This is a genomic window from Paenibacillus borealis, from assembly GCF_000758665.1.
In the GTDB taxonomy this organism is placed as follows: domain Bacteria; phylum Bacillota; class Bacilli; order Paenibacillales; family Paenibacillaceae; genus Paenibacillus_AQ; species Paenibacillus_AQ borealis.
This window is the reverse complement of the sequence record NZ_CP009285.1, coordinates 5,362,445-5,419,663: the sequence shown is the minus strand read 5'-3', so window position 1 is coordinate 5,419,663 and position 57,219 is coordinate 5,362,445. Positions and strand designations below refer to the sequence as shown.

The following is a 57,219-nucleotide window of genomic DNA, read 5'->3' as shown; positions in this document are numbered from 1 at the left end:
CAACAACGCTTGGTGCGGTACTAAAAGATGTTGATCCACAGAAAATAATCGCAATTAATGAATCTTATGACTATCCTTCAATACTCAATGATTACAAGATGGGCATTCTTAAGGAGAGCGTTGAAAAGAATGGGTGGACGAATGAAAGACCTGATGGCATTTACTTAATTGAGCTTCCAAATGGTGATCTATTAGTAGGAGGAATGGGAAATCACAGAGCGGTACTTGCTAAAGAATTAGGAATTCCATCTATTAAAGCTTCAGTTGGATTAGTCAAGTTCCTTTAATAACGAAATACTTGTCAAGAAGAGCGAAGATTATTAATCATCACGGGGAAGTTTGGGTTTTAGTGGGATATTTACAATACGTGTGCGGAATTGTATACTAATGGAGTTCCTAATGCGGTCGCCAAGGGGATACGATGTTGCGGTACGGGTCCAAACCGTGAGCAACAAGTTGACACTGAAAGCCGCAAAGGGAACTTTTTGTTTTCTATATGAAATAAAGGATCAAACTGCGTAGCATGATATCAGAAAATGAGGATTAAAAACCTCAAAGAGCTTTAAAAAGATATAAGATTCATTATTTAGACAAAAAATTGGAAATTATTTTTCTCAACTCAACATTTCAACACCAGTATTAAGTGGTTCAACTCAGTGGTATTTTGTTAATGTCCTGAATCCACTTTTTAATCTCGATCCAACGGAACCTAATCTCCATCACTTTCACGCGAATCTCTCGTCTCACCTCATTTCCCATTAATATAGGGGATTGAAAGTGTTATTCTCGAGTAGCAAGAAGAGAAATATCTTGCTTACGAGTTACAAAACTTTCGAGGAGTGAAGCGAATGAAGTGCGAATTTTGCGGTAAAGACCACACTGAAAGTCTAAGTAATGGTGAACCAATTGAATTCAGGGAAATACCTCAAGGTAATGGGGAATTTTACTGGGTCTGCTTAGATTGTTTCGAGGTTATTGAAGAGTACGATGAATATGAACCGATGAATATCAAACCGAAGTGGCATCTCTATAGTCTGAAAGAAGCTAAGAGACTTTGGAAGATTATAAAACCAGCTTATGATCGTGAGACATTAGAGCGCATGCTTTCGGACCTTGACAAAACCAGCGAATAGTATTGATTTGTGATTAGAAAGAGCCTGCCGGATCACTCCAGCGGCTCTTTTTGTTCGACTTCATTAAGGATTTTTTCGGTAATGTGTTTTCTTATCGTGTAGTATTTTAGTTTACTGTAATGCATCGAACCCATAATCCCTAGATATACTAGAAAAATAACACTTAATATAAATACAGCTGAAAGGAAATTTTCCTTAAACGCTTGCGTAATCATTAAACCAACTACAAATGCACCGAAAGATATTGCGGCAACATTTATGAACGGTTGTTTTAGCACTTCTGTTTCTTTATCGAAATGGAATTTTAAATAAGAGATTTCTTCTATAGTCAATTGACTTTTATAATATTTCTCAAGATTCTTAATTTCTTCAATTGCCCGTTTAGCCTTAGAGATTTCTTTCATATTAATCACTCCCTATAGTGCGTTTATACATTATATCGGTAAATTATTGTTTAGAAATTAATATCATAAAGAGGTTCAGAGCTACGTTGAAAGGAGAGTCCACCTTGCAGAAGCACCTAAAATCCTTCGACCGCAACCGCACCCCAACCGGCCTGCTGGTTGCAACCACCGACGTCCAGCGCCGCCGTCGGCTAAACAGCGACTACGAGATATCCTTCACCGTCCCGATGACGAGCACCGACTATAAAGAGTTGATCATACCCAAAGGCCACGTTCAAGATGAGCGTGGCCAATTTTATGTCGTGCAGTCCCGTGCCCGGGATCGCAGCAACAAAGTGATCAGCGCCCAGATCATCTGTACGCACATCATGTTCAAAATGATCGACTCCAAGATGCCATATGACGATTACATCGATGAGGCATACGGAGTTCACATCAGCGTGCTGCTGGACAAGATCAGTACGGCCACCGGAGGCATCTACACCTTTGTCACGCATGATACATTTGATCTCCGGGACGTCAAGGACTGGGGAGCGACCACGGCCCTGGCCGCCCTGCAGGATACCGTCAACCTGTACGGTTGCGAGATTGATCCGGATAACTTCGTCATTCATTTGTACAAGCGGATCGGCAGTGACGATGGATTCGAATATCGGATCCGGAAGAATATCATCAACGATAGTTTTAAGGACAATGTATCGAACCTGACAACCCGGTTGTTTTCCCAGATGAAGGACGGCCGGACATTCATCGGCCTCTCCGCCGACTACCTGACCACGGAAGAACGCAGCCTGCTGCAGTCCGTTCCGGGCGCCATCGTTGATAATAAACTGGCCGTGAATTATCTGATCTCGCCGTATACTCAGTACTGGACCAACAACGTCAACGCATTTTATGACGGTGAGCTCATCGATCAGAACATCGAGGATCCGGAAGAGTTGCTGATCGCTACCCGGGAGGCTTTGCGGAAGAAGGAAATGCCAGAATTCGAGATCGGTGTCAGCGCGGCGGACATCTATAAGATTGATCCAGACGAGCAGCGGCCGGGCCTGGGCGATACGGTATACGCCTATGATCCGGAAATGGAGCTACAGCGTGTCAGCTGCCGGGTGATGGAGCTGACGGAGTATCCGTTCAGCATGGATAAGCACTCTCAGGCGACGCTATCCAACTACCAGATGCGGGATGATACGCAGGTGCTGGCGGACCTGGAGCGCAGCAAACAAATTCTTAATGATCTCCTGTCCGGTGGCCGGGTACGGGCAGCTGCGTTTGAAGAATTTGCCAAGCAGGCCGTCATCGACATCAATGCTTCGAAGAGCGAGATCATTTACGACAGCCGCGGCATTGTGCTGCAGGAAGTGGATCATCCGAATGTGCAGATGGTTCTGACATCGCATGGGCTGATTATCACGGAGGACGGCGGGGCCACGGCGCGAACGGCCATCACCGGCCGGGGCATTGCTGCTGAAGTCATTGCCGGGGTGCTTGGGAGCTTCGTCAGCATGGAGATTGGTAGCGGGAATAACATAACCAAGATCAACCCTAGCGGCATCAGCGCGGGGCATGCGGACTTTAACAGCGCGCCGTTCCGGGTGGACATGGCCGGGAATGTTGTGGCGAGATCTATTACGCTGACAGGACTGATTGAAGAGAGTACTATGACCTATTCGGATATTATTGCTGGCACAGTGACGGGGGCGCTGATCAGGACTGCTGCTGCAGGAGCAAGGTTCGAGGTTGATGAAACCGGATGGAGGACTTATGATGCAAGTGGTACCAGGCGCATCGGAATCTATCAGGATGCTGGATATAATATGAGTGCACTTACATTTGATCAATCAAATGGTACTCGTAGTGGCGTAATTAATGGTGGTGATGGTCTTTTTGAAGTGCGATCTGCTGGAGATAACGATCTGTTCTTATCTGCTATGACAAACACTATATTTTTTCAAGGGCAAATGAATTTCGCTTCTGCCTATAGTGTTTCCGGTTTCGGTATTAATTTCGTTAGCGGATTACGTGCTGAGCTTGATTCTATTTGGTCCGCCTTAGCGGGGAAAGCAAGCGCTAGTCATTCGCACACGGTTAACCTTGGAACCCATAATCATGGTATTGCTGGTGCAGTGAACTGGGGAGGCTCATTCACAGTTTCTTAAAAAACCTACCATCTTATAAGCCTCTTGGATATACTTGGGTTATTACTATATTCAGGAGGTTGAAATATTGAAAAAGAAGGTTTTTGTCATTATGACTTCTGCGCTTATGCTTGGTGGGTCGATTGGATTTGCTGCCGCAAGTTCTCCATTAATCGGTGCAAAAGTGCAAGGGCTGTTCACGGTACAGAAAGCAGATGGAACGAAGATTGGTGATGCTGTTATCATTAATGGTTCGGCTTATGCTCCAGTTCGTGAAGTTGCTGAAGCAGTAGGGACAAATCTGACTGTGGAGGGGAAAAAGATTATCATGAGTGACATTCAAACGATAGCTTCGGATTCCACTATCTCAAACGGAACATCCACAGACAAATCCGATTCAAGAGAATTTATTGAATATAAAATCCGGGCTGCTGAGAGTGAAATTGAGAGCGCTCAAGGAGCAATTAAAGGTTTGGAAGACTCCAAAGAAAAAGTCAAAATGTATCCGGCTGATTACCCGACCGAACAGCAGAAGCTTGATGCTTTGGCAAAAATTGATGAAATGATCAAAGCAAAGCAAAAGATCATAACTTTTAATGAAGAAGAACTTGTCAGGCTTAAGACGCTACTTGATGAACCCTCAACGCCATGAACAAACCTATAGTCTGGGTTGCCGGTGTTTTATTGCTGTTGTTTACTTTCAGCATATTGATTTACCCGACGCCTTATCGTTATCTGAATTATGAGCAGAATGGTCAAACGTACCCTATAAAAGTAAATGTAATTACAGGCAACACGCAACATTATGTCCCCAGTTACGGATGGGTAGATGATAATTCAGAATGAGTCCTCTTATGAGGGCTCTTTTTTATTCCCTCGAGAGGAGGTGATCCCTCTGGCCAAAGTAATCAATCTAGAACTCTCGGTGAATCCGAGCAATCCCGTGCAGGAAGCGGTGGCAGTTGTGCTGCTGCTCATCAACTCCCATCCCGGCCGGCAGTATGAGTTGCTTCAGCAGATCGACATGCAGATCGGTGAAGCACTGGCGGCACTGGACGAAGCCCGCATGAAGGCAGCAGACAGCAAAGTGGCAGAAGATTTGGAATCACCGGTTGATTAGCGGCACGCCCTGAAGAGGAGCGTGCTATTTTTTTGCCCTCGGAGCCGATCCGCGGGCTATTTCCATGTAGAGAGAGGGGCGGGAGGATGGATTTGCCTAGCTTAAAAGACGCCCTGTCGTTGGCGGACCAATATGGTATTGGCTGGTTGTTTGCGCTCGGGGAAGCGTTGCTGTTGGTCATTGTAGGTAGGTGGTTGGTTATTGGTAAGTTGGTGCCGGGGAAGTCGCTGGAAAAGGCGGAGAAGCAGCGGGATGATGCAATCGAGAAGGCCATATCCGCCGTGGCTGCTCTAAATCGGAGTAGTGATGTTATGGAGAAAATGAAGCCTGCAGATCGTTTGAATCCGGGCGACCAGGACGGAGGTGGGTAACATGCCGCGAGTAAGTTTGTTTGAACTGCTCAGAAAGATACCCGCCATCAAAAAGAAAGAGGCGGAATTAGAAGAGAAAGAACAGGAAGTGAAGTGGGCGATCCGGAGATATGAGGATCTGGATGAACGACATAAGGAAGTTGTCAGGTCAAATGGATTCGCCGGCGCTTTTATTTACGATCACAGTACGAAAGAGGGGGAGAACTATGCGCGCTAACGACACCATTACACTCATCTGCTATGCGTTATCGCTGATCTGCATCATTTATATCACGGCAGCTATGCACATCTATTTCCGCAAGAAATACCGGGAGGGCGTTGTCGGTATCGGGCTGGTTCTTGGTATGTTGATGTTCACGGCCTACGCATTGGAGCGCCTGGTCGGCTTTGTGATCCGGTTCGGAAAGGTTCAAGGATGGACAGGTTACTATTTCGACTTGCTGCAGAAATGGGGCTGGACCATCGGTGTAATCGGCACGACGGTTACGCTCTGCGCGCTGGCCATTCTGGTGCAGGGCAGAGATTTGGGGCTGTTCTTAGAACGGCCCAGTGGTAAAAGGAAGGGAGGATCCGGAAGACGATGATCAAAAATAAATACCCAATCGAGCGGCGCTATATCAACAAGCGTTCCAATGTTCGGCCCGGCACCCGGTTAGTAACGGGTACGCCGGGCTTTTTAGTTGCCCACGATACGGGAAACCCCGGGGCTACAGCGGATAAGCACTTCGAGTATTTTCAGACCCTTGTTAACCGGTCGGCCTCCGCGCAGGTTTTCGTGGACGACAAGCGCATCCTAGAGATCATCCCGACCGGCACCGGGACGGACCCGGCGGAGAAGGCTTGGCATGTGCTGTACAACGTGACCACTGACAACGCCAAATACGGCGATGACGCCAACGACATCGCTTTAGGCGTGGAGCTGTGCTACGGCGGTAAGATTAATACCCTGGAGGCGTACAAGCGCTACGTGTGGTATCTGGCCTTCTGCTGCGACAAGTGGAAGCTTAACCCGCTGACACACATCCCGAGCCATAAGCAGCTGGATCCGACGCGTAAGAGTGATGTTGACCAGGCGCTGGCTACTATCGGGAAGACACTGAAGGACCTGCTGTATGACATTGTCAAGGATATGCAGGAGGAGCCGGCGGTAATCGTGGCACCTACTGCCTTGCAGCTTCCGGCAAGCGTGGCGCAGGCACTCATTGAGGATTACGTATCCCCAGCATGGTTTGCAGCCCGGAAGGCTGGTGACTCCGTAGGCACCCTGCATCTGCACAATCTGGCGAATAACCTTCGCCTGGCCGCCCGCATACCGTTGCAGCCGGGATCAGCAGCACCGTTCACCCAACTGCCGAAGAGCAATGTCCAGGAGTTGGTGTTCAGGTGGCTTTCTCCCGGCTGGCAGGCGGCGAAGGTTAAGAGTGATAAGACGGCTATGGCTTTCTACAACAATACGGCAAATCACCTGCGGCGCGCTGCGTGCATGCCGACTGAATAGGAGAGGTTTATATGCAAACTGTAATTGATCAGGCTCAGCCGTACATCACGGCCGTTGTGCTGGCCATTGTCGGCATTCTGGCCACGGTAATACTGCGGACGATAGCACTGCTGCAGGTAAAGGCAGACTCATTTTTCGATGCTCGGCTGTCAGTGTCTCAGCGGGAACTGCTGCACAAGATTGCTTCCGAGGGTTTTGCCTACGCTCAGACGGTCTACAAGGAGCTGGGCGGGGAGGATAAGCTGCAGCAGGCATTGGTGTATGCCTCGGACCAATTGGAGGCGCGCGGCATCAAGGCTGCACCAGAGGAGATCCGGGCGGCCATCGAGAAGGCATATCTCGCTTATAAAGCGACAGTATTGACCAAACAGTAATAATTGCCCACTGGCTTCGGCTGGTGGGCTTATTTTATTATTATTCTCATTTTTAATTCTAAAAAGGATTCCACAATTAGGTCTATTCCATTCCTTCATTGAGTGGTAATATATACCTATTATAATTTTGAGGTGAGATTGTGGATGCATTGAGAGTATATCTGCCTAAGGAATTCGATAAAGATAATATGTATTATTTTATTAATGAGGTTTTTGATGAAAATATGGATCTTAGAGCAAGGGATTATGTTTTTGACTTCACCCCACTAAGATTCATTAGGCCGGTAGGTGTAACTGTTTTGAGCAATATTATTGGGCGATTAAAGAAACAAGGGGCACATTTATCCATTACATATTTCGAACCAGACCGTAGCAATAGGCGCTGCCCCATGGCGTTTCTGGATGATGCGATGTTTTTTAAGAAATTCATAGATCGAACCCTAGATGAGAAATCTTCTCTTCGGATGACTACTTTGCCACTTGAACACGTAGAGTATAACAGAAGTTATGAGTATTTGGATTACGCTATGTCTTGGTTGGCAGGTAAACTGAATCTAACAAAGGAATCCTTAGGAGATATTAAGTCGTGTCTTGTGGAGGTATTTAACAATATAATTGATCATTCTGCGGAGCATACTGGTAGTATATTTGTTCAACATTATCCAAGAGAAAGCAGAGTGATGGTAGCTATTTCTGATTTTGGGGTTGGAATTCCATCATCAATTCAAGACATACTTCCTGGAGTTGACGATGCGGAGGCCCTGCTTTTAGCGATTAAAGAAGGCTTTACCACAAAGTCTACACCTAAAAATAGGGGTGCGGGATTGGATTTCCTCTTACAAAATGTGGTTATAAATAATAAGGGGAGTGTTTACATCCATTCAAATCATGGTATACTATCATCAACGTCAGGTCGTGATGGGATGGAAATTACTTCAAGAAAAACAGAAGGATTTTATCCAGGAACATTATTGGAAATTGTTTTTCAGACTGACACAATTGAATATGTAGAGGAGGAGTTTTCATGGGACGTTTATTAAGGCTTGGTGACCATGTCAATCATTGCTACTCCAATGCAGAAGGTGAAGCTGTACAGGATGTACTAAGAAAACATTTTGACACTGGAGACTCAGTTATTGTTTCCTTTAAAGGTATGGATAGTGTTTCTTCATCCTTTATTAATTCAGCATTCATCGAACTGCTGGAAGTCTATGATTTCACGTTTATTAAAGAACATTTAGGTTTTGCTGATACAACGAGAACGATTAATGATCAAATTAAGCGTAGGTTCTCTTTCGAGGCCAATAACAAACTTATTCGATCCTAGTCAGATTTTCAAACCCCTAAGCGGGTTTTTTTCTATGATAGATCACCTTTTGCCAAAAAAATCACTTCATAAGAATTCGATCGTGGTTATTGCTGTAGTGGAAAGAACATTACTCTACCAGTTATGGAGGGTATTTGTTGCGTTTAGGAATATTTTTCATACAAGATGTTCCAAATGTGTTATTGTATTGTTACACGGATCGGAAGCACCGAGCGTGCAGTCCGAAAGCATCGGCAAAAAGCCCGTCAACCTTAACTGGTCGGCGGGCTTTTTTGCGTTTTGTGGGAAATCAAACCATTGCTAAAAATCGGGTAGGGAGCATATAATACAAACAAACGTTCCTATTTCGGAGGCGATCACATGAAAATGAGCATCGGCCAAACCATTGAAATGATATACCTGGACAAAGCCGGAAAGATCACGCAGCGGAAGATTGAAATCCTCGGCATCCGTGACGGCCGTATTAGGGCCACCTGCCTGACCACCAATGCCCCGCGCGTGTTCTTAGTGGCAAACGTACTATCCTGGAGACCATTAGCGGAGAATCGTCATGCTGGATGATACGGCGCGCAAGCTGCTTCGGGTCATGTTTCAGTTCCATGGTCACTTTCGGAGAATGCCCTCTCTGCCAGAGTTGGAACGGCTGAGCGGTCGGAGATCTGCAGCGATCAAAGCAGGCATGCTGCAGCTGGTCGAGCAGTATTACATTCAGTGGGACGACAAGCAGCCGGTTGAGACGGCCGTTGTGATCGAGGCATGGGAAAGGGACGTCCCTTTTAAAGATCATGTTGCGGCAGGCCCACACAAGTCACAGCAGGCAGAAATAACGGGAAATATAGATTACTGGACCGAGTACTAGGGGGATACATCATGGGAAAGAAACTGGAGAGTGTTTGGGAAGGTAGTCGGTTTTTGCTGCCAGAGCATGTGCAGCTTCTGAGGCAGGAAATGCAGGAGCAGGGAAGACGCAGCCGGCCCGCGATCGACCCTGATGAATGGGAGCTGATTGACCAGGCGCTCGGGTATGCATTGCTGGAGAAGGAACAGATCACAATCGTACTGTTTGACCCTTACAAGGATTTGAAGGTGCGGGGCGTTGTGGTGAAAGTAGACCGGCAGCTGAGGAGAATCAAGTTCCAAATGGAAGAGGACTTTAGCTGGATCAAGATCGATGATGTGATCCGGGTCATTACATAAATAAAGCCCTGGGACATCCCCAGGGCTTTTTACTATTTATCGTTTGCATCACCAGCGCTGAACATAAGACCTAATTCATTTGACCCCTGTACATGATACCGTATGCCATTTCTGACAGTGGACTCATCAATTTTAGCAAGGTCAACACCATCTTCAAGTACCTTTAAGTCGGTGATTATACTTCCGACCTCTGTCGACTCAATATCAGGATTGACAGCTAATATTACTAATCCCATGACTACAATGATGTTTGCACCTGAAGCAGAGGTACCGTCTCCACGTCCTATCATCATTATATCTCTAATTGACCCATCAGCCTTATTAACACTACCTGTTATGCCAAGGAAATCATTGAACATGTACTGAAATGTGTCTTGGGCAAGTCCATCTTCAACAGTGAGCTTTTTGCTGATTTTTAGCTTGGATTCCATAGAGTCAGCACGAGCATTGAATTCCTTCCTAAACTCTTCAGGTGTCATGCCGATAGTTCCCGGTATCGGATTTTCAGTGGGAGCGACCGTAGGATCTGATTTGGATACTTCTTTAGGTTTCTGAGTCGGCACAATTACGGCCTCTTCTGTGGCCTCTGCCACAACAACTTTTGCCGGCTCTATAGTGGCTGAGGTCACTGCTTGATCCGTTGTATTCTTGTCATCACCCATATTTCCGATAGCTCCTATAATGATGACCGCCAGGACCCAGAACCACCACTTTGTATAAATTGGCTTATTCAACAAATTTCCCCCTATTTATGATAACAATTTACAAAATAAGTCTATCAGAAGTAGGGATATTTTTCTATTTATTAATTCGGTAAATATGAAAAAGCCCAGCAGGATTACTCCGGTTGGGCTTCCTTGTCTTCTATGTATTCAATGAGTTCTCCAGTGCTAACCTTCAGGTGCTTGCAGAGTTTCTCCAGCGTCTCAAAATCCACGCGCTTGGACGTATTATGATATAGCCCCGATACCGTGTTGATTGCTAACCCCGTCTCCCTCGCAGTGCCTCGAATCCCCTTATTCTGCCGGTCCATGATGTCCTTGACGTTATTCTTAATCACGGACAAGCCTCCTTTTTCCAAAAGTATACATCACATAAATAAATGTATCAATATCCTCATACGCGTATCATCTTTCTGATACACTTGCATATGATGTATTAGGATGATAATACAGGAGAGTGATTTATGATGTTACCGGTACATTTACGCTTGGCAGAGATCTTTCACATTAACATGACTGGACCTTTGACGATCGAAGAGGCTAAGGAGCTGCAATATTGCCTGCGAGAGAATGCCAGGTATTGCTGGGACTGTCTGATGATTCAAAATCAGTCCGTGCTGGCTGGAGCGACACACGACCACGAATGGCAGCTGGAACTGCAGCGGAAGCTGGAGGTATTGAGATTGACGGGGAGGGTGCCAAAAGTGTAGCCTTATTATAGTAAGAAAGATATCGGGAACTGTAATCATAACAAATAAAAAAATCACACGAAAATCACCGTTTCTCTTTTAATGTGTTTTACTGGATTTCTCTTATGACCCAAATCATATCCATGAGCAAAATAATCACCCCTGTATTTCACCCCATTTCACTGTATTAATTAGACTAAATGATGCGGTGGGTGACGCCGATGCTGGTAAGTATTGATTGAATATAGTAGTGTTTTTCAAAATGATCAAATGGATGCAACAAAAAACCTTCAAAACAAGGTCTCCCACTGCAATAAAAGAAACAATAAAACCAGCAGTACAGGATATCCCATACTGCTGGTTTTATTCGTATACTCTTATTAATCAGAGTAAGCTGTAACGGTAAAGCTTTCGGGTCCGATCCGGACCGGTCCGAGGGTCGTTGTGCTAACAAATGCTGAATAGATCAATTGATTATTCTCAGGAGCAGGGACATTGAAGTCAGAACCTATAACCGTGATGGGCAGCACTTGTTCATTCGTATTGGATGGCAGAGACACTTCGAGTGCGGAATAGATGATAGGATCGTTCGTAGTGGTTCCTCTAACGATGATCACGAAGATTCCAGTTGGAGGAGTGCCGGCAGGTAGTAAGATAGATACGGTAGTGAAAAATTCTACCCTGATATTCCCTGTGGGTCTCACAATGTTCAATCCGACTTGTCCGTATAATTGGGGGGATAGTATAGCTGGGAAAGGAACGCCAAGAGAAGAGGCAAAGCTTGCATTTTGTGATGTGCGAGAATCTAGTAAAAGAGTCATAAAGCACCTCCTTTCTGTTTATTCAATAGCATATGCAGATCCTCACACGTATTTCTCATAGATCGTCCTTTCTATTAAAAAAGGCGTTTTGATGGAAAGGCATGTTTACGATTGTTATTGTTTTTCGGATTTGATCCCAATAATTTTTGGATATATTACGAATCCGCCTTAAGGGGCTACTTTTTAAAGAGGGGATTCACATAGGTATTAATGTCATACCAATTAAGCCTATTTAAGTCTGCATACATCCTAAAACCGTTTGACTTCTCAAAGTAACTCCCCCTATAATGGAAGAAGTGGCTTGAAGCCCGGTGCGGTAATTTTCCAAGGGGGAGGCAGACAATGGAAGCCCGGATAGACAAGATTAAGCAACAACTACAATCCCAAGGATACAAGCTTACACCTCAACGGGAAGCGACCTTAAGAGTTCTCCTGGAGAACGAGGATGATCATTTAAGCGCTGAAGATGTGTTCATGCTGGTGAAAGAAAAGGCTCCGGAGATCGGTCTCGCCACCGTATATCGTACCCTGGAACTGCTCAGCGAACTTCATGTCGTGGAGAAGATTAATTTCGGAGATGGTGTGGCCCGTTATGATCTGCGGACGGATACAGCGAAACATCATCACCATCATCTGATTTGTGTACAATGCGGAACCATGGATGAGATTCGTGAGGATTGGCTGGGCCCGCTGGAAGAGCGGCTGGAGAAGGATTATAATTTTACGGTGCTTGATCATAGACTTGATTTTCACGGAATTTGCTACCGCTGCAAGGATAAGAATCCTGCAGAAGGCAATACTCCCGAATAAGCTTATAGATGAGGATTTACCGCACAAGCTCTCCCCGGCTGAATGGCTGGAGGGGGCTTTTTAACTGATTTAAATACATAACCTCACCCTCCGGCGCATAAATTGAAGGACGAGTTCTGCGAAGTGGAACATTGTAGCGGAAGCTTACATTACTTTTAGGAGGTTGCCTAAGATGATTGTCTCGATTCCCAAAACCGTGCGCCGGCTGTATTTTATGACCTTGCTCGTTGCGATAAGCTGTGTGCTGTATTATATCTTAAGCTGGTTCAGCGCCTGGATGAGTCCAGCGCAGAATTATGATATTCCTGAGGGCACAGCCATCCGGGCATTTCACGATGTGAAGCAGGGCGATGAAGGGCTTAGTGCAGGGCAGCGCCTGCGCTTATACTATTGGTACGGGGAGTGACCGCTCTGCCGTTTGCAGGAAAAAGCTAGAAGCCTGTCGAATAAATCTAGAGCATGTTAAGGGACGTTAGCGTTCTGACTGCTGCCGGACCCCACCCGCTGCAGAGCCGCATGAAGCAGCCTGAGTATGACAGGAGCGTGAATAGATGGAGTCACACTTGCAGCCGTTTATGCAGTATTTGTCCGGGGACAAAGGATTGTCTCCTAGTACGCTGGAATCCTATGGACGGGATATATCACAGTTTCTGGAGTTTACCGAAGAACGCGGCACGGCTGCGATGGAAGAGATTAGAAGATCACATATTATGCTCTACCTCGGCGCTCTGCGCGGAGCGGGCAAGGCAACGGCAACAGTCAACCGGAATACGGTATCGCTGCGCGCCTATTTTCATTTTTTGCTGAAAGAACGGCTGATCGGGCAAGACCCGACACTCGATATGGAAACGATTAAACCGAGCAAGAAACCGCCGATGATTCTTAGCATTGAAGAAATTGAACGCCTGCTGGCCGTCCCTGATGAATCTGCACCCCAGGGGATGCGCGATAAGGCGATGCTTGAGCTGCTCTATGCTACGGGTATCCGTGTAACGGAGCTGATCTCGCTGAATGTGGAGGACGTGAATACCGGGCTGAAGTTCGCCCGCTGCAGCGGGGCCTCCGGCAAGGAAAGAGTGGTGCCGATTGGTACGATTGCTGCGGACTGTGTGGCCCGTTATGTGTCCGGTATGCGGGACAAGCTGCTCCGGGTAAACCAGGAGGAGCCGGCACTGTTCCTGAACAGTCTGGGCGGGAGGCTGACCCGTCAGGGCTTTTGGAAGATTATCAAGAAACATGCGCGTGAAGCCCGTATTCAACAGGACATCACACCGCATACCCTGCGGCATTCCTTCGCCGCTCATCTGCTGGAAGGCGGGGCAGACCTGCGTTCCGTGCAGCAGATGCTGGGCCATTCCGATATTTCAACCACGCAGATTTACAGCGGAATTGCACGCAAGAACATGAAGGAAGTTTATGAGAATCACCATCCACGGGCGAAGTAGTCTGTCATCTAAGGCTGGGTGTAACCGTGGATAGAACGGGTAATGGTTTGGATTGGCCGAAAAGATGCTTTTTGTGAGTAAGAAAGTTATGATGGAATCATACTGAATGGATAGCTCCCGGGAGAGGTTCTCCCGGAGTTTCTTCCTGTTTTGAGCAGACCTTACAACTATGTAAACTACGAAGGAGTGAAGACGGCAATGTCCTCATTTAAACGCATCGGATTTATTGTTCTGGATAGTGTAGGTATCGGTGAAGCGCCGGATGCCGCTAATTTTGGAGATACAGGCTCCCATACGCTGGGACATATTCTGGAACGGGTTCCGGGACTGAAGCTTCCGAACCTGCAACAGCTGGGACTGGCTAATATTGCTCCATTGCCGCCGCTGGAACCGGTAGCTGACCCGACAGGCTATTACGGCAAAATGCAGGAGGTTTCTGTAGGCAAGGATACGATGACCGGCCACTGGGAGCTGATGGGCCTGAAGATTGAGGTCCCTTTTAATACTTATTTTGACGGGTTCCCGGCAGAGCTGATTGAGAAATTCGAAGCGGCTACCGGACGCAAGGTGATCGGCAACAAGCCGGCTTCCGGCACCGAGATTCTCGTAGAATATGGCGAAGAGCAGATGAAGACCGGCGCATGGATTGTGTATACTTCGGCAGACAGCGTATTCCAGCTGGCAGCGCACGAAGATATCATTCCGCTGGAAGAACTCTATAGCGCCTGCCGGATCGCCCGTGAGCTGACGATGGCTCCCGAATTCTCTGTCGGCCGTGTTATCGCCCGTCCTTATATCGGCGAACCGGGGAATTTCGTGCGTACGCCGAACCGTCATGACTATGCGGTGAAGCCGCCGGAGCCGACCGTTATGAACGCTCTGGAGGATATCGGCAAAGACGTGATTGCTGTCGGCAAAATCAATGATATCTTCACTGGTGAAGGTGTAACAGCTTCTTACCCGACCAAGAGCAATGAGCACGGCATCCAGATTACGATTGATGAGCTGCGCAAGCCGTTTAACGGATTCCTGTTCACCAATCTCGTAGACTTCGACTCCCTGTACGGCCACCGCCGTGATCCGGAAGGCTACGGCCGCGCGCTGGAAGTGTTCGATCAGGCGCTGCCTGAGCTGCTCTCCACCCTCAGTGAAGATGATCTGCTGATCATCTCGGCTGACCACGGCAATGACCCGATCCATGCCGGAACGGATCACACCCGTGAATATGTGCCGCTCCTGATCTACAGCCCGAAATTCAAGAATCCGGGCAGCCTGGGCATCCGCCTGACGTTCTCTGATGTAGCAGCTACCATCGCCGATAACTTCGGAGCGAAGGCACCGCAGTACGGGACGAGCTTTTTGTCTGAATTAATTTAATATAAATAATAAATCAAGATGAACTGAAGGATATAACTAAAAGCGAGAAGAATCGAAGGGGAAATTTGGAACTGTAGGAGCGATAGCGACCGCCTGAAAGCTTTCCGCAGGAAAGCTCGCTTCGGAAGCATCAGCAGTCACCGGATTTCAAATGCGGACAGCAGATAAATCAAGAAATCTGGTGACAACAGCGGCCGGAAGTCCAAATATCACCGTAGTGACGGCTCAGCTTTACGTCGATGACTAAAGTTCATCCTACCCACCTCAAGGAGGAACCAACCATGACCGCAGTTACCCAAAGCAATATTCAAGAAGCAGCAGTATATATCAAAGATAAATGTACTGTCGCCCCCGAAATCGGGCTGATCCTCGGCTCCGGCCTCGGCGTTCTGGCGGACCTGATTACGGATGAAGTAGTCATCCCTTATAATGAAATCCCTCATTTTCCCGTATCCACTGTTGAAGGACATGAAGGAGAGCTGCTGATCGGCATGATCGAAGGCCGCCGCGTCGTAATGATGAAGGGCCGCTTCCACATGTACGAAGGCTATGGACCGGAGACTACAGCGTTCCCTGTACGTGTCATGAAAGAGCTGGGCGTAACCAGCCTGCTGGTAACCAACGCTGCCGGCGGGGTCAATACTGAGTTCACACCGGGTGACCTGATGCTGATTACGGACCACCTGAACCTCACAGGCCGCAACCCGCTGACCGGACCGAACGATAATGCGCTGGGTGTACGCTTCCCGGATATGTCTTCAGCTTACAGCCCGCGCCTGATTGCAGCCGCCAAAGAAGCTGCCGCAGCGCTGAACTTCGAGTTCAAGGAAGGCGTATACGCCGGCCTGCTCGGACCAAACTACGAGACTCCTGCTGAGATCGTTATGCTGCGCCGTCAAGGGGCAGATGCAGTAGGGATGTCCACAGTATCTGAGACGATTGTGGCCCGCCATGCCGGTATCGAAGTGCTGGGTATTTCCTGCATCACCAACATGGCTGCCGGAATTCTGGAACAGCCGCTCAACCATGCAGAAGTGATGGAGACAGCGGAACGTGTGCGCGAGCAATTCCTGAAGCTGGTGCTGGCTTTTATTCCGAAGATGTAGTTCCTGCTTCAAGCTATTTACAAGACAATTCATATCCGGGAGGATCAACCTATGACAACACCATCAACAGTCCCATACGGCACGCAGGTAAAAGAAGCTGCGGCATATATTCAATCCAAATTCGGTTCTTACACTCCGGCCATCGGACTTATTCTGGGCTCCGGCCTTGGGGATCTGGGCGACCAGATCGAAGATGCCGTATATCTGCCCTATGAAGAAATTCCGCATTTCCCGCGCTCGACGGTAGAGGGTCATGCCGGACGTTTCGTAATCGGTAAGCTGGAAGGCAAGGACGTTATCATCATGCAGGGCCGTTTCCACTACTATGAAGGATATGAAATGCGCAAAGTGGTGCTGCCGGTATACGTAATGGCTAAGCTTGGTGTAGGCACACTCGTGATTACCAATGCAGGCGGCGGAATGAACAGAGCGTTCAAAGCCGGTGACCTCATGCTGATTACCGACCACCTGAACATGACCGGCGACAACCCGCTGATCGGACCGAATGATCCGGAGCTGGGTGTTCGTTTCCCGGATATGTCCCGTGCTTATGACCCTGAATATATTGCGCTGGCTAAGAAGCTGGCGGGTGAAGTTAAGGGTGTAGACGGTGAAGCCCTTGTGCTGCAGGAAGGCGTGTATGCCGGCATCAGCGGACCTACCTATGAAACCCCGGCTGAACTCAAAATGCTGGCCTACCTCGGCGGCGATGCCGTTGGGATGTCCACCGTGCCGGAAGTTATTGTAGCCAGCCACAGCAAGCTGCGTGTGCTCGGCATTACCTGTATCACCGATATGGCGATCGGGGATGAGCTGGAGCCGTTGACTCATGAGCAGGTGGTAAAGGTAGCAAACCTTACTAAGCCGAAGTTCATCGGCCTTGTGCGTTCCTTTGTCCGTGAGGTTCAGGTATAATGCGTGCAGTTGATCTTATCCAGAAAAAAAGAGACGGCGGAGAGCTCAGCCGTGAGGAAATAGCTTTCCTGATTCAAGGCTACAGCAAGGGGGAAATCCCTGATTACCAGATCTCCGCCTGGGCGATGGCTGTGTATTTCCGCGGAATGAACGCACGGGAAACCGGCGATCTGACCCTGGAAATGGCGATGTCCGGTGACCAGGTGGATCTCAGTCCGATAGCCGGCATCAAGGTTGACAAGCATTCCACTGGCGGCGTGGGCGACAAGACAACCGTTGTTCTTGCACCGCTTGTAGCTGCAGCCGGAGTTCCGGTAGCCAAAATGTCCGGACGCGGCCTCGGCCACACCGGCGGCACCCTGGACAAGCTGGAGTCGATCACGGGATTCTCCGTGGAGATGGACCGCGAGCGCTTTTTCACCCAGGTAGGGGAGATCGGTGCGGCTGTCATCGGCCAGTCCGGCAACATTACGCCTGCGGACAAGAAATTGTATGCGCTGCGTGATGTGACCGCCACCGTGGAATCCATTCCGCTGATTGCCAGCTCCGTAATGAGCAAGAAGATCGCCGCAGGTGCGAATGCTATCGTCCTTGATGTGAAGACCGGCAGCGGCGCATTCATGAAGACGCTGGATGATTCCATTGCGCTCGCACAGGCAATGGTGGATATCGGCACGCATCTCGGCCGCAACACGGTCGCTGTAATCAGCGACATGGACCAGCCGCTTGGCTTCGGCATCGGCAATGCACTGGAGATCAAAGAGGGCATTGAGACCCTGAAGGGCCACGGGCCGAAGGATCTCCAGGAGGTCTGCCTGATTCTGGGCAGCCAGATGCTGGTGCTTGGCGGTAAGGCGAAGGATGAAGAAGAAGCTCGTTCCATTCTGCTGTCCCATATCGAGGATGGCAGCGCGCTGGATAAATTCAAGCAGATGGTAACTGCCCAAGGCGGAGATGTCTCGCAGATCGAGTCTCCTGACACCCTGCCGGCAGCCCGGAAGTTCATCGAAGTGAAAGCTGCGACCGCAGGTTATGTGGAGAGCATTCAGGCTGAAGAGATCGGCGTAGCCGCCATGCTGCTCGGTGCCGGACGTGAAACGAAGGAGTCCGTCATCGATCTGGCCGTTGGCATTCAGCTGTCGCTGAAGGTCGGTGATGCCGTAGCCGCAGGCGACACGCTTGCCGTACTGCATGTGAATGACGCCAGCGAGAGCAAAGTGCAGGAAGCCGAAGCCAAGGTGCTGGAAGCTTACCGCATCTCCGCGCAGCCGGTTCCTCCGCAGCCGCTGGTATTTGCGCTGGTGACTAAGGATGGGGTTACACGGTACTAGACCGGATTCCGGTTGCTCAAACAATCCAAAAAGCCGTACATCAGCAATTCGCTGATTGTACGGCTTTTTGGATTGTTCAGGACCGCCCCCGTAAGATAAGTGGAAAAAGGGCATTTAATTATCCTTGAAACGCTGATATTTGGATTTTGGTTGGAAAAAGTACATTTAATTTTCCGTTTTACCGGCTTGGCGGGTAGCGTCAAGAAGTTTGTGTAAGAGAGTAGAAGTACCTCCCCGGGTTACGGGTTGGGGTGTAGGTGTTTCTGGGGGGAGGGGGAACCCCGACCCCCAGAAACTGGATTCATCCGCTATTCTTCTTCGGGTGTAGGCAAGGAAGGATAGCGTGCTTCAAATAGCTCGTTTAGCTTCTTTTTGACATTGTCCATCCCAAAGCCTGGGACGACCCGCTGCGCATGACGTTCATTGTAGTCGAGCATCTCCAGATACACGATTTTCTCTGCCGCATCCATATTCGTCAGACTGTTCATCGGTTTGAGGCGCTTGCGGATTTCCTTGTTCATGCGCTCAATGGGATTCGACGTGTAGATCGCTTTGCGGATGGGCTCCGGGTACTTGTAGAACGTCAGTAGCGTGGATAACTGTTCCTCCCAGGACTTCATTTCCTTCGGATACAGCTTGTTCCATTTCGCTTTGACCGTATCAAAGTGAGCCCGGGCCACGACCTCATCCGGTGCGGTATACACCGTTTTCAGGTCTTCCAGGACATCGGTTTTGTGTTCGATTCGGATTTTGGGGAAGGTCGCTCGCACTTTGTGCACCACACAATGCTGCACATCTGCCTGCGGATACGTCTCTTTAAACGCCGCATCCAGTCCTGGAAGCCCGTCAAACACACCGAGCAACACTTCCTGCGCTCCACGGTTGTACAGGTCTTTCAGGACCTCGCGCCAGCCGTTCGAACTCTCTTGACCGCCGACGTAGAACCCGAGGATTTGACGTTGTCCCTCTTCGTCGATCCCCATCGCAAAATAAACCACCTCGCCTCGGACCGTACCCCGTTTGAGCTTCACGTACAGCCCATCCAAATAGATCACGCTGTAGCGCTTGCTCAGCGGTCGTTTCTGCCACTGGTGGATATCCTCGAGGACGGTAGCGGTAATGTTGCTAACGGTGGTTGGAGAGTAATGGCTTCCGAACATGCTTTCAATAAAACGGGCCACATCCCGGGTTCCCATTCCCGACTTGTACATCTGGATCACCGCTTCCTCCAGCCAACCATCCCGCCGCTGGTACGGCTCAAACATCTGAGTTTGGAACAGTCCCTGGCGGTCGCGGGGGACCTCCAGGTCCTCCAGATTGCCGTATTTCGTGTGCAAGTTCCGGGTGTAGTAGCCGTTGCGGCTATTACGTGTACCGGCTTCCTCGCTCGCCATGAACGCCTGCATTTCGGCACGCATGATGGATTCCATGTTGTCTTTGACAAACTGAGTGACAAGATTTTCAAATAGATTATTCAGCTGCATTTCGGGTAAAATAGTCATTGAGTAGGGTCCCTCCTTAGTGGTTTCGCATCCCGAGGATACCCTACTTTTTTGTTGCCTGACTAGGCTCCAAATACTGGTACACAACTTATTTTACGCCATCGCTTGGCGGCGGAATCAGCAAATTTAGGTGACGTTTATCCATTTATTTTTTGGTATGCGGTCCACACAATGAAAATAAGTGTACGGAATCCACTTAACCCGTAACCCGTAACCCGTAACCCGTACCCCGTACCCCGTACCCCGTACCCCGTACCCCGTAACCCGTAACCCGTAACCCGTAACCCGTAACCCGTACCCCGTAACCCGTAACCCGTGGAAGAACGGGCTTCAGCTTGAGCGCGCAGCTAATCCAGCAGCAGATTCCCCTCAACCACCTGCATCAGCCGGTAAGCCCCCCTGCTGCGGTTGCAGAGAGCGGTGAAATTTACGCCGCTTGCCGGATAGACTGCCGAGCGGAAGGAGATTCCGGGATCGGAGCCCATGACATGGTATTTCAACACCACGCCGTTCCGGACCCTAATCCATACTCCATAGCCGTAATAAGTATCCTCATCCTCTTGAATATGCGGAGTGAGCAGTAGAATGGTCGTCTCTGGTTGCAGCAGCTTGTGCCCGAGCAAGCAAGTCCACAGCTTCTGCATATCCGCTGCCGTGACAAAAGCACCGCCATCACCGCCGCCCACTACCGGTATAGAGTAAATATTACTGATGCTTTGACCGTTCTCGCTGTCGATGTAGCCCAGAGCAACATTGGCCGGGAGTGCATCAAGTGCGAAATAACCGGAATCCTGCATCCCGCAAGGCCGGAAAATATGCTGCTCCACATAATCCGTGAAGCTCATTCCGCTGACGGCTTCGACGAGCAGACCAAGCATGATGTAACCCGCATTGTTATAGTGGAAATGCTCCCCTGGTGTGAATTTCATCGGCAGGGCTGCAAATAGAGGCAGGAAATCACCGGGTCGCCTGAGTGTATACATCGGTATATCCTTCCACAATGCTGCGAAATCCTCCATTACCTCCTCATCAAAATAATCCGGAATGCCCGAGCTATGCGTCAGCAGCTGATGAACCGTGATCTCCGGGCTGAACAAGGGGAACTTCAGCTTATCTAAGACTTCCAGCACTTTGCCGTCAAAAGAAAGCTTGCCCTGCTCGACCAGCTGGCAGATGGCTATTGCTGTGAACAATTTGCTGCCGGAAGCAATCCCGAAACGGGTGTTAAGCTGATTGATCCGCTCCTCTGCTACATTGGCTTGTCCGTATGCAGCGGCTGCGAGAGTCTGATCGTGTTGTGTAACCAGTACCGCCCCCGAAAACCCGGAGAGCAGAACTTCCTGATCAATGCTTTGTTGGAGTGGATATTGTTGCTCTGTCTGTTCCAGCTTCATGTACTACACCTCTTTGTATAATTTGATTATGCACCCTTTTTGTAATTCGCCAATATGGAATAATTAACCTTTATTTATATTTGTTTATGATATGGAGCGGGGATTGAAGTAGGTTTATGGATGCAAGATGCTGCTGAAAGGCTGAAGAGTGAACCTCGCGCGTAAGGTTTATGTGCAAAGGACAAGAAAAACAACTTAGTTTTGGCAGGGCGGCACATTGTGGACGTTTTGAATTTTAAGATAGTATAAATTCAAACATCACAATCATGAGCATGCATCCGGGGAGGAATTATAATGGCACTTCATCAAACGATTACAGTCTTGAACGCACTGGACAGCGCTTATGTTAACGGTGAGCAGGTCAGGCAGTTATTCGCAGCATATCCTGCGGTTAAGGTTGAGGTTCAGAAAGTGGAAGGTGAGAAAGGCAGTACGGAATTCGTCAAAATCACCATTCCCGGCAGTAAAGGCAAGCTTGGAGGCGGTAGCGCACCAACCTTCGGAATTGTCGGCAGACTTGGCGGCATTGGGGCGCGCCCCAGCCGGATCGGTATTGTCTCTGATGCAGACGGTGCGGTGGCAGCAATCGCTTCAGCGCTGAAGCTGGCGAACATGCAGACCAAAGGGGATGTGCTGCAAGGTGACGTCCTGGTCACGACACATATTTGCCCGGATGCTCCGACCCTGCCGCATGAGCCGGTTGATTTCATGGATTCCCCGGTGGATATCCTGCAGATGAATGAGCATGAGGTGCTGCCGGAGATGGAAGCGATTATTTCCATTGATACAACCAAAGGCAACCGTGTGGTGAATCACAAAGGCATTGCAATCTCACCTACCGTCAAAGAAGGATACATTCTGCGGGTTAGTGAAGATCTGCTGCGTATCAAGGAAATGACGACAGGACAGTATCCGGTTACTTTTCCGGTGACTACGCAGGATATTACGCCTTACGGTAACGGACTATATCATATCAATTCAATCCTGCAGCCAGCAGTAGCGACTTCCGCTCCGGTAGTAGGTCTGGCGATTACTGCCCAGTCCATGGTGCCCGGCTGCGGTACAGGGGCAAGCCACGAGATTGATATCGCCCAGGCAGTGCGTTTTGCCATTGAGACGGCCAAAGAGTTCACCCAAGGCATATGCTCCTTCTATAACGAAGCTGAATTTGCACAGATTACCGAGCTGTACGGTTCGATGAAAGTGCTGCAGACACTGGGTAAACCTGCTGTAATCTCGCAATAGAATAGAACTGGATAATGGCAGGCGCTGAGCAAGGTTCAGCGTCTGCTCATTGTATACACGCACCGGGCCGGTTACCACAAATTCAATCAGTATGAAGAAGCGGGAGGGAGCAAGATGAGTAAAAATATAGGGTTAATCACGATCGGACAAGCTCCCCGGAACGATGTTGCGCCGATTATTGAGAAGTATCTGGAGGGTAAGGCAGGATTGGTTCAGTCCGGGGTACTTGACGGGTTCACTGCTGATCAGGTACGGGAATTCTATAGTCCTGGTCCCGGGGAGTATGTGCTGACTACCCGCATGGCGGACGGATCAGCTGCGGTGATCTCCCGTGAACGGATAAAGTCAGTTCTGCAGGGGAAGGTTGATGCTATGGAAGCTGCTGGAATTCAGACGATTCTGCTGGCCTGTACCGGTGTTTTTCCGGGACTGCATACGGCTAAGGCCCATCTGATTGAACCGGACCGGATTATTCCTCCGGTTGTACAAGCGATGCTAGACGGACGGCGGCTGGGGCTGATCGGTCCTCTGCCAGAGCAGGAAGACAGTATGATTGAGAAATTCGCGGGTGCCGGAACCCGGCTGCCGTTTGCAGCTGCATCTCCGTATACCGGAACGGAAGCGGATTTCCGTGCTGCTGCTGAGCGTCTGCGGGACCATGCGGATGTGATAGTGCTTGACTGTATGGGATATGTGGAGCAGCATAGACAGTGGGCGGCCTCCGCTGGAGTGCCTGCCGTGCTGTCCAATGCCCTGATGGGCAAGCTGGTAGCAGAAATGGTGTAACCGGGAGGAAAGTATAATGAGCGAGCAACGAATACTGATTAGCATGAATGTCCTTAAGGACTGTCTGGGGCTTGGCAGCGGCGAATTGCTGGCTGTGGTGGCCGATGACGACAAGCGGGAGCTTGCCGAATCCGTCTATGAAGCAGGGAAGCGGCTCGGGGCGGAATCGATGCTATTGATTATGCAGGCGCGGAGCAAATCAGGCGAGGAGCCGCCGGCTCCGATTGCCGAAGCTATGGCCAAAGCGGATGTGGCAGTATGCATTACAACACATTCGATGACACATACGGCGGCGCGTAAGCAGGCAGCCGCAGCGGGAACCCGGGTGGCGACTATGCCGGGCATGACGGATGATATGTTCAGCCATGGCGCGATCACTGCGGATTATGCGCAGGTGAAGACTCTGACGGAGCAGGTAGCCGCTCTGCTGTCAGAGGGAAGCCAGGTACGTGTAGTTAAAGACGGATTGAGTTTGAGCTTTTCGATTGCGGGCCGGGATGGCGTGCTCAGCACCGGATTATATCTTAATCCGGGCGAATCAGGCAACCTGCCTTCGGGCGAGGCTTATATTGCGCCGATGGAAGGTACAGCTGCCGGCCAGATTAAGGTGGACGGTTCGATTGCGGGCATTGGCGCACTGAATAGCCCGATGGTGCTGACGGTAGAGCAGGGCCGGTTAATTAGTGCAGAAGGCGAGAGCGGTGACAGGCTGCTGGATATGCTTGGTGCCGGTGACGGCAGGCTCCTGGGCGAGTTCGGCATTGGTACAAACAACAAGGCAAGAATTACAGGTGTGGTGCTGGAGGATGAGAAGGTCTACGGGACCATCCATGTCGCTTTTGGCAGCAATAATACGTTCGGCGGGGTTGTAGCGGCAGGTGTACATATTGATGCCGTGGTTATGAAGCCGGATGTGTATATCGACGACAAACTGATTATGCGTGCCGGAGAACTGCTCTAGACGGCGTGGCTGCTGTTGACAGAGGATAAACGCGATGCGGGAAGAAGCGGAGAATACTGTGAGGATAATCAGGACGTCCAACAACGGCTGAACAGGGGGAGATAAGGATGCTTGGAATTATACGTGTAATCACACTGCACGAGGAGTCTGCGATCCATTTGCACGGAGAATTGATTGAACGCCGGTATGGCCTGCCGGTAATCAGCCGCTGTATTCCGGATCAGCCTCAGGGCGTATACAATGACGAGACCGAAGCGGAGTCGTTACCGAAGATTATCCGCCTGGCCAGGGAACTGGAGCAGCAGGGCTGTACAGCCATCGGCATTAGCTGTGCCGCGGATCCCGCGCTGCAGGAAGCAAGGTTGGCAGTGAAGGTTCCGGTTCTGGGCGCAGGCTCCTGTGCAGCCCATATGTCGCTGGCATACAGCAGCAAGATCGGCGTGCTGACGATCCTGACCGAGGTGCCGCCACTGATCCGCAGCATTCTCGGCGATGCTTACCTCGGCATGGACCGGCCTGATGGGGTAACGACCACACTTGATTTGGGTACGCCTGCCGGACGGGCAGGCGCACTTGCCGGGGCAGCCCGGCTGGTGGAGCGCGGTGCGGAGGCCATAGTACTGGCCTGCACCGGGTTTGCCACCATCGGGCTGGCGGCGGAGCTGGAAGAACAGCTCGGCATCCGTGCGTTCGATCCGATTCTCGCGCTTGGAGCAGCGGCCTCTGCGGCTGCCTCGTTACCTGGGGGTGTGCGGCGCTGATTCGCCGGGCTAGATGCTATCAGGAAGTACGAAGTATAGTAATTCAGGAAATATAGCTGAAGCGTTCTTACGGACTTAGGTCCGGGGAACGTTTTTTTATGTAAGTAATTTGGATTGCTGATCGTTATAGTTAGTTGTTTCTGAGCTGCTGCGGGAGTGGCCATGAGTGTGTGGAGCGGGAAGTAAGGGAGGAAGAGTTGGAGGGGGAAGTGAGAGGTACGGGGGGGGGGTGGTGTGGGAAATGTGGGAATGGAAAGTGGGGAGTAAGGGAGTAAGGGAGTGAGGGAGTGAGGGAGTAAGGGAGTGAGGGAGTAAGGGAGTAAGGGAGTAAGGGAGTAAGGGAGTAAGGGAGTAAGGGAGTAAGGGAGTGAGGGAGTGAGGGAGTAAGTAAGGAAGGAAGGAAGGAAGGAAGGAAGGAAGGAAGGAAGGAAGGAGCGAGGAAGTAGGAAATGAGAAAGTGAGGGTATGAGAAGTGGAAATTGAGAAATTGAGTATGGGGAGTGGGGGATGAAGAGTATGGAGGTGGATGGGAGTGGAGAGGTGAAGAGAGGAGAGTAGGAGAGTGCGCAGATTTTTAAGTACATACAGAAATGAACAGTCGGTCGGGCACCATACAGAAAGTATAGTAGCAACATTTCAAGCAGCTCACAGCAGTAAATCAAAGGTATAAATCCCTCTGTTTCTGCCGAAAGTGGCTCACAGCAGTAAATCAAAGGTATAAATCCCTCTGTTTCCGCCGAAAGCGGCTCACAACAGTAAATCAAAGGTAAAAATCCCTCTGTTTCCGCCGAAAGTGGCTCACAGCACCAAATTAAAAGTAAAAATCCCTCTGATTCCGCCACGATGGCTAAAAGTGGAAATGAGGGGCAAAAGTGCCCTTGATTTCAGCCTAAGGAGGATAAAAGTGGATATGAGGGGTAAAAGTGCCCTTGATTTCAGCCTGAGGAGGCTAAAAGTGGAAATGAGAGGCAAAAGTGCCCTTGATTTCACCACAAGTAGGATAAAAGTGGAAATGAGGGGCAAAAGTGCCCTTGATTTCAGCCTAAGGAGGATAAAAGTGGAAATGAGGGGCAAAAGTGCCCTTGATTTCAGCCTGAGGAGGCTAAAAGTGGAAATGAGGGGCAAAAGTGTCCTTGATTTCCGCCTAAGGAGGATAAAAGTGGAAATGAAGGGTAAAAGTGCCCTTGGTTCTATCCGAAGGAGCTCCAGCTCTAAATCAATGGTACGAATCCCTCTGATCGCGCCGTCGCAGCCCGCAGCCCGCAGCACCAACTCAAAGCACACATCTCTCTCATTTCACCAGAAGTGACCTCCAGCACGGAATGAGAGGCACTATTACAACAGATCCCACCTGTGTTTGTGGCCAATTCTCCCCCCCCAGCTTCAAGCGCCCCTCATACAGGCCGGCGTAGCCATCAGATTAGTTACTTTGTTCAATAAGGACATATTGTGTCCTATTTTCGTACTACTTGTGTCCTATTCACAGTCACCGAATCAGCTTGTTGACCGGTGCTTTCCCTCCCACACCTTCGCATAAATCCGAAAAAAATATCTGCAATTTTATATATTTTTCCTGTGGCTGGGCGGGAATGTCTGATAAACTAGCGGGAATGCGAATGTAAGCTGGCGGTATACGAGTGGCTACGGGTGAGTACGGGTGCATACGGGTGGCATATTTCAGGAAAAATCATGAAATACTGAAGACAGTAGAGGGAGGCAGAATGTTGAATACACGAGGAATTACGCTACGGGAGCTGATGGAGCTCTCTGTGCTTGGCAAAGCGAAGGTTATCAGCGGCCAGCAGGGGCTGGACCGCGTGGTCCGGTTCGTAGATATTATGGAGGTTCCGGATCTGAAGGGCTGGATCAGCGAAGGTGTTATGCTGCTGACTACGGCGTATTCCATCCGCCACGATCCTTCTCTGCTGACTGAGCTAATCTATACGCTCGATAATCTGGGTGCGGCGGCGCTGGCGATTAAGCCGGCACGCTTCCTGAAGGAAATTCCTCAAGGGGCGATCGAGGCCAGCAATGCCTGCGGTCTGCCGATTGTGGAGATCCCGCCGGAGATTCCGTATACGGATATCACCCAGCCGGTAATGGAGCTGCTGCTCGGACGCCAGGCGATGCTGCTGCGCCGTGCGGAGGAAGTCTACCGCACGCTGACGACGATGGTGCTGGAGAACAGCGGCATTCAGGCGGTCAGCGATAATGTCGCTGATTTTCTGAAAGCGCCGGTTGCCCTGGTCGACACCGAGCGGAAGATTATCGTGTCTTCACCGGCCGATTTCGACTGGTCACAGAGAGAGGCGCCGCTGAACTGGAATATTCACGTGGACCGGCGGACCGTAGCCAGACTGCTGGTGGACAAAGAGCGGCTGGACGATATGGAGGAAGTGGGTATCGAGCAAGCCCGGCTCGTCTTTGCCCTGGAGCTGATGCGGCGCAAGGTTGCGGAGGATACCGAGTTCCGGCTGCGCGGCAACTTCATCGATGAGCTGCTGACTCCGCCGCTGCCTTCGCGGCATGAGGTAGAGCGGCGGGCACGCCAGCTCGGGATGAATCCCGAGCATAAGTGGGAGGTTGCTGTGATCGAAGGGGAGACAGCGCCGAGTGAGGAAACGGTGAACCGGCTGCTGGAGCGGGAGGCGAAGAGACGCGGAGTCACGCCTCACGTTGAATACCGCTCCAGCCGGGCTGTACTGTTCCTGCCTACGCAGGAGGGGCGTAAATTCACGCCGGGCGGAGATGCAGAGGAGCCGTGGGAGAAGACGCTGGGAGGCTGGCTGCAGGACAAAAACGAAGGCCTCAGCAGCTACCGGAGCGGAATCGGCACCTCAGAATTCCTGTGGGACATTCACACCAGCTACAACGAAGCGCGTAAAGCGCTGTCTATCTCGCGGCGGCTCGGCCAAGGGGCAGGCGGTGTCACCCGCTATGAAGAGATGGAGGTATACCATCTGCTGGAGGGCCTGGGCGGTGCGGGATTCGGGCGGCTGTTCGAGCGTAAGCTGGGCAAGCTGCTGCAGTATGACCAGGAGCATGACAGCAATATGCTGCTGACGTTCTATCATTACCTGGAGTGCCGGGGCAGCCTGATCGAGACGGCGAACAGCCTGTACATCCACCGGAATTCAGTCAAATACCGGCTGGAGCGGATTAAGGATATCACCGGCTTCGATCTGAACGATCCGCGTGAGCAGTTCGTCTGCCATTTGTGCCTGATCTACTACTACCTGCAGGAAAAATAGGCGGGACTGGAACTTTTATGGAATAGTATGTTAGGAAAGGTTACATATAAAAGCGTTGATAGTGCACAATCGACAAACGGTTGTGCTTTTTTTTAGCTGAACGGGACGTAGAGAGGTGTTCAAAATCTATGTAGAATTAGCACAACTACTAAAGAGGACAAACAAACCGCATAGTACCTGACATGAGAAGAACGTTTCCGTCAAAAAGGAAGTCACAGCATGGATGGCACAGAAGCCGTAAGGGGGTTGATTCATTGTTTGCTTACACATTAAAAAGACTTGTGCAGATGATTCCAGCCTTGCTCGGTATTATCGTCATCACCTTCATTCTCTCAAGAGTACTGCCGGGTGACCCGGCGATCATGCTGGCCGGAGAGCAGGCTCCGGAGGAGATTGTGGACAAGATCCGCCAGGATATGGGGCTCGATAAGCCACTGTATATCCAGTTCTTCACTTACATCGGCCAATTGCTGCAAGGCAATATCGGCTACGCTTATCACACGGGTCATACGGTAGCCAGCGATTTGGCTTCGCGGTTCCCGGCCACGATTGAGCTGACCCTGGCCAGCATTCTGATCGCGGTCCTGGTGGCTATCCCCGTTGGGATTGTCGCTGCTACCCGCAAGGAATCGTTTCTGGATCACATCTCACGCGTGTTCTCGCTGATAGGTGCATGCGTGCCGATCTTCTGGCTGGGCCTGATGTTCATTTATGTCTTTTATTCCATTCTGGGCTGGGCACCGGCACCGATGGGACGGATCAGCGGAGACTTGAATCCCCCGGTGCACATTACCGGGCTGTATGTTCTGGACAGCATCCTCTCAGGTGATACGGCAGCACTCAAAAGCAGCCTCTCGCATCTGCTGCTTCCGGCAATCTGCCTCAGTACCGGCACGATGGCGATCATTGCCCGGATGACCCGTTCCAGCATGCTGGAGGTCGTGGATCAGGACTTCGTCCGCACCGCCCGGGCCAAAGGGCTGCGGGAATCAGCCGTCATCTACAAGCATGCGCTCGTCAATGCACTAATACCAACATTGACCGTTCTCGGTCTGCAATTCGGGTTTCTGATGGGCGGCGCGGTCATCACCGAGACGATCTTCTCGTGGCCGGGAATCGGCGGCTATGTCACTGACTCCATCCTTGCTGCGGATTATGCGCCGATTCAAGCCTTCACCCTGGTCAGCGCCGTGCTCTACTGCGGAATTAACCTGGCGGTAGATCTGATCTATGGCTTCATTGACCCGAGAATCCGCTATGAATAGAACAGCTTGTGTGAGAGGAGGAGATTGCTTGTGAGCACTGCAGCACATTCAGCACAGGGCAGTCCGGCCAAACCCGCTGCGGCGGCTAAACCCCGGACGTTGTTGTCCCTGCTGCTGCATAACCGTCTGGCTGCCCTGGGGCTAACCTTTATTCTGATCTGGACCGTGGTAGCCATTATCGCACCCTGGCTTGCACCGCATGATCCTTATGTTACGGATATGGCGAACAAACTCCAGGCGCCCTCGGGCAGCCACTGGTTCGGAACCGACAACTTCGGGCGGGATATTCTCAGCAGGGTACTGTACGGCGCACGGATCAGTATCTGGACCGGCCTGATTGCCGTCTCGATTTCCTTTGTTATCGGTGTGCCGCTCGGCGGAATTGCCGCTTACTATGGCGGCCGTACCGGAACCATCATCATGCGGCTGATGGATGTACTATTGTCCTTCCCGTCACTGGTCCTGTCGATGGCGATTGCCGCTTCCATTGGAGCAGGTCTCAGCAGTGCGATGATCGCCGTCGGGATTGTCGGCATCCCGGAATTTGCCCGGCTGATGTTCGGGCAGACCGTATCGCTCCGCGAGAAGGAGTATATAGAAGCAAGCCGGGCGATCGGCGTGAAGAATACAGTCATCCTGTACCGCCACATCCTGCCGAATGCCCTGGCTCCGCTGATGGTGCAGGCAACGCTCGGAATGGGCTTCGCCATCCTGACCGCCTCCAGTCTCAGCTTCCTCGGTCTTGGCGTCAGACCCCCGATTGCCGAATGGGGCGCGATGATTTCAGAAGGCCGGGAATACATCATTTCCGGGCAATGGTGGCTGGTTACTTTTCCAGGGTTGTCCATTGCCACTTCCATCTTAGGCTTTAACCTGCTCGGAGACGGTTTCCGGGACGTTCTTGATCCGCGGTTGCGCTCGGGTAAATAGAGCAGAGCCGGGGGATATCCCCCGATAAGCTCGGCAATACCCCGATAAATATAGATCAGAGCTTGCCGGAGCGGTTGCGGCAGGATGATCACAAGCAGCACCAGTACTACCAGTGCAGGCAGGATATAGAAAAGGGAGGAACTACTGATGAAAAGAGTTAAACTATTGTCCACACTCGTCGCTTTTTCAGTAATGCTTGCCGGATGCGCCAGCAGCGCCAATCCGCAGACACCTGCTGCCACTACGGCAGCTTCAGGAACTACAGGGACGGCTGCTCCCGCTGCCAAGTCAAATCTGACGGTTGCTTATTCCGAGGGCGGCACTACGCTCGACCCCGCAGAAGCTAACGATCTGACCTCCGATACACTTGTGCTTGCCGCTTATGATCAGCTGGTCACCTACGGCATCAAAACCGAAAATGGCACAAGCATCGCCAACACCGAAGACATTCAGCCCATGCTGGCAGAGAGCTGGGAAGTGAACGCTGATAACACGGTGTACACCTTCAAGCTGAAATCCGGCGTGAGCTTCCAGAGCGGCAATCCGGTGGATGCCGAGGCGGTTGCGTACTCTTTTGACCGCGTGGCTAAATCAAGCTCCGGCAGCTTCCTCTATGGAATGGCGGCGATCAAGTCCGTTGCGGTGAAAGACGCTTCCACCGTTGAAGTTACACTGACTAATGCCAATCATAATTTCCTGCAGATTCTGGCGATGTACACCTTCTCCATCGTGGATCAAAAGACCGTAGAAGCACAGGGTGCAGACTACCTCAAGACGAATGCTGCCGGCTCCGGCCCGTTCACGCTTGAGAAGTGGGACCCGGCGACCGAAGCTGTCTTCACGGCTAATGAGAGCTACTGGCAGGGTGCGCCTAACCTCAGCAAAGTAACCCTGAAATTCACCAAAGAAGCCTCTAACCGCGTACTGCTGCTGGATAAAGGCGATGTAGATATGGCGATCGAGATTCCTCCGAAGGATGTAGCCTCCCTGCAGAGCAATACGGACCTGACCGTCGCCTCCAATGCGAGCAACCGGATTCTGTTCTTCGCAATGAACAATAAGGTTAAACCTTTTGACAATGTAAAAGTCCGCCAGGCGATCAACTATGCGATTCCTTATGATGAGCTGCTGAGCGGGGTAATGTACGGCCAGGCCAAGCAGATGAAGAGCTCTGTGGCGAGCAACACGCCGGGCTTCACCGATGCAGGCTACGTATATGAGCACAACCTGGATAAAGCTAAGGAGCTGCTTACAGAGGCCGGCTATCCGGACGGGTTTACCTTTGACTTCACGCTTGGCTCCGGTTTCGATGACTGGGAGGATGATGCGGTCCTGATTCAGGCGGAGCTGGCCAAAATCGGTGTAACCATGAACATCAACAAGCTGGCCCGCGCCCAGTTCCTGGAGCAGCAGAAGACCAATAATCTCACCTCTTATATCTCCAAATGGACATCATTCGTCAATGATCCAGGCTATCACCTCGGATTCCTGCTGTACGGCAAAGGCTCTTCCAACTACATCAACTATTCAAATGCTGAAGTAGACAAGCTGTGGGATGAGGCGAACCTGGAGACAGACGCAGCGAAACGGACAGCACTCTATGAGCAGGCACAGGAAATCATTACAACAGAAGCACCTTGGGCTTATCTGTACGAATACAACCGCATTGTCGGCATGAGCAACAAGATCAGCGGCTACGCCTTCTATCCGGATGAAGTTATCCGTTTCTATCCGCTATCGATTACTGAATAAGCAGGTTTGGCTAAAAGAGAGCGGACGGGCCATTGGCTTTGTCCAAATATAAGAAATTATAGGTTTCACACGATAACTTATCCTTATATTTCTCGCTGAAACGGTACCGTCCTAACAAGGACGGTACAGCCGTTTCTACTTGCTCTTTTTCACAAATTCAAATACCTCACGCCAGCCGCAGGGCAGGCAGCAGGGAACGCAAAGGAGAATTACAACCATGACTGACTGGAAAAGCAAGGTACTGGAGGCGATAGATGCTGAGCAGGATAAGCTGCTGGAGCTGTGCTCACAGCTGATCCGTTTCCCCTCGGAGAATCCGCCTGGAGATTCGCGCGAGATCAGCGCCTTTATCATTGATTATCTGAAGGAAGCGGGTATAGATACCCGTGTCCATCCGGCAACAGATACGATGCTGAATCTTGTTTCTACACTGGGTACAGGGTCTGAACTGCCATCCGGCAAAAATCTGATTTTCTGCGGACATACAGATGTCGTTCCTGCCGGAGACCGCTCGCGCTGGGATTTCGATCCGTTCAGCGGCGATATCGTTGACGGCTATCTGCTGGGCAGAGGCGCCTCCGATATGAAAGCCGGCCTGGCCGGGCTGATCTATGTGACTGCACTTCTGTCCAAGCTTGGCGTACCGCTAAAGGGCGATTTATCTCTCCTGATCGTGCCGGATGAAGAAACCGGCGGCCATCTGGGTGTGCCTTGGGTGCTGGAACGCGGCCTCATTACCGGAACGGCGGCGGTTATCGCCGAGCCATCAGGCCCGCTGAACCCGACGATCGGGCAAAAGGGCAGCTGCTGGTTCGAATTCACCGTCGAAGGCACGCCGGGTCACGGCAGCCTTTCGCCAGTGGTCGGAGACAGCGCGATTGTCAAAGCAGCTAAAGGTATTGAGGCTTTGCAGCGTCTATGGGATATCAAAGTCGATATTCCCGATGAAGTGAAGGAGATTATCCGCATTTCGCAGGATTATGTGAAGGAGCGCGAACAGGACGGCTCGATCGCCTATCAGGTATTCGATCATGTGACGGTGAATATCGGAACGATCCAGGGCGGAACTAAGGTGAATGTAGTGGCGGACCGCTGCACGATCCAGGTTGATTCCCGTGTACCGTTCGGTGTAGACTACCGCGATGTGCTTGACCGTGCCCGTTCCCTGCTGCTGGAGGCAGGTATTGAATCTGAAGTGAAGGGCTTCGGCTTCCAGGGCAACGCCAACTGGACCTCGAATGAGGAGCCGGTCGTCAGCGATCTGGTGGAGAGCATCTGTGAAGTCAGCGGGGAAGAGGCTTACGGTGTGCTGCAATGGGCCTCCAGTGATGCCCGCCATTTCCGCACGCATAACATTCCTGTACTGCAATACGGCCCGGCCGAGCTGTCGACGATTCATAACTTTAACGAGAAGGCACCGGTCTGGCAGATTATCCAATGCGCGAAAGTATATGCCCTGACGGCACTTAAATATCTGGGCGTGGAAGATACAGAGAACTAGATGATATATTTGTGGTTTTAACGAAGGAGGGGCAATCATGACAGAACTGCTGGAAGTATCAGGGCTATGCACCGAATTTCAAACAGCGGCCGGAACGATCCGCGCGGTGGACGGCATCAGTCTGTCAGTGCGCAAAGGGGAGACGCTGGGAATAGTCGGCGAATCCGGCTGCGGCAAAAGCATCACCTCACTGTCAATTATGCAGCTTCTGCCCAAGCGGATCAGCCGGATCGCCTCCGGCCACATCCGGTTTGAAGGCAAGGATATGCTGGAGATGTCGATGAAGGAGGTTCGCGGCATCCGGGGCAACCGGATTGCGATGATTTTTCAGGAGCCGATGACCTCGCTGAATCCGGTATTTAAGATCGGCCGCCAGATTTCCGAATCTGCACGTTACCATCTGAAGCTGAGCAAGAAGGAAGCGGCGGAGCGGGCGGTGGAGATGCTGCGCAAGGTCGGGATTCCCCGGCCGGAAAAGATCGCGCAGCAGTATGCCCATCAGCTCTCCGGAGGCATGCGCCAGCGGGTGATGATCGCGATGGCGATGGTCTGCAATCCCCAGCTGCTGATTGCCGATGAGCCGACAACGGCTCTGGACGTGACGATCCAGGCGCAGATTCTTGATCTGATGCGCGAACTGCAGGAGAAGGAGGGCATGTCCATTCTGATGATCACGCATGATCTTGGCGTAGTCGCCGAGATGTGTGACCGGGTCGTCATTATGTATGCCGGGCAGATCGTGGAGGAGACGGATGTTGCTACCCTGTACAGCAATCCGCTGCATCCGTATACCCGGGGGCTGCTGGCTTCCCTGCCTCAGCTTGCGGGTGACGAGGACCGGCTCAGCTCCATCCCGGGCCAGGTGCCGAATCCGGCTAATCTTCCGTCCGGGTGCCGGTTCGCACCGCGCTGTCCGGTGGCTGTAGAGCGCTGTAGCGAGAAGCTTCCGGAGCTGCTTGAGGTGCAGCCGGGCCACACATGCCGCTGTATCCTGCAGCAGGAGGGAGTCATATGAGCACAATCCTTGAAGTCCGCAACCTGAAGAAGCATTATCCGATCCGCAAAGGCTTCTTCTCCAAGCAGGTCGGCGCTGTAAAAGCAGTAGACGGCATTACGTTATCCGTCCAGCAGGGGGAGACACTTGCGGTGGTCGGTGAATCCGGCTGCGGCAAATCGACCACCGGCCGGGCCATCCTGCGGCTGATTGAGCCGACGGAAGGCGAGATTATGTTTAACGGCACCGATGTGCGCGCTCTTAGTACCGAACAGCTGCGCAGGTTCCGTACCGATATGCAAATGGTGTTCCAGGACCCTTATGCTTCGCTCGACCCGCGCTGGACCGTCCAGCGCATACTGGAGGAGCCGCTTCGTACACACGAGTCCGCTCCGGCCAGTGAGCTCAAAAGCCGGGTAGAGCAGCTGATGGAAGTGGTGGGCTTGTCCCCCTATCAAGCCCACCGCTTTCCCCATGAATTCTCCGGCGGCCAGCGGCAGCGGATCGGGATTGCCCGGGCGCTTGCACTGAATCCGAAGTTCATTGTCTGTGACGAGCCGGTATCGGCACTGGATGTCTCGATCCAGGCCCAGGTGCTGAATCTGATGCAGGATCTGCAGGAGCAATACGGCCTTACCTATATGTTCATTTCCCATGACCTGTCCGTTGTGAAATTTATCAGCGACCGGGTGGCAGTGATGTACCTCGGACGGATCGTCGAGCTGGCACCGACCAGGTCGCTGTTCGCGAAGCCGCTGCATCCGTATACGCAGGCGCTGATGTCGGCGGTCCCGGTGCCGAATCCGGGAGTGAAGAAGCAGCGGATTGTCCTGACCGGTGACGTTCCGAACCCGGAGACACCGCCGAGCGGCTGCGCCTTCCATCCGCGTTGTCCTTACGCCATGGACCGCTGCAAGAGTGAGGCTCCGGTGCTGCGCGAGCTGGATTCGGGCCATCAGGTCTCGTGCCATTTATATTAATGCACTATGTGCAGATAAGGGCCATCCGGCAGCGGATGGTCCTTGCTGTGCGCAGGTGATCGTCGGACTTTAGCCCTAGTCCTGCAAGCTGAAACGGATTTCACTGTCATCTAGGAGCAACGCCTTATTTTATATGTAGTTCGTCCGTTGTTAAGTGCCATTCTTTTCAGAAATACCACTGAAATATTTCATTTAAAATTGAAATAAATCATGAACCAACCTATAATTATAATTAAATAACAACTGAAATGGGAGGAGATGGAAGGAGATAGTGGAAAAACGACGTGAATTATGGATTGATGCAGCCAAGGGCTTCAGTATTATTTTTGTAGTCATGGGCCATTCCGGTGATGCGGCAGCGAATCATTATCTGTCCTGGTTTAGGATGCCATTGTTCTTTCAGCTAAGCGGGCTGGTGTTTAAACCGGTCGATCCCGGGCGATATCTGGGCTGGGCGGCGAGACGGACCAAAGGGCTGATGACTCCCTATTTTGCCTATGGCCTCCTGATTGCTGTGGTGCTGCTGCTGTTCAGCTTCAATATAAGAGGGTTTGCCGAAAATATGGCGAGGCTGCTCTACGGCGGACTATCCCTTACCGGTCCTTACGGGGTATTCTGGTTCATCACCTGCCTGCTGTTTACGCAATTGCTCTTTGGATACATCGTCAGATATTCCCGCAGAATACAACTTCTCCTGCTCACCTCCGCCTACCTGGTCTCCCATTTGATCTCTCTGACCGCGCTTAAGAATTTCAATCTTCCCTGGAACATCGATGTTGCACTGCTCGCTGTTACGTATTATGCGATCGGGTTCTATGGTAAACAAGCCATACCAGCGCTAATCAGCCGTTATTCGGCCTTGCTGGTGCTGCTCCCTTTGTCTGCACTTGTGCTGCTGCTGGAACGGACAGGCATCATTCACTACAGTCTGAACATGAAGTATAAGGAGTATGAGTCGCTGCTGCTGGATCTGGCTGTTCCGCTGCTGATTTCTTTGACGATCTGCGCAGCGGTCTACCAGCTTGCAAGGCTGATTCCGCTGGGCTGGATGGGCAGCCTTGGACGGAATACCATCACCATTATGTATCTGCATTTGCCTCTGAATTACAGTCTTAAATACCTGCTTGGCGCGGATTACGGGCTGGTGCCATTCACTTTAATTGGAGTCATTGTGCCGCTGCTTGCCGCCAAGTGGGCTGTGCGCTACCCGGTATTATCGAGGTTCTACCTTGGGAAAGCGGGCGGCGTTCCTCCGGCTAAGCGGACGGGCAAGGCTGCCTCTGTCTCTAGTAATGGATGAATCTTCTGCATAAATAGGCAATGCTATTGATAGAAGTGCACAAGCTCTTTTTCATAATGTTCATATACTTTAATAGAACATGAAAAGGAGTGATAAGCATGGTCAAAACGCTTTTGGACTATAATGCATCCGTAGTTACACCTATTACGAACGGGGTTGCCATCCCGGTCCCCATCTCCCCCGCTGGTGTGCAGATTGCCGGAACATCGGTATATATTGATCCCGCAGTTCCGGCCCACTTCCCGAACAAAGTAGAGCTCAAAGCAACGATCGGCGTAAATGTTACGCTGGATACCCCGAATATCCTGGTGCGCATCTGGCGTGCAGGCTTCGAAATCTTTTATGCACGGGCAGAGTACGAGGATTTCTTCAATGACGACGGCATTATCTCGCTGCATATGGTAGATATCAACGTCCCGGCTGGTGTCCAGAACTATCAGCTGATTGTTGAGAATCAGGATACCAACTCTACTGCTGTTGTGGTTGGACCTGTTATTTTCAGCGCAATGGCTATCGGAGGCTAACGATTCATAGGGTGTGTAAGAGAGGCTTCTCTCAAGTATCTGCGAGGATACCGGGGGAAGCTTCTTTTTTTGTGCGTAAAATGGAATAATTTCCTGCCTTTTTGACGAAACTGGAACACAGTACCTGTGAAATGAAGGTTAATGTTCAGGAGGGGAACCATTGTGAGAAAAATTCGTTATGTTACGCTTGCACTGTGCATCGCTGTTTCGGTTCTGGGAGGGGCTTCAGGCGCTTTTGCTGAGGAAAAAGCCAAAGGTACTGCCAATACCGGCAATACCGGAAGCATTGCGGCCGCTGACCTCGCACCGGGGGCCCGCTCTGCCATTCTTATGGATGCCAGTACGGGCACGATCATCTACGAGAAGAACAGCCATGATAAGCTGCCGCCGGCCAGTATTACCAAAATTATGACCATGCTGCTGACCGTGGAAGCGCTGGATGAAGGCAGGCTGCAGCTGACCGACAAAGTGCGGACGAGTGAGTATGCCGCGTCGATGGGCGGTTCACAGATTTTTCTGGAGCCGGGTGAGGAAATGACTGTGGATGAAATGCTGAAGGGCATCGCGATGGCTTCGGGCAATGATGCTTCTGTAGCCATGGCGGAGAAAATCGCCGGCTCGGAGAGCGCTTTTGTCGATCTGATGAATCAGAAAGCTGAAGCCTTAGGTCTGAAGGACACCCACTTCGCCAACTGCAATGGACTGCCGGCTGCGAATCATTATTCTTCCGCGCATGACATCGCCGTAATCAGCCAGGAGCTGCTGAAGCATGAGCGGATTATCAAGTATACCGGCTCTTATCAGGATTACCTGCGCAAGGATTCAGCCAAGCCGTTCTGGCTGGTCAATACGAACAAGCTGGTGCGCTTCTATACAGGTGCTGACGGCCTGAAGACGGGGTATACGGCTGAAGCGAAATTCTGCCTGTCTGCAACTGCGGCCAGAGACGGGCTGCGCGCTGTCGCGGTTGTGCTGGGGGAGCCGAATACCAAAACACGCAACAGTGAAGTGTCGGCGATGTTCGATTACCTCTTTTCCCAATATAAGCTGCATACGATTCACAAGGCGGGGGACACCATCGGCACAGTGAAGATTGAGAAGGGCGTGAAGACGGAGCTGCCGCTGACGGCGAAGGAAACTTACAGTGTATTACTCAAAAAAGGAATTACCCAGGAGGGCATCCGGCATGAGCTGGTGCTGGAAGAGAATCTGAAGGCTCCGGTGGCCGCAGATCAGACTGTCGGCAAGCTGGTTGTATACCAGGGAACAGACGTCCTGAAGGAATATGAGCTGAAAGCAGGCGAGGATGTAGCCAAGGCAGGCTGGTGGAAGCTGTTCAAGCGTACAACCGGATCGCTTTTTACGATTGATTAGAGCTAGTGATTAATTTCTTGCATTTTGTAGATTGGCCCCATGCTTTATGTAAGTTCTTAGGGGTTTTCTTCTAGTTTTGTCGTGAGGCAGGAATCCTCAATTGCGGTGTAGAAAACCTTGTCCTTGTAGCGGAAAGAAAGTAGTTACAGGGCGGTTGTCCAAGCAACGAAGAGGAGAGTGGCAAGGATGAATTCTCATGTGGAGATGGAGCATCACCGGGGTGTGCTGATTGTCCGTTTGTCTGGCGAACTGGATCATCACGCAGCCGATTATGTACGTATGGATATGGATGAAGCGATTATGCGGGGCCAGGTGGAGCATCTGATTCTTAGCCTGAAGGAGCTGCAGTTCATGGATAGCTCCGGGCTCGGAGTCATTCTGGGAAGGTACAAGCTGATTCGCAGTAAGGGCGGCAAGATGGCAGTCTGCGATGCCACCGCACCCGTGAAGCGCCTGCTGGAAATGTCGGGCCTGTTCAAGATCATGCCCCTATATGACGACGAGAGCGCTGCACTCTCGGATTTGGAGGTTGCGTTATGACAAATAGTGAAGCTCGTAACTTCATGAGCGTCCAGTTTGCCGCACTGTCGGAGAATGAATCTTTCGCGCGTGTGGTAGTGGCGGCTTTTGTCTCCAGGCTTGATCCGACTATGGAGGAGCTGAATGACCTGAAGACGGTTGTGTCGGAGGCGGTCACCAACTGCATTATCCACGGGTACGACAGTGATCCTGCAGGAGTTGTCAGCATCTCCGCTTCCATTGATTTTGAAACTGTGCATTTGACGATCGAAGATCAGGGCAGGGGCATTGAGGATCTGGAGCTGGCCCAGCAGCCGCTGTATACCTCCAAGCCGGAGCTGGAGCGGTCCGGTATGGGCTTTACCATTATGGAGAATTTCATGGATGAATTCGAAGTTACCAGTGAACCGGGACGCGGCACATCCATTTCAATGAAGAAAACCATCGTCTCGAAAAAAGCTTTATACAATTAGGGGTTGGAGCCATGGATGCAGAGTCAAAAAAAGCTCCGCCGACCTATTTGGACGATGCGGAGGTCAAACGTCTAATCGCGCTCAGTCAAGCCGGGGATAATACGGCCCGCGACACGCTGGTCAATTGCAATATCCGCCTCGTCTGGTCAGTGGTGCAGCGGTTTATGAACCGTGGGTATGAACCTGATGATTTGTTCCAGATCGGCTGTATCGGACTGCTGAAGTCCGTTGATAAATTCGACCTCAGCTATGAGGTTAAGTTCTCCACCTATGCGGTGCCGATGATTATCGGCGAGATCCAGCGGTTCCTCCGCGATGACGGCACGCTCAAGGTCAGCCGTTCGCTGAAGGAAATGGCCAATAAGGTGCGCAAGATGAAGGATGAAATGTCCAAAACGCTCGACCGCCTGCCGACCATCGGCGAAGTGGCGGAGGCGCTGGGCGTGACACCCGAAGAAATTGTCTTCGCCCAGGAAGCTAACAAGCCGCCGACTTCGATCCACGAGACGGTCTTCGAGAATGACGGCGATCCGATCACCCTGATCGACCAGATCGCCGACGAGTCGCAGGAGCGCTGGTTCGACAAGCTTGCCTTGAACGAGGCCATAGGCGCCTTAACCGAGCGCGAGCGCCTGATTGTCTACCTGCGTTACTACCGCGACCAGACCCAGTCCGAAGTCGCCAGCCGCCTCGGCATCTCGCAGGTTCAGGTGTCGAGGCTGGAGAAGAAGATCCTCGCGAACATCCGCGAGCAGATCGCGCAGTAAGGTGGCAGTGCCAGGTGCAGAGTGCTGAGCATTCGTAGAGTGGAGGCAGCGGTGCAGCCAGCTTGATACAGCAGTCAAGTAGTCCCGCCGAAGGCGTCAGCCGCCTGATGGCAGGACTAGCAGTACAGCTGAGCATGAATTAAGTATGTGATGTACAGTGACGGGTGCAAGGAGGAGCCGCCTCGGGAGGGGCGGCTTTTTGCTGGAAAAGTGAACGGCAAGACCAATATAATCCAACGGTTGCTGCCAGCCCGCCAATGTCACTGCCACGACTAATATCACTGCTACCCCAGTTACTGCCAGCCCAGTCGTTGTGCTAACCCGCCGCTTCCGCCACCGCAATAACATTTGACGATTAGAGCGGCTTAAAGATTAGATTAGTATGAGGGCGGTACGGAGCGCTAATGTGTTGTCTGAAGTGTGAATCGGACTGAGATTCCCTTATTTCGCCCAAAAGCCTCCTTTTGCAGCTGAAACGGACTGAGATTCCCTTATCTTGTTCATTCGGCCCCAAAATAAGTGGAATCCGGTCACATAACGGATTCTGAGTCCGCGTACTCCGCAAATCTGCCTGATTAGCTGAAATAGCGGAATTTCAGTCCTCCTCCGCCAGCTGAAGGATCATGGAGGGTCTTGCGCATGCGCATTATTATGTTGGCAGCGTTACATATGATAAACTCGTAATCATATATGTTACTTAGAAGCCAATGAGGCATTTTGGTAAGGAGGTTTGATATGGATTACTCGAAGCTCAGTAAAGAGGTTTCGTATGCACTGCGCCACGCGCCTTGGGAGTATGAACTGGAATTAGATGAAGAGGGCTTTGTAGAGATAGAACAGTTATTAAATGCATTGCACCTTGAGCATCAATGGAATTCAGTAACTGCAGCTGATCTTGCTAAGATGATAGAGGCATCAGCTAAACAACGGCATGAGATTGTGGAGGGCAAAATAAGAGCGCTATATGGTCACTCAGTACCTCAAAAAATAATAAAGAAGGATGAAATCCCTCCCCCAATTCTGTACCATGGAACAGCCAGACAATGGGTGGAAACGATTCTGACGGATGGCCTTAAACCGATGAAAAGACAGTACGTTCATTTCTCGGTTGATACCGAAACGGCCAAACTGGTTGGAGGGCGGAAAGATATCAATCCTGTGATCTTAACAATCGACGCCGGGCGGGCAGCACACGAGGGGATCAAGTTCTACCACGGCAATCATAATATCTGGTTAGCGGACTACATTCCGCCTGAATTCATTGCAAAGGATATATTCAGTTCCGAGTAATATTTCATATATAGTTGCAGAATGTGCAATTAAAAGCAGCAATAAGAGATGCCTGCATCATATAACTGTAATCTGTACAACTAAATCTGCCCGAATAGGTGAAAAGCAGTCTACACAGGCAGTTTAATTGTACGAAATACAACTAAACGGTGAATCGGTTGTAAATCAGACTATTTAGTTGTACAGAGTGCAATTAAGCAAGCATATCGCATACTCCCAACTCCCAGGCATATACCGTAATTGGGTCACTGCAAACCCTAGGGTGTGAAATTTACCGCTCCCAACAGCAAAAAGCGTCCCAGCCGGCCATTCACGGCTTGCTGGACGCTTTTTATTTACTCCATATTCCTTAACCTCATCCTAAGGCGCTACAATTACACTTGTGAAATTTGTATGATCTCCAATGAATAAGCGATTGTTATCGCTTGGTATCCTCCCGGCCTCACGGGTCAATAAACGGAGAGATTGTACAATAGGTAGGCTAACCCAGGTCTTGAACAATGTTTTGTAACCTTTTTCCCGGGGAATGGCACCTATTATTAGAACAAGCGAAAAACATACAGAAATGAGGTTCGCAGGCCTATGCTGCAGTGGATTGAAGAAGCGCAGAAAGGGGATGCCGAGGCGTTCCGTCAGCTGACAGAGCATGTCCGGGGTATGGCTTACGTAGTGTCTTACGATATGCTTGGAGATGTTCAGCTGGCGGAGGATGCGGTACAGGAGGCATTTATTGATGCGTATATGAACCTTGGCAGTCTGCAGGAGCCGGCGGCGTTTCCGGGTTGGTTCAGAACCATTGTGGTCAGGCAGTGCCACCGGCTGCTGCGGCGCAGGCGCCAGACTCTGCTGCCTCTAGAGGCTGCAGAGCATGTCGCAGGTTCTACTCCGGGCGTTGAGGAAATTGCCGAACACAGAGAGCGGGCGCGGGTGCTGCATAGCTCGGTGGCAAAATTGTCCGCCAAGCTGCGGGTACCGGTGCAGCTGTTCTACTTCTATGGTTATTCGCTTCAGGAGATTTCCGTATATATGGGAATTCCGGCCGGGACGCTGAAGAAAAGGCTGTATGACGGCAGACGCAAGCTGCAGGGGGCTTATCCCGTTGCTGATCTTGCGGCTGCAATGAATCTGTTACATGAGGGGGGACAGCGTATGCTGCATATTGTGAACGGTGATTCGGTTGGAGACAAACTGAAGCAGGGCATTGTCCAGGGGGATGTGCTCGTATGGAGAGAAATCTACACGGCGGGGCCGATATTCATTGATCCGGCGGCACCGAAGGAACGGCAGCTGCGGGCAGAGGTTCTGCAGGCCACACTGGGAATTCCGGCGACTGAATTTATAGCGGGCTGTGAGGAACAGGAGCGCATTCTCAGCGGATTTCACCGGTATGATGAAGTGGTGCTGTGGTTTGAGCATGATCTGTTCGACCAGAGTATGCTGGCCTATCTGCTGCACTGGTTCAGCATGCAGAAGCCGGACAGCACGAAGCTGAGTCTGCTCTGCATCGGGGAGTTTCCCGGTATTGAGCTGTTCCACGGTCTGGGCCAGCTTACGGCGGCACAGCTGCAGACCTTGTCCGGAACCTGGCAGAACATCGGCACGGAGGAGCTGGAGCTAGGGAGCAGGCTGTGGCAGGCATATGCATCTCCGGATCCCCGGCAGCTGGCTGCCCTGCTGGAGGAGAGTAAGCCGCAGCTGGCAGGATCTGCGCTATCTTTTGCCTACGACGCCTTCAAAGCCCATCTCTCGCGTCTGCCTTCGGTTGATAACGGCCTTGGCATTGTCGAACAGACAACGCTTAAGGCTGCGGCTGGAGGAGCCGATACACCCCTGAAGCTGTTCCGGCAAGTGACGGATTCCCTGCACAGGCTTGGAATGGGGGATGTTGAATATTGGAAGTATCTTCGCACGCTGACAGCGGGAGAGCATCCTCTGCTCACTATTGAGGGGACGGCAGAAACTACAGATTACAGACAGGTACCGGAGTTTCTGAACCGTACAGTTATTCTGACTGAGCTGGGAGAACAGGTATTGGCCGGAACCGCAGATAGAGTCACACTACAAGGTATAGACGAATGGTACGGCGGCCTGCATCAGCAGGGTCATGACGTTCCCTGGCGCTGGGACAATGCTGCTGAATTGCCGGTGCGGGTCCATAATGTAACACAGAGCGAATAGTATTGGATGAAGAGGTTTCCCGGCTGAACGGGCTAACCTCTTTTTTCTGCAGGCTGCGTCTTCACAACCGCTTACAACCGGTTTTCAGCAGCAGGGCCGTGCGGAAATCCGGTTTTATCAGTATAATTAAGTTTCTGAGTGTAAGGCATCTTAAGATGAGAATAGGAGGGAACGAGTATCAGAACTTTAGTGATCAGTGATATTCATGGATGCGTGGAGGAATTCAACCTGCTGCTCCGCAGAGCCAGCTATATCCCCTCCGAAGACCAGTTAATCCTGCTTGGCGATTATGTGGACAGAGGGCCGGACAGCAGAGCTGTGGTAGAACAGGTGAAACGTCTTGCGGAAGAATCAGGTGCGGTCGTATTGCGGGGCAATCATGATCAGATGGCATGTGATGCGTTGACGGGTGAAGATGACAAGCGTGATACACACTGGATTACCAATGGAGGATTTCATACTCTGCTGAGTTATTGCGGCGGCTGTGATTCGGTCCTGCTGCGCCCGGATTCAGGCTGGAAGGATTATGCGGAAATGAAGGAGTATATGCGGCAGGAGTATAAGGAGCATCTGGATTTCCTGGGCACGCTGCCTTTCTATTATGAAACGGACACCCATCTATTCGTCCATGCAGGAATTGATCCTTCCCTTGCCAACTGGACAAGCCAGCGGGAGTATGATTTCATCTGGATCCGCGAGCCGTTCTACAATTATCCTGTAACCTCTACCGCGAAGACGGTCGTATTCGGCCATACCTCCACGGTAGATCTGCAGGACGGGGCAGGAATCTGGTTCAGCCCGCATGGAGACAAGATTGGCATTGACGGCGGCTGTGTATATGGCGGGCAGCTGAACTGCCTGGAGATTAATGACGACGGGTACAAGACCTATTCAGTCCGGCTTGGTGAAAAGGAATAGCTGCAGCCCTGGATTACCAGCCCAGCTGCTGATCCCGGATCTCCTTGTCCCACAGCTCCTTGAGCCTCACCACATGCTCCGGCGGCATCACCTCATGGCTTGCAGAGATATTCTCGGCCAGCTGGGCGCTGCTGCGTACTCCAGGAATCACGGTGGTGACCTCCGGGTGAGCAAGGATGAAGCGCAGGGCAGCCATAGTCATGGTCGTCTCTTCGTCCGTAATGAACCGGATGCGGTCCACCAGGGCAGCGCGTTTCGCGATCACTTCCGGTGACCAGCGGCTTCGTACCCCTTCGAAGGTGCTGCTGCTGTCATATTTGCCGGAGAGCCAGCCGGAGTCCAGAGGGACCTTGACGATGAGGGCAATGTCTTTCTCATGAGCCAGCTTGAAGGCTTCCGCCGTTTCCTGGTAGAAGATATTGAACATCACCTCCATAACGCCGATATCCGTATGGCGGATGACCTCCAGCATTTCCGGCACGGAATCGACCGAAACCCCGTAAGAGAGAATTTTCCCTTCAGATTTTAGCTTGTCCAGTTCGTGGTAGTGGCCGAATTTCCCGTCCAGCAGCTCAAAAGGCGGATTATGAATCAGTACGGAATCCACATAATCCGTCTGCAGTCGCTGTAGACTGCCCTCGATGGAGGCCCGGATATGATCCGTATCAAAGCTGGTGCTGCCATCCGCCCCGTGACCGAATTTGGTGTTGATCACAGCGCCAGCGCGTCTGCCGGATAAGGCAGCTCCAAGCAGGGTTTCACTGGCGCCGCCCCCGTACCCGGGAGCCGTATCGAAGAAATTCATCCCGCGCTCCAGTGCTTCATGTACCAGAGAAACTGCCGCTCGATCCTCCATAGCTTCCCAATCCTGCTTATTCCCCAGTTGCCAGGCACCGAAGCCAATCTCCGACACCGTTTTGCCTGTACTGCCGTATCTTCTTCTATTCAAGCGTATCCACTCCCGTAAGGTTATTATGAAAACCTGTTCTTAATTGGTTATAATTGGAACATCTATACCGTATTGTAGAACCTTGAAGCCTATTAAGCAATGCAGTAAATCCAGAAATCCGGTTAAGTTTTTTACTGCAGTTAGGGGGAAGAAATGTCCAATTCACTGTTAACCAAGAACGCTTTAGCCCGGTCCCTCAAAAAACTCATGCTCGCAAGGCCGCTCAACAAGATTACAATCCAGCAGCTTACAGCGGATTGCGGTGTGACCCGGCATACTTTTTATAATCATTTTCAGGATATCTATGAGCTGCTCGGCTGGGTCTATAGGTCAGAGGTAATTGAAGGGCTGGAGCCATACCGCTGCTGCGCCGGCTGGAAGCAGGGGTTCCTGAGCGTCCTGCGTTACACCGTGAGCAACAAAACCATCTGTCTAAACACCTTTCATTCGCTTGGACGTGAGCATCTGGAGGATTTTCTGTACGGAGTGATATATGGCGTCATCATCAGGGTTGTGGAAGAGCTGGACGGGCAGGAGCTGGACCGCGAAGGGCAAAGGCAGATACCGGAACCGGTCAAAAAACAGGCCAGGCACGAAATTGCCGATTTCTACACGCTGGCGATTCTGGAACAGGTTATCCACTGGCTTAAAGCAGGGGCGAACACAGACCCGGCTGAAATTGTTGAGAAGGTGGCGCGGATTATGGATGGAAGCATTGCCCGTTCCCTGGAGCACTACCAGTCAGCTGCAGCTCATCCGGTTAAATGAAAATGACACAATGTGCGTAAGATGTGCAATCCCTGTACAGTCGCGCCAAGCTGTCCATAGAATTCAATGTTGACGGCGGGTATAGTGAAGGCAGTTAACAGCACTTATCCCCTGATCATGGAAGGAAGAGGACATATGGGTACATATCAAAGAATTCATCCGCTGGTACAGGAAGGCATCGCTTCACGTAAGGCATATCTCATAGGAGGGGGGATCGGCTCGTTGTCGGCAGCTGCTTTCCTGATCCGTGACGGCCATATGCCGGGACGGAATATTCATATCCTCGAGCAATCGGCGATCTATGGCGGTTCAATGGACGGGGCGGGGAACGCGAAGGACGGCTACAGTGCCCGCGGCGGACGCGAGATCGAAGAGCACTTTGAATGCTTCATGGAGCTGTTCGGCTTCATTCCCTCATTAACCAATCCGGACCGGACAGTGCTGGATGAATTCCGTGAGCTGAACCTGGCAGAACCGATCGAATCCCACTGCCGTCTGGTAGAAAAGGAAGGACAGCCCGCCGATTTCTCAACGCTGGGACTCTCCACTGCGCATGCGCTGCAATTGGGCAAGCTGACCCTGGCGACCGAAGAAAGACTCGGGGCGGTGACGATTGAGCAGTTTTTTGACCCGACCTTCCTGGAGACGAATTTCTGGTATTTCTGGCGCTCTATGTTCGCCTTCGAGAATTGGCATAGCGTAGTTGAGGTGAAGCGTTACATGGAACGCTTCATGCACCTGATCTCCGGGATGAACCAGCTGAAGGGGATCCTGCACACCGAATATAACCAGTTCGATTCACTGATTCTTCCTCTGATGAAGTGGCTGGAAAGCCAGGGGGTCAATTTCGACAAAGGCCATCAGGTTACAGATCTGGAGCTTGATTTCACCGGCGGGGAGAAAACCGTAACCGCTATTCAGCTGCTCGTAAACGGATCGCCAAAAACCATCTCAACAGCACGCGGAGATCTGGTCATGGTCACCAATGGTTCGATGACAGAGAATTCTACCCTGGGCGATCTGGACCATCCGGCGATCTTGAACCGCTCTGTTACGGAACGCGGCTGCTGGAGCCTCTGGGAGAAGCTTGCCGCCAAATCCCCGGATTTCGGCCACCCGGAAGTGTTCTGCGGGGATATCGACAAGTCCAAGTGGCTGTCGTTTACGATGACCTTTACGGACGACGATATTGTATTCCCATATCTGCTGGAGCTGACGGGAGATGCTCCGGGTATGGGCGGCGTAGTGACCATCAAGGACTCCAATTGGATGATGTCCTGGACCGCACCGAAGCAGCCGCATTTCATCAACCAGCCCGATAATGTGAAGGTGCTCTGGGCCTATGGATTGTTCCCGGATGCCGAAGGCAACTACATCAAGAAGAAAATGAGCGATTGTACCGGACGCGAGCTTCTGGAAGAGCTGATGTACCATATCGGTCTGAAGAACCGCATTCCGGAGATTCTGGAGCATACAACCAACGTTATTCCCTGCATGATGCCTTATATCACATCACAGTTTATGCCGCGTGTGGCAGGAGACCGTCCGCAGGTGGTTCCGCAGGGCAGCACCAATCTGGCCTTTCTCGGCCAGTTCGCCGAAGTTCCGGACGACTGCGTCTTTACCGTGGAATATTCGGTCCGCTCCGCGATGATGGCAGTGTACAATCTTTTGGCGCTGGAAAAAGAAGTGATTCCCATCCATCCGAGTAAGTATGATGTACGCGTGCTGCTGACAGCGCTCAGAACCTGCCTCGGCAACAAGCCGCTGCCGCTGGATAAGACGCTCGGCCAGCTGCTCGCCGGAACGGTGATCTCCAAATTATTATAAAAGATTAAGAAGGATAACAGGGGATGTCCCGGAGCCAGGAGGCGGCTGCCAGGGACATCCCCTGTGTGTATAGTGCCAGCTTTCGACATCATCCGCCCGCAGAACATGGTACAGTAAGACTAAAATTTCTGCGGAGGAATCCCTGATGAGAAAAATCTTAAGCCGGATAGGTCTCGGACTGCTGCTGCTGATTATAGCGGCGGTTGTGCTTTGCTTCTATTTCAATCAATTCACTTATGCCTATACACTGCTTGTAGTGCTGCTGTTTATATTTGGCGGGATGGGGCAAATGTATAAGCTGAAGAATGATGAGTACATGTATTCGCGGCATAACCAGAAAGATGAGTACGAGGAATACACAAGGTAAGAAGAATTACATAGCACAGGCAGAATCTGTTCCAGCCGCTCAAGGCATGCTCAAGGTCCGGCTGACATAGGATGGTATTAAGCAAGCGCTTTAACCATTCCGTCACAGCAGGAGGGAGAACGCGTGAACGAGAGACTGGCAGCCTTAATTCTGCGGATTGACGCTATTGCCACGGATATTATTGTACCGCTGCGCCGCAAAAGCATTAATGAAGCTGCCCTGCTTCAGCTATACGAGGCGCTGGATGAAACGTATCTGCTGATCGAGCATGAGAAGCAGATTGACCGGGAGCTTGCAGCTATTCTGTTTCTGATCTATTCGCAGCTGGTAAGCCAGTCCAATTATGTGTATGACAAAAGCAACTTCGTGCCGCATATCGGCAAGCTGCAGGGATATATCCGCAGACTATTCGGCGGTACGCTGCAGAATGTATAGTGCTGAACTCCGGACATTTCCGCCTATTCAACAGCAAGTGAACACGGCAACCTGACCCTCCAGATACATCCCCCTGCGGATGTATTTAGGATAAAGGTTGTCTTTTTTTATGCCGCGCATCCATCGCGAAATGGATGATTAGAGACTTTCTATGTACAGGTTTATATTTGTCCATTGCCAAACAGTGACAAATTCATTTACAATATTACAATGATAATGAGAATCAATTTCACAGAAAACGGGTGACAGTCATGAATCAACAGGCAGTGTCCAGGAATGGGCTTGATCAGAGAGCAGAACCGCTCAAACTGCGTTCGCGCCCTTGGGCGGCAACGCTGATCCTTATTGGCGGTTTGATTGCGCTGGCGCTGGGCATCGCTGTTTCAGTATCGTTTGGGGCAGCAGATATTAAGCTTTCTGTCGTTTGGACAGCAGTTTTTCACTTCAATCCGGATATTACAGAGCATCAGATTATCCGCGAGCTCCGGCTGCCGCGGGTTCTCGGGGGAGTGATGGTCGGAGCCAGCTTCGCAGTGGCCGGAGCCATCATGCAGGGGATGACCCGCAATCCGCTTGCGGATTCGGGGCTGATGGGCATTAACTCGGGAGCGGGATTTGCGCTGGCGGTCTGCTTTGCTTTTTTTCCGAATTTGTCGTTTATGTATCTTATTCTATATTCCTTCATCGGGGCCGGAGCGGGAGCAGGTATTGTCTACGGAATCGGTTCACTGGCGAAGGGCGGACTTACCCCGGCCCGGCTTGTGCTGGCGGGAGCCGCATTCAGTGCGCTGCTCTCAGCACTCAGTGAAGGTGTGGCACTGTATTTCAAAATCGGACAAGACCTCGCCTTCTGGTATGCAGGCGGCTTGGCCGGAACGAAATGGTTCCAGCTGCAGGTCATGTCTCCCTGGGTGATTGCAGCAATCATCGGAGCCATTGTCCTCTCCCGTTCCATTACGATGCTTAGTCTGGGTGAGGATATCGCCAGAGGACTTGGACAGCGAACCGGTCTGGTCAAATTAGCCGGGGCACTAATCGTTCTGATTCTGGCAGGTGCTTCGGTAGCTGTAGTAGGGGCCGTAGGGTTTGTCGGGCTGATTATTCCCCATCTGACACGTTATCTTGTAGGTGTGGATTACAGATGGATTATTCCCTGCTCCGCCGTGCTGGGTGCATTGCTCGTGGTCGGAGCGGATCTGACGGCCCGGATGATCAACCCGCCGCATGAAACGCCAGTTGGAGCAATTATCTCGCTGATCGGGGTACCTTTCTTCCTGTATCTGGCCCGTAAAGAAAGAAGGGAGCTGTAAAGATGCAGAGAACCAAGGTGATTTCCTTTGAAGAAGCAAGGCGTAAGCATGGTCTGAATGTGCTTGGTGTGCTGGCTGCATTAATTGTTATCATGTTCATTATAAGCGTGAATACAGGATACATACGTTTAACTCCGCTTGAGCTGCTGAATACCTTATTCGGTAAGGGGACGGACAAGCAGGAATTGATCCTGTTCCAATTCCGCTTACCGCGTATTGTAATTTCCATACTGATAGGAGCCGCACTCGCTGTTTCCGGTGCGGTGATGCAGGGGGTCTTCCGCAATGATCTGGCTGATCCGGGGATTCTCGGCATTAATGCCGGAGCCGGGCTGATGGTCATGCTGATGGTGTCCTTCTATCCGACGACATCTGCAGCACCTGTCTACCTGCTTCCGGTAGTTGCGTTCGTCGGGGCGGCATTCACTGCCGCATTGATCTACAGCCTGGCCTATAAGCGGCATCAGGGAATTGCGCCGATCCGTCTGCTGCTCACCGGTGTCGCAGTTGCGGCAGGGATGAGTGCAGCGATGATTGTGCTGACGCTTCGCCTTGATCCGGACAAATATCAATTCGTCGCTACCTGGCTGGCGGGCAGCATCTGGGGCACCAGCTGGAAATTTGTATTGTCCCTGCTTCCCTGGATTGTAATTCTCCTGCCTTACGTCATCTATAAGGCAAGGGTAATGAATGTGCTTAATCTGGGCGAGCAGACGGCTACCGGTCTTGGTGCCCATGTAACCAGAGAGCAGTTCCGTCTGCTGGCAGCGGCGGTCGGACTTGCCGCCTCAAGCGTAGCGGTAAGCGGAGGGATTGGTTTCGTCGGACTGGTCGGCCCGCATTTGGCCAGAAGGCTCGTGGGACCGAAACATCAGCTGATGCTTCCCGCTTCAGCGCTGCTCGGCGCGCTGCTCGTCATCACTGCCGATACGATTGGCCGCCGGATTCTGCAGCCGTCGGAGATTCCTACCGGTATTGTTGTTGCCGTTATCGGCGCTCCTTACTTTCTGTATTTGCTGGCCCGGACCAAATCTTAAATACACCTAGAAGCTGGAGGGAAACAAATGAACGAATCCATGGAATTATATGATGTGACGATTATTGGCGGTGGCCCCGCAGGAATGTATACGGCTTTTTATAGCGGAATGAGAGATTTGAAGACGAAGCTGATTGAAGCGAAGGAAGAGCTGGGCGGACGAATGCTTATCTATCCCGAGAAAATGATCTGGGATGTCGGAGGTGTTACACCGACTCTCTGCCGTAAGCTGATAGACCAGCTGGCGGAGCAGGCGCGGACCTTCGATCCCACCATTGTGTTCGGGCAGCAGATTGTGCATCAGGCGCGCCAGGAGGACGGAACTTATATCTTGACTTCAGCGACCGGTGAGCAGCACTGGACCCGTACTGTTATTCTCACCATCGGGTACGGCATTCTGCAGATGGCGAAGCTGGAGATTGAAGGCGCAGACCGCTATGAAGTGACGAACCTGCACTATACGGTGCAGGAGCTGGAACCGTTCCGCGGCAAGCGGGTTCTGATCTCGGGCGGCGGCGACTCCGCCGTAGACTGGGCGAATGAACTGGAGGGGATTGCCGCCAGCGTGACCATCGTGCACCGCCGGGAGCGGTTCGGCGGCCATGAGAAGAATATCGCCCGGATGAAGGCATCTTCCGTGGATGTGCGTGTGCCGTTTGCGGTGAGCCAGCTGCACAGCAGCAATGGAGAGCAGATTGACCAGGTCACGGTCAGCCATATTGAATCCGGTGAGAGTGAGCAGCTTGAGGTGGATGCAGTGATTGTAAACCACGGGCTCAAGAGTGATTTTGGTCCGCTGAAGGACTGGGGTCTGGATATGGGGGAATGGTGGGCTAAGGTCAGCAACAGGCTTGAAACGAATCTGCCGGGTATCTTTGCCGCAGGAGACTTCGTAGATTATGACAGCAAGGTCAGATTGATTGCCGGAACGTTCACGGATGCAGTGCTTGCCCTCAACAGCGCGAAGCTGTTCATGGACCCGAGTGCAGAGAAGGTGGCTTACGTCTCCTCTCATAATGACCGGTTTAAGGAGAAAAATAAGGCGCTTGGCGTCGTTGATGATCACTAGACTCAATTCATACAGGCTGTTCCTAACACGGGAAATTCCGTGGTGGGAGCAGCCTTTTTTCGGGTGGAGCAGGCTTCCTCACACATTCCATAAGCTGCATAAAAAAAGGATAGCAGGCGAATAGTAAGTGCAGGAGGTGCTGATTATGGATAAGACAACCAAAGAATCCAGACAGGCCGCACAAACGGTGGACAGCACGGGCGGGCAACTTCACAATCCGCCTATCTCCCCTGATCTGGAAGAGAATATTACTCAAATCAAAGCCAGGCTGGGGAACAGCCCGGATCTTATCATACGTACTTACGAACTGATCAATAGAACAGCCCGGGTAGCTGCGGTATATATGATTGGCATTACGGACAGAGAGATGGTTGATCATTTCATTTCACATGTGATGTCCTTCGAATCTTTGAATGACGATATATTGCTTGCAGCAACAACGGCCGATGTGTATTCCTATATCAAAGACAATGCACTAAGCATTGGTAAGGAGAAGCTGGTTCAAGATATTAATGGACTGCTGGAAGCGCTGCTGTCGGGGGACACCATTATTCTGGTTGACGGACTAAGTGAAGCGGTGAGCGGAAGCACCTGCGGCGGTGAGGTCAGACCGGTATCCGAGGCATCGACTCAAGTGGCGATCCGCGGCTCGAAGGAAAGCTTCACGGAGACTATCAGTACCAATATCGCCCTGGTCCGCAAAATCATCAAGAATCCCGATCTCTGGACCGAAACGATGAAGCTGGGCGATGTGACCCACACCGATATCACTATTATGTATATCAATGGCATTGCCGACCAGGAAACGATTCAGGTGTTCAAAAAAAAGCTTCAGGAAATTAAGGTGGATTCAATTCTGGAATCAGGCTACATTGAGCAGATTATTGAAGATAACAAATATTCTCCATTTCCGACACTGTATAACACAGAGCGCCCGGACAGTGTGGCGGGAAACCTGCTGGACGGACGGATTGCTATCTTTGTCGACGGCACTCCGTTTGTGCTGATTGCCCCGACCACCTTCTTTATGTTCTTTCATACGGTGGAGGATTACTATCAGCGCTACGATATCTCAACACTGATCCGGCTGCTGCGGTTCCTGTGCCTGCTTATCTCTTTATATGGGCCTGCAATCTTCGTGGCGGCGCTTAATTTCCATCAGGAGATGATTCCGACACCGCTGCTGATCAATCTGGCTTCACAGCGGGAAGGTGTGCCTTTTCCTGCTTTCGTCGAAGCCCTAATGATGGAGATTACCTTTGAGATTATCCGTGAAGCGGGTGTCCGCATGCCTTCGCCAATCGGGCAGACCGTCTCCATTATCGGCGGGCTCGTGCTTGGGACTGCGGCGGTTCAGGCGGGAATTGTTTCTCCGGCCATGGTTATTGTCGTCTCGCTTACAGGTATCTCCAGCTTCGCCACTCCAGCATTCAATATGGCACTCTCTATCCGGATGCTGCGGTTTGTCATCATGGTCATCGCCGCCTTTATGGGGCTGTATGGAATCGCCATCTTTACAATCATGCTGATTGCCCACATGTGCAGCCTGCGCTCCCTTGGAGTGCCTTATATGTCGCCTCTGGGACCGTTTGTGCCGGAGAATCAGAAGGATACCTTTCTCCGCTCCCCTATAACGTTCATGAAGATCCGCAAACGGCTGCTGAACAAGGGCAATGGCTCCACAGCCCCCGGAAAAAAAACGGCAAAGAGGAAATCCTATGAACATTAGGGGCGTCATGCGCATGGTTTCTATTGGAGTCATTGTGCTGATGCTGACTGGCTGCTGGAACAGCAGAGAATTGAATGACCTGGCTATCGTAAGCGGCATCGGTATTGATCTGGTTCCGGAAACTAATGAATTCAAGGTGACATTTCAGCTGGTCAATCCATCATCAACGGCATCGAGCTTTAGTGCCAGTACCGGACAGCCCTCTATTGTAGTCGTATCCTCTACCGACAAGACCTTATTCGGGGCTCTGCGGCGGGCGTCCAAACGGGTGACAAGGCAGCTTTTTTTTGCCCATACCCAGCTTGTTATTCTAGGTGAGTCCCTGGCCCGTAGCGGGATCAACGAGGTGTTTGACATCTTTGAGCGTTCGCATGAACTGAGACTGAATTCAGCAGTACTTGTCGCCTATCACAGTGATGCCGCTTCAGTGCTGAAGATACTGACACCCATAGAAAGCCTCCCTTCCCTGGGCATGGTCAAAAAGACGCAGAATACTTCCAGGTTATGGGGAGAGAACCGGACGATCGATGTATTCGATATCATTAACGGCATAACAGGTGAAGGAGATTTGACGATTAATGGGGTGTCAGTTCAAGGCGACACTTCGGAAGGCATGAAGAAATCCAATCTGGAACAGACAGTGTCCCAGGCAGGAACTGTTATGCATGGACTTGGCGCTTTTAGAGAGGGGAAGCTGGTCTATTGGATGAATGATTCGGAAGCGCGGGGTACGGAATGGCTGCTTAACCGGATTGAAGAAACCATTCTCAATATCGATTCTGAAGATAAGAAAGACTCAGTTGCAGTCAATATTGTGTATTCCAGAACTAAGGTGAAGATTGATATTCAGGACGGCCTGCCGGTCTTTCATGTAAGTATCAGTGAGGAAGGCATTGTGAATGAAACGGACGGCTACTCCGATCTCAGCAAGCGGGAAGAAATTGTGAAGCTAGAACAGGAGCTGCAGAAGCAGACTGGTAACGAAGTGAAGCAGGCCTTGCAGATGGCACAGCAGATGGAGAGCGATATTTTTAACTTCGGGAATGAATTGAAACGCAGCGATCCGAAAGGCTGGGCCCAACTAGATAAGAATTGGGGCCACATCTTCGCTCAAGGGAAGCTGGACCTCCATGTGGAAGCGTACATCCGCAGTACCGGAATGAGTCTGAAGCCGTATCACTCTGCTCCGGATTAATCAGCTTTTTATGCAGAAATAAGGTGAATAGATTTATGAGAAAAGAAGCGATCGGCCCCAGTCAGCTTTTTGCGATGATTGTTCTGTTTGAGCTTGGAACAGCGCTGGTTGTACCGGTGGGCCTGGAGAGCGGGCATGCGGTCTGGCTCTCCATCCTGATGGCGCTCCCCGGGGGGATTCTGCTTTATCTTGTGTTTACACATCTGTACCTGCAGTTCCCGGATCTGATCATCAGCGGCTATGCGCGTAAGATTCTCGGCCCCTGGATAGGCTGGCTGGTAGGCCTGCTGTTTATCCCGGTGCTGCTCTATAACGGCTCCAGAAATCTGCGTGAAGCGGGGGACCTGTTAATTTCAGCTTCATACGACAAAACTCCGATTCTTATCATTGACTCCATTATGATTATTGCGGTGATATACATCCTCAGCAAGGGAATCGAAGTATTCGCCAGAACGGCGGAGATTTTCTTCTGGATTATAATCGTAATGGGATTGATCTGTATTTTTATTGTTATTGCTGCCGGACTGGTGGAGATTAAGAATCTGTTACCGATTCATATCAATGATCTCTGGGAAGCTCTGGGCTCTGCCTACCCTAACATTTGGATTTTTCCGTTCGGGGAGGTAGTGTGCTTCACGACTATACTTCCGCACTTTAACAAATCAAGGAAGATTAAGAAAACCGGCATCGTGGCCATCACCTTAAGCGCTTTACTGCTTAGCTTCACCCATGCCATTGAGATGGGAGTGCTCGGAGAGAACCTCTACAGCCGGACAACCTTTCCGATGTTTACTACCATCACACTCGTGAATGTAGCCAATTTCATCCAGCGTCTGGATGCACTTGTTATGCTTACACTCATTATCGGGGTGTTCTTCAAGATGACTGTTTATTGCTATGCTGCTGTGGCTGTAACTGCCGATCTCTTCAAGGTCCGCGATTCCAAAAAACTGGTGATTCCGGCGGGGATGGTCATGCTGTTCAGCTCGTTCGTCAGTGCGGAGAATTATCCGGTGCATATGAGTGAAGGGAAGGTTTTTCTGGAGAACATCCTGCCGGTATTCTGTGCGTATATTCCTTTTCTGCTG

Annotated in this window: 62 protein-coding genes (2 of these 62 only partly in view); 55 read left to right on the top strand and 7 right to left on the bottom strand. The window is 51.3% G+C overall.

The window, feature by feature from the left end:
• On the top strand, positions 1–287 hold the 3' portion of the coding sequence (locus tag PBOR_RS23105; protein ID WP_042215760.1) for a hypothetical protein. 70 nt of this gene lie to the left of the window's left edge; the window shows 287 of its 357 coding nt (coding positions 71–357); its start codon lies beyond the left edge, outside the window; the stop codon is at positions 285–287.
• 561 nt (positions 288–848) lie between these two features.
• Positions 849–1,133: a hypothetical protein gene (locus tag PBOR_RS23100; RefSeq protein WP_042215758.1), complete on the top strand. Its 285-nt coding sequence runs from the start codon at positions 849–851 to the stop codon at positions 1,131–1,133.
• A 32-nt stretch (positions 1,134–1,165) separates the two neighbouring features.
• Here PBOR_RS23100 and PBOR_RS23095 read toward each other — a convergent pair whose 3' ends face one another.
• The gene (locus PBOR_RS23095) at positions 1,166–1,537 is read right to left on the bottom strand and encodes a hypothetical protein (protein WP_042215756.1); all 372 of its coding nucleotides are present in this window, start codon (positions 1,535–1,537) and stop codon (positions 1,166–1,168) included.
• A gap of 86 nt (positions 1,538–1,623) precedes the next feature.
• Between PBOR_RS23095 and PBOR_RS23090 the strand changes: the two genes are divergently transcribed.
• The 13 genes from PBOR_RS23090 (at position 1,624) to PBOR_RS23030 (ending at position 9,562) form a co-directional block, all read left to right on the top strand.
• Positions 1,624–3,696 (top strand): phage tail protein, encoded by a 2,073-nt coding sequence (locus PBOR_RS23090; protein WP_342671079.1) that lies wholly within the window; start codon positions 1,624–1,626, stop codon positions 3,694–3,696.
• A gap of 67 nt (positions 3,697–3,763) precedes the next feature.
• Complete coding sequence (locus PBOR_RS23085; RefSeq protein WP_042215751.1) at positions 3,764–4,327, top strand: hypothetical protein; 564 nt, start codon at positions 3,764–3,766, stop codon at positions 4,325–4,327.
• A gap of 177 nt (positions 4,328–4,504) precedes the next feature.
• Positions 4,505–4,795, top strand: a complete 291-nt coding sequence (locus PBOR_RS23080; protein ID WP_042215749.1) for a hypothetical protein — start codon at positions 4,505–4,507, stop codon at positions 4,793–4,795.
• An 86-nt stretch (positions 4,796–4,881) separates the two neighbouring features.
• On the top strand, positions 4,882–5,166 hold the full coding sequence (locus PBOR_RS23075) for a hypothetical protein (RefSeq protein ID WP_042215747.1): 285 nt from the start codon (positions 4,882–4,884) through the stop codon (positions 5,164–5,166).
• A 1-nt stretch (position 5,167) separates the two neighbouring features.
• Complete coding sequence (locus PBOR_RS23070; RefSeq protein ID WP_042215744.1) at positions 5,168–5,383, top strand: hypothetical protein; 216 nt, start codon at positions 5,168–5,170, stop codon at positions 5,381–5,383.
• Positions 5,373–5,750 carry a hypothetical protein gene (locus PBOR_RS23065; RefSeq protein WP_042215742.1) on the top strand — a complete coding sequence of 126 codons (378 nt, stop codon included), beginning with the start codon at positions 5,373–5,375 and terminating at the stop codon, positions 5,748–5,750. Before PBOR_RS23070 ends, PBOR_RS23065 begins: the two co-directional genes overlap by 11 nt.
• Complete coding sequence (locus PBOR_RS23060; protein WP_042215741.1) at positions 5,747–6,664, top strand: peptidoglycan recognition protein family protein; 918 nt, start codon at positions 5,747–5,749, stop codon at positions 6,662–6,664. Before PBOR_RS23065 ends, PBOR_RS23060 begins: the two co-directional genes overlap by 4 nt.
• Positions 6,665–6,675: 11 nt before the next feature.
• On the top strand, positions 6,676–7,038 hold the full coding sequence (locus PBOR_RS23055) for a phage holin, LLH family (protein ID WP_052429612.1): 363 nt from the start codon (positions 6,676–6,678) through the stop codon (positions 7,036–7,038).
• A gap of 140 nt (positions 7,039–7,178) precedes the next feature.
• Positions 7,179–8,078: an ATP-binding protein gene (locus PBOR_RS23050; RefSeq protein ID WP_052429611.1), complete on the top strand. Its 900-nt coding sequence runs from the start codon at positions 7,179–7,181 to the stop codon at positions 8,076–8,078.
• Positions 8,063–8,365, top strand: a complete 303-nt coding sequence (locus tag PBOR_RS23045; protein ID WP_042215739.1) for an STAS-like domain-containing protein — start codon at positions 8,063–8,065, stop codon at positions 8,363–8,365. The genes PBOR_RS23050 and PBOR_RS23045 overlap by 16 nt, the downstream gene beginning before the upstream one ends.
• Positions 8,366–8,725: 360 nt before the next feature.
• Positions 8,726–8,926 (top strand): hypothetical protein, encoded by a 201-nt coding sequence (locus PBOR_RS23040; RefSeq protein WP_042215738.1) that lies wholly within the window; start codon positions 8,726–8,728, stop codon positions 8,924–8,926.
• Positions 8,927–8,981: 55 nt separating this feature from the next.
• Positions 8,982–9,224 (top strand): hypothetical protein, encoded by a 243-nt coding sequence (locus PBOR_RS23035; protein ID WP_218918853.1) that lies wholly within the window; start codon positions 8,982–8,984, stop codon positions 9,222–9,224.
• Between the two features lie 11 nt (positions 9,225–9,235).
• A complete protein-coding gene (locus PBOR_RS23030; protein ID WP_042215736.1) occupies positions 9,236–9,562 on the top strand; it encodes a YolD-like family protein in 327 nt (108 codons plus the stop codon).
• 32 nt (positions 9,563–9,594) lie between these two features.
• Here PBOR_RS23030 and PBOR_RS23025 read toward each other — a convergent pair whose 3' ends face one another.
• The gene (locus PBOR_RS23025; RefSeq protein ID WP_042215733.1) at positions 9,595–10,296 is read right to left on the bottom strand and encodes a hypothetical protein; all 702 of its coding nucleotides are present in this window, start codon (positions 10,294–10,296) and stop codon (positions 9,595–9,597) included.
• Between the two features lie 104 nt (positions 10,297–10,400).
• A complete protein-coding gene (locus PBOR_RS23020) occupies positions 10,401–10,622 on the bottom strand; it encodes a helix-turn-helix domain-containing protein (RefSeq protein WP_042215731.1) in 222 nt (73 codons plus the stop codon).
• 126 nt (positions 10,623–10,748) lie between these two features.
• Between PBOR_RS23020 and PBOR_RS23015 the strand changes: the two genes are divergently transcribed.
• Positions 10,749–10,994, top strand: a complete 246-nt coding sequence (locus PBOR_RS23015; RefSeq protein WP_052429609.1) for a DUF7667 family protein — start codon at positions 10,749–10,751, stop codon at positions 10,992–10,994.
• Between the two features lie 359 nt (positions 10,995–11,353).
• Here the strand turns inward: PBOR_RS23015 and PBOR_RS38150 are convergent, their stop codons facing one another.
• Complete coding sequence (locus tag PBOR_RS38150) at positions 11,354–11,590, bottom strand: hypothetical protein (protein ID WP_245647876.1); 237 nt, start codon at positions 11,588–11,590, stop codon at positions 11,354–11,356.
• Between PBOR_RS38150 and PBOR_RS38145 the strand changes: the two genes are divergently transcribed.
• The 8 genes from PBOR_RS38145 to PBOR_RS22975 all read left to right on the top strand — a co-directional run bounded on the left by PBOR_RS38145 (position 11,583) and on the right by PBOR_RS22975 (position 18,778).
• Positions 11,583–11,855, top strand: coding sequence for a hypothetical protein (locus PBOR_RS38145; RefSeq protein WP_245647875.1), 273 nt, complete (start codon positions 11,583–11,585; stop codon positions 11,853–11,855). The genes PBOR_RS38150 and PBOR_RS38145 overlap by 8 nt on opposite strands.
• 281 nt (positions 11,856–12,136) lie before the next feature.
• The gene (gene fur, locus PBOR_RS23005; RefSeq protein ID WP_042215726.1) at positions 12,137–12,604 is read left to right on the top strand and encodes a ferric iron uptake transcriptional regulator; all 468 of its coding nucleotides are present in this window, start codon (positions 12,137–12,139) and stop codon (positions 12,602–12,604) included.
• A gap of 172 nt (positions 12,605–12,776) precedes the next feature.
• Positions 12,777–13,010: a DUF4227 family protein gene (locus PBOR_RS23000; RefSeq protein ID WP_042215724.1), complete on the top strand. Its 234-nt coding sequence runs from the start codon at positions 12,777–12,779 to the stop codon at positions 13,008–13,010.
• A gap of 145 nt (positions 13,011–13,155) precedes the next feature.
• Positions 13,156–14,049, top strand: coding sequence for a site-specific tyrosine recombinase XerD (gene xerD / locus PBOR_RS22995; protein ID WP_042215722.1), 894 nt, complete (start codon positions 13,156–13,158; stop codon positions 14,047–14,049).
• A 198-nt stretch (positions 14,050–14,247) separates the two neighbouring features.
• Positions 14,248–15,426, top strand: coding sequence for a phosphopentomutase (gene deoB / locus PBOR_RS22990; protein WP_042215720.1), 1,179 nt, complete (start codon positions 14,248–14,250; stop codon positions 15,424–15,426).
• A gap of 281 nt (positions 15,427–15,707) precedes the next feature.
• Complete coding sequence (locus PBOR_RS22985; RefSeq protein WP_042215719.1) at positions 15,708–16,532, top strand: purine-nucleoside phosphorylase; 825 nt, start codon at positions 15,708–15,710, stop codon at positions 16,530–16,532.
• A gap of 51 nt (positions 16,533–16,583) precedes the next feature.
• Positions 16,584–17,447, top strand: a complete 864-nt coding sequence (locus tag PBOR_RS22980) for a purine-nucleoside phosphorylase (RefSeq protein ID WP_042215716.1) — start codon at positions 16,584–16,586, stop codon at positions 17,445–17,447.
• Complete coding sequence (locus PBOR_RS22975) at positions 17,447–18,778, top strand: pyrimidine-nucleoside phosphorylase (RefSeq protein ID WP_042215714.1); 1,332 nt, start codon at positions 17,447–17,449, stop codon at positions 18,776–18,778. The genes PBOR_RS22980 and PBOR_RS22975 overlap by 1 nt, the downstream gene beginning before the upstream one ends.
• Before the next feature lie 308 nt (positions 18,779–19,086).
• Here the strand turns inward: PBOR_RS22975 and PBOR_RS22970 are convergent, their stop codons facing one another.
• Complete coding sequence (locus PBOR_RS22970; protein WP_042215712.1) at positions 19,087–20,280, bottom strand: IS256 family transposase; 1,194 nt, start codon at positions 20,278–20,280, stop codon at positions 19,087–19,089.
• Between the two features lie 347 nt (positions 20,281–20,627).
• Positions 20,628–21,674 carry a serine hydrolase domain-containing protein gene (locus tag PBOR_RS22965; protein WP_042215709.1) on the bottom strand — a complete coding sequence of 349 codons (1,047 nt, stop codon included), beginning with the start codon at positions 21,672–21,674 and terminating at the stop codon, positions 20,628–20,630.
• A 294-nt stretch (positions 21,675–21,968) separates the two neighbouring features.
• Here PBOR_RS22965 and PBOR_RS22960 point away from each other — a divergent pair, with 294 nt between their 5' ends.
• The 21 genes from PBOR_RS22960 to PBOR_RS22860 all read left to right on the top strand — a co-directional run bounded on the left by PBOR_RS22960 (position 21,969) and on the right by PBOR_RS22860 (position 45,443).
• Positions 21,969–22,919: a DUF1177 domain-containing protein gene (locus PBOR_RS22960; RefSeq protein ID WP_042215707.1), complete on the top strand. Its 951-nt coding sequence runs from the start codon at positions 21,969–21,971 to the stop codon at positions 22,917–22,919.
• 114 nt (positions 22,920–23,033) lie between these two features.
• Positions 23,034–23,705: an AroM family protein gene (locus PBOR_RS22955; protein WP_042215705.1), complete on the top strand. Its 672-nt coding sequence runs from the start codon at positions 23,034–23,036 to the stop codon at positions 23,703–23,705.
• A gap of 16 nt (positions 23,706–23,721) precedes the next feature.
• Positions 23,722–24,666, top strand: a complete 945-nt coding sequence (locus PBOR_RS22950; RefSeq protein WP_042215704.1) for an aminopeptidase — start codon at positions 23,722–23,724, stop codon at positions 24,664–24,666.
• Positions 24,667–24,773: 107 nt separating this feature from the next.
• Positions 24,774–25,427 (top strand): aspartate/glutamate racemase family protein, encoded by a 654-nt coding sequence (locus PBOR_RS22945; RefSeq protein ID WP_042215701.1) that lies wholly within the window; start codon positions 24,774–24,776, stop codon positions 25,425–25,427.
• Positions 25,428–26,286: 859 nt separating this feature from the next.
• Positions 26,287–26,736: a hypothetical protein gene (locus PBOR_RS22940; RefSeq protein ID WP_218918852.1), complete on the top strand. Its 450-nt coding sequence runs from the start codon at positions 26,287–26,289 to the stop codon at positions 26,734–26,736.
• Positions 26,737–27,151: 415 nt separating this feature from the next.
• On the top strand, positions 27,152–28,678 hold the full coding sequence (locus tag PBOR_RS22935) for a PucR family transcriptional regulator (protein ID WP_042215697.1): 1,527 nt from the start codon (positions 27,152–27,154) through the stop codon (positions 28,676–28,678).
• Between the two features lie 254 nt (positions 28,679–28,932).
• The gene (locus PBOR_RS22930) at positions 28,933–29,943 is read left to right on the top strand and encodes an ABC transporter permease (protein ID WP_171716738.1); all 1,011 of its coding nucleotides are present in this window, start codon (positions 28,933–28,935) and stop codon (positions 29,941–29,943) included.
• 30 nt (positions 29,944–29,973) lie between these two features.
• Positions 29,974–30,873 (top strand): ABC transporter permease, encoded by a 900-nt coding sequence (locus PBOR_RS22925; protein WP_042215695.1) that lies wholly within the window; start codon positions 29,974–29,976, stop codon positions 30,871–30,873.
• 147 nt (positions 30,874–31,020) lie between these two features.
• The gene (locus tag PBOR_RS22920; RefSeq protein ID WP_174479828.1) at positions 31,021–32,625 is read left to right on the top strand and encodes an ABC transporter substrate-binding protein; all 1,605 of its coding nucleotides are present in this window, start codon (positions 31,021–31,023) and stop codon (positions 32,623–32,625) included.
• A 217-nt stretch (positions 32,626–32,842) separates the two neighbouring features.
• The gene (locus tag PBOR_RS22915; RefSeq protein ID WP_042215691.1) at positions 32,843–34,126 is read left to right on the top strand and encodes a M20 family metallopeptidase; all 1,284 of its coding nucleotides are present in this window, start codon (positions 32,843–32,845) and stop codon (positions 34,124–34,126) included.
• A gap of 37 nt (positions 34,127–34,163) precedes the next feature.
• On the top strand, positions 34,164–35,141 hold the full coding sequence (locus tag PBOR_RS22910; RefSeq protein ID WP_042215690.1) for an ABC transporter ATP-binding protein: 978 nt from the start codon (positions 34,164–34,166) through the stop codon (positions 35,139–35,141).
• Positions 35,138–36,100 (top strand): ABC transporter ATP-binding protein, encoded by a 963-nt coding sequence (locus tag PBOR_RS22905; RefSeq protein ID WP_042215688.1) that lies wholly within the window; start codon positions 35,138–35,140, stop codon positions 36,098–36,100. The genes PBOR_RS22910 and PBOR_RS22905 overlap by 4 nt, the downstream gene beginning before the upstream one ends.
• Positions 36,101–36,371: 271 nt before the next feature.
• Positions 36,372–37,400, top strand: coding sequence for an acyltransferase family protein (locus PBOR_RS22900; RefSeq protein ID WP_042215686.1), 1,029 nt, complete (start codon positions 36,372–36,374; stop codon positions 37,398–37,400).
• 98 nt (positions 37,401–37,498) lie between these two features.
• The gene (locus PBOR_RS22895; protein ID WP_052429607.1) at positions 37,499–37,924 is read left to right on the top strand and encodes a hypothetical protein; all 426 of its coding nucleotides are present in this window, start codon (positions 37,499–37,501) and stop codon (positions 37,922–37,924) included.
• Positions 37,925–38,065: 141 nt separating this feature from the next.
• Positions 38,066–39,298: a D-alanyl-D-alanine carboxypeptidase family protein gene (locus PBOR_RS22890; RefSeq protein WP_099052486.1), complete on the top strand. Its 1,233-nt coding sequence runs from the start codon at positions 38,066–38,068 to the stop codon at positions 39,296–39,298.
• A gap of 186 nt (positions 39,299–39,484) precedes the next feature.
• On the top strand, positions 39,485–39,838 hold the full coding sequence (gene spoIIAA / locus PBOR_RS22885) for an anti-sigma F factor antagonist (protein WP_036727462.1): 354 nt from the start codon (positions 39,485–39,487) through the stop codon (positions 39,836–39,838).
• Entirely contained in the window at positions 39,835–40,290 is a 456-nt protein-coding gene (gene spoIIAB, locus PBOR_RS22880; RefSeq protein WP_042215683.1) for an anti-sigma F factor, read from the top strand. Before spoIIAA ends, spoIIAB begins: the two co-directional genes overlap by 4 nt.
• An 11-nt stretch (positions 40,291–40,301) precedes the next feature.
• On the top strand, positions 40,302–41,057 hold the full coding sequence (gene sigF, locus PBOR_RS22875) for an RNA polymerase sporulation sigma factor SigF (protein ID WP_039300284.1): 756 nt from the start codon (positions 40,302–40,304) through the stop codon (positions 41,055–41,057).
• A 735-nt stretch (positions 41,058–41,792) separates the two neighbouring features.
• Positions 41,793–42,347: an RNA 2'-phosphotransferase gene (locus PBOR_RS22870; protein ID WP_042215681.1), complete on the top strand. Its 555-nt coding sequence runs from the start codon at positions 41,793–41,795 to the stop codon at positions 42,345–42,347.
• 582 nt (positions 42,348–42,929) lie between these two features.
• A complete protein-coding gene (locus PBOR_RS22865) occupies positions 42,930–44,525 on the top strand; it encodes a sigma-70 family RNA polymerase sigma factor (protein WP_042215680.1) in 1,596 nt (531 codons plus the stop codon).
• 189 nt (positions 44,526–44,714) lie between these two features.
• Complete coding sequence (locus PBOR_RS22860) at positions 44,715–45,443, top strand: metallophosphoesterase family protein (protein ID WP_245647871.1); 729 nt, start codon at positions 44,715–44,717, stop codon at positions 45,441–45,443.
• A 13-nt stretch (positions 45,444–45,456) separates the two neighbouring features.
• Here PBOR_RS22860 and PBOR_RS22855 read toward each other — a convergent pair whose 3' ends face one another.
• On the bottom strand, positions 45,457–46,392 hold the full coding sequence (locus tag PBOR_RS22855; protein WP_042215675.1) for an aldo/keto reductase: 936 nt from the start codon (positions 46,390–46,392) through the stop codon (positions 45,457–45,459).
• 153 nt (positions 46,393–46,545) lie between these two features.
• Here PBOR_RS22855 and PBOR_RS22850 point away from each other — a divergent pair, with 153 nt between their 5' ends.
• The 10 genes from PBOR_RS22850 to PBOR_RS22805 form a co-directional block, all read left to right on the top strand.
• Positions 46,546–47,160 carry a TetR/AcrR family transcriptional regulator gene (locus tag PBOR_RS22850; RefSeq protein WP_042215673.1) on the top strand — a complete coding sequence of 205 codons (615 nt, stop codon included), beginning with the start codon at positions 46,546–46,548 and terminating at the stop codon, positions 47,158–47,160.
• A 135-nt stretch (positions 47,161–47,295) separates the two neighbouring features.
• Entirely contained in the window at positions 47,296–48,990 is a 1,695-nt protein-coding gene (locus PBOR_RS22845; RefSeq protein ID WP_042215671.1) for an oleate hydratase, read from the top strand.
• 145 nt (positions 48,991–49,135) lie between these two features.
• Positions 49,136–49,357, top strand: coding sequence for a hypothetical protein (locus PBOR_RS22840; protein WP_039300264.1), 222 nt, complete (start codon positions 49,136–49,138; stop codon positions 49,355–49,357).
• A gap of 123 nt (positions 49,358–49,480) precedes the next feature.
• Entirely contained in the window at positions 49,481–49,792 is a 312-nt protein-coding gene (locus PBOR_RS22835; RefSeq protein ID WP_042215668.1) for a hypothetical protein, read from the top strand.
• Positions 49,793–50,043: 251 nt separating this feature from the next.
• Positions 50,044–51,102, top strand: a complete 1,059-nt coding sequence (locus tag PBOR_RS22830) for a FecCD family ABC transporter permease (protein ID WP_042215667.1) — start codon at positions 50,044–50,046, stop codon at positions 51,100–51,102.
• 2 nt (positions 51,103–51,104) lie between these two features.
• Positions 51,105–52,139 carry a FecCD family ABC transporter permease gene (locus PBOR_RS22825; protein ID WP_042215664.1) on the top strand — a complete coding sequence of 345 codons (1,035 nt, stop codon included), beginning with the start codon at positions 51,105–51,107 and terminating at the stop codon, positions 52,137–52,139.
• A 27-nt stretch (positions 52,140–52,166) separates the two neighbouring features.
• Entirely contained in the window at positions 52,167–53,207 is a 1,041-nt protein-coding gene (locus tag PBOR_RS22820) for an NAD(P)/FAD-dependent oxidoreductase (protein WP_042215662.1), read from the top strand.
• Between the two features lie 145 nt (positions 53,208–53,352).
• Positions 53,353–54,936: a spore germination protein gene (locus PBOR_RS22815; RefSeq protein ID WP_081972147.1), complete on the top strand. Its 1,584-nt coding sequence runs from the start codon at positions 53,353–53,355 to the stop codon at positions 54,934–54,936.
• Positions 54,926–56,131 (top strand): Ger(x)C family spore germination protein, encoded by a 1,206-nt coding sequence (locus tag PBOR_RS22810; RefSeq protein WP_042215660.1) that lies wholly within the window; start codon positions 54,926–54,928, stop codon positions 56,129–56,131. Before PBOR_RS22815 ends, PBOR_RS22810 begins: the two co-directional genes overlap by 11 nt.
• 35 nt (positions 56,132–56,166) lie before the next feature.
• Positions 56,167–57,219, top strand: the 5' portion of a protein-coding gene (locus PBOR_RS22805; protein WP_042215658.1) for a GerAB/ArcD/ProY family transporter. The gene runs 45 nt beyond the window's last position; only the first 1,053 of its 1,098 coding nucleotides appear in the window; the start codon lies at positions 56,167–56,169; its stop codon lies beyond the right edge, outside the window.

Bases quoted from the DNA above. Each gene is read 5' to 3' on its own strand.
- PBOR_RS23100 (WP_042215758.1), top strand. From the start codon at position 849: ATGAAGTGCGAATTTTGCGGTAAAGACCACACTGAAAGTCTAAGTAAT.
- PBOR_RS23095 (WP_042215756.1), bottom strand. From the start codon at position 1,537: ATGAAAGAAATCTCTAAGGCTAAACGGGCAATTGAAGAAATTAAGAAT.
- PBOR_RS23080 (WP_042215749.1), top strand. From the start codon at position 4,505: ATGATAATTCAGAATGAGTCCTCTTATGAGGGCTCTTTTTTATTCCCT.
- PBOR_RS23075 (WP_042215747.1), top strand. From the start codon at position 4,882: ATGGATTTGCCTAGCTTAAAAGACGCCCTGTCGTTGGCGGACCAATAT.
- PBOR_RS23070 (WP_042215744.1), top strand. From the start codon at position 5,168: ATGCCGCGAGTAAGTTTGTTTGAACTGCTCAGAAAGATACCCGCCATC.
- PBOR_RS23065 (WP_042215742.1), top strand. From the start codon at position 5,373: ATGCGCGCTAACGACACCATTACACTCATCTGCTATGCGTTATCGCTG.
- PBOR_RS23060 (WP_042215741.1), top strand. From the start codon at position 5,747: ATGATCAAAAATAAATACCCAATCGAGCGGCGCTATATCAACAAGCGT.
- PBOR_RS23055 (WP_052429612.1), top strand. From the start codon at position 6,676: ATGCAAACTGTAATTGATCAGGCTCAGCCGTACATCACGGCCGTTGTG.
- PBOR_RS23045 (WP_042215739.1), top strand. From the start codon at position 8,063: ATGGGACGTTTATTAAGGCTTGGTGACCATGTCAATCATTGCTACTCC.
- PBOR_RS23040 (WP_042215738.1), top strand. From the start codon at position 8,726: ATGAAAATGAGCATCGGCCAAACCATTGAAATGATATACCTGGACAAA.
- PBOR_RS23035 (WP_218918853.1), top strand. From the start codon at position 8,982: ATGCCCTCTCTGCCAGAGTTGGAACGGCTGAGCGGTCGGAGATCTGCA.
- PBOR_RS23030 (WP_042215736.1), top strand. From the start codon at position 9,236: ATGGGAAAGAAACTGGAGAGTGTTTGGGAAGGTAGTCGGTTTTTGCTG.
- PBOR_RS23015 (WP_052429609.1), top strand. From the start codon at position 10,749: ATGATGTTACCGGTACATTTACGCTTGGCAGAGATCTTTCACATTAAC.
- PBOR_RS38145 (WP_245647875.1), top strand. From the start codon at position 11,583: ATGATCACGAAGATTCCAGTTGGAGGAGTGCCGGCAGGTAGTAAGATA.
- fur (WP_042215726.1), top strand. From the start codon at position 12,137: ATGGAAGCCCGGATAGACAAGATTAAGCAACAACTACAATCCCAAGGA.
- PBOR_RS23000 (WP_042215724.1), top strand. From the start codon at position 12,777: ATGATTGTCTCGATTCCCAAAACCGTGCGCCGGCTGTATTTTATGACC.
- xerD (WP_042215722.1), top strand. From the start codon at position 13,156: ATGGAGTCACACTTGCAGCCGTTTATGCAGTATTTGTCCGGGGACAAA.
- deoB (WP_042215720.1), top strand. From the start codon at position 14,248: ATGTCCTCATTTAAACGCATCGGATTTATTGTTCTGGATAGTGTAGGT.
- PBOR_RS22985 (WP_042215719.1), top strand. From the start codon at position 15,708: ATGACCGCAGTTACCCAAAGCAATATTCAAGAAGCAGCAGTATATATC.
- PBOR_RS22980 (WP_042215716.1), top strand. From the start codon at position 16,584: ATGACAACACCATCAACAGTCCCATACGGCACGCAGGTAAAAGAAGCT.
- PBOR_RS22975 (WP_042215714.1), top strand. From the start codon at position 17,447: ATGCGTGCAGTTGATCTTATCCAGAAAAAAAGAGACGGCGGAGAGCTC.
- PBOR_RS22970 (WP_042215712.1), bottom strand. From the start codon at position 20,280: ATGACTATTTTACCCGAAATGCAGCTGAATAATCTATTTGAAAATCTT.
- PBOR_RS22965 (WP_042215709.1), bottom strand. From the start codon at position 21,674: ATGAAGCTGGAACAGACAGAGCAACAATATCCACTCCAACAAAGCATT.
- PBOR_RS22960 (WP_042215707.1), top strand. From the start codon at position 21,969: ATGGCACTTCATCAAACGATTACAGTCTTGAACGCACTGGACAGCGCT.
- PBOR_RS22955 (WP_042215705.1), top strand. From the start codon at position 23,034: ATGAGTAAAAATATAGGGTTAATCACGATCGGACAAGCTCCCCGGAAC.
- PBOR_RS22950 (WP_042215704.1), top strand. From the start codon at position 23,722: ATGAGCGAGCAACGAATACTGATTAGCATGAATGTCCTTAAGGACTGT.
- PBOR_RS22945 (WP_042215701.1), top strand. From the start codon at position 24,774: ATGCTTGGAATTATACGTGTAATCACACTGCACGAGGAGTCTGCGATC.
- PBOR_RS22940 (WP_218918852.1), top strand. From the start codon at position 26,287: ATGAGGGGCAAAAGTGCCCTTGATTTCAGCCTAAGGAGGATAAAAGTG.
- PBOR_RS22920 (WP_174479828.1), top strand. From the start codon at position 31,021: ATGAAAAGAGTTAAACTATTGTCCACACTCGTCGCTTTTTCAGTAATG.
- PBOR_RS22915 (WP_042215691.1), top strand. From the start codon at position 32,843: ATGACTGACTGGAAAAGCAAGGTACTGGAGGCGATAGATGCTGAGCAG.
- PBOR_RS22910 (WP_042215690.1), top strand. From the start codon at position 34,164: ATGACAGAACTGCTGGAAGTATCAGGGCTATGCACCGAATTTCAAACA.
- PBOR_RS22905 (WP_042215688.1), top strand. From the start codon at position 35,138: ATGAGCACAATCCTTGAAGTCCGCAACCTGAAGAAGCATTATCCGATC.
- PBOR_RS22895 (WP_052429607.1), top strand. From the start codon at position 37,499: ATGGTCAAAACGCTTTTGGACTATAATGCATCCGTAGTTACACCTATT.
- PBOR_RS22890 (WP_099052486.1), top strand. From the start codon at position 38,066: ATGTTCAGGAGGGGAACCATTGTGAGAAAAATTCGTTATGTTACGCTT.
- spoIIAA (WP_036727462.1), top strand. From the start codon at position 39,485: ATGAATTCTCATGTGGAGATGGAGCATCACCGGGGTGTGCTGATTGTC.
- spoIIAB (WP_042215683.1), top strand. From the start codon at position 39,835: ATGACAAATAGTGAAGCTCGTAACTTCATGAGCGTCCAGTTTGCCGCA.
- sigF (WP_039300284.1), top strand. From the start codon at position 40,302: ATGGATGCAGAGTCAAAAAAAGCTCCGCCGACCTATTTGGACGATGCG.
- PBOR_RS22870 (WP_042215681.1), top strand. From the start codon at position 41,793: ATGGATTACTCGAAGCTCAGTAAAGAGGTTTCGTATGCACTGCGCCAC.
- PBOR_RS22865 (WP_042215680.1), top strand. From the start codon at position 42,930: ATGCTGCAGTGGATTGAAGAAGCGCAGAAAGGGGATGCCGAGGCGTTC.
- PBOR_RS22850 (WP_042215673.1), top strand. From the start codon at position 46,546: ATGTCCAATTCACTGTTAACCAAGAACGCTTTAGCCCGGTCCCTCAAA.
- PBOR_RS22845 (WP_042215671.1), top strand. From the start codon at position 47,296: ATGGGTACATATCAAAGAATTCATCCGCTGGTACAGGAAGGCATCGCT.
- PBOR_RS22840 (WP_039300264.1), top strand. From the start codon at position 49,136: ATGAGAAAAATCTTAAGCCGGATAGGTCTCGGACTGCTGCTGCTGATT.
- PBOR_RS22830 (WP_042215667.1), top strand. From the start codon at position 50,044: ATGAATCAACAGGCAGTGTCCAGGAATGGGCTTGATCAGAGAGCAGAA.
- PBOR_RS22825 (WP_042215664.1), top strand. From the start codon at position 51,105: ATGCAGAGAACCAAGGTGATTTCCTTTGAAGAAGCAAGGCGTAAGCAT.
- PBOR_RS22820 (WP_042215662.1), top strand. From the start codon at position 52,167: ATGAACGAATCCATGGAATTATATGATGTGACGATTATTGGCGGTGGC.
- PBOR_RS22815 (WP_081972147.1), top strand. From the start codon at position 53,353: ATGGATAAGACAACCAAAGAATCCAGACAGGCCGCACAAACGGTGGAC.
- PBOR_RS22810 (WP_042215660.1), top strand. From the start codon at position 54,926: ATGAACATTAGGGGCGTCATGCGCATGGTTTCTATTGGAGTCATTGTG.